The sequence below is a fragment of the Nocardia thailandica NBRC 100428 genome (assembly GCF_000308795.1).
Lineage (GTDB): Bacteria > Actinomycetota > Actinomycetes > Mycobacteriales > Mycobacteriaceae > Nocardia > Nocardia thailandica.
The window spans coordinates 1-41,327 of sequence record NZ_BAGK01000058.1 but is presented as its reverse complement, the minus strand read 5'-3'; the positions used below and the strand labels follow the sequence as shown (position 1 = coordinate 41,327).

The following is a 41,327-nucleotide window of genomic DNA, read 5'->3' as shown; positions in this document are numbered from 1 at the left end:
GCCATATACACAAGCCTATCGGTGGAGGTAACGGGGAGGACAAGCAGAGCTACCGCCGCCGCGAACACCACGGACGCCGAACCCGGACGGGTTCGGGTCGCGCGGCGCCGGGCGCGAGTGTCTGGGGGTGCGCCGGGCTGCGATCCGCCGCGCTAGAGGGTACGTCAGGTCCGGATCCGGGTCCATGACCGGCCGGGTGTCCGCGACGGGCTCGGCGGCAGGTGCAGCGCCCGCCTGCCCGCGGATATTCCGGCGGGGGTCAGAGGACCGAGAGCTCGGTGTTGGCGCCGCAGAGCACCACGATCGGCCGCTCCCCCGGCGGCGGCACGTACGCGCCGCTCTGCACGGCGGCCAGCGCGGCGGCGCCCTCGAGCTCGACGACCACCCGGAACTCGCGCCACAGGTACTCGCGCGCGGCGCCGATGGCGTCGTCGGTCACCGAGACCGCGGGGATGTCGTAGCGGCGGGCGATGTCGTAGGCGATCCCGCCGATCCGCGGCGCGACCAGGGTCTCGGGCGGGACGTCGGCGCCGGTGTCGACCGGGTGGCCCGCGGCGAGCGCGGCGCTGAGCGTCGGGGTGTGCGCCGCCTCGACCCCGATGATCCGCCGGCGCCTGCCGAGCGCGGCGCCGATGCCCCCGATCAACGCGCCGCCGCCGACCGCCGCCAGCACCGGCGGCCTGCCGCGCACCTGCTCCTCGAGTTCGAGCCCGATCACCCCCGACCCGGCCACCACGGCGGGCAGGTCGTAGGCGTGCATGTGTTCGGCGCCGCGATCGGCGGCCAGCTGCGCGGCGTAGGCCAGGGCCTCGTCGTAGCCTGCGCCGTGCCAGATCACCTCGGCGCCGTAGGACCACATGGCGGCCACCTTGGTGTGCGGCGCCGATTCGGGCACCACCACCGTGCAGCTCCGTTCGAGCTGGGCGGCGGCCAGGGCGACCGCGATGCCCGCGTTCCCTCCCGAGGCAACCACGACGTGCCCGGATCCGGTGCGCGAGGACAGCAGCGCGTTGAGCGCCCCGCGCACCTTGAACGTGCCGCCGTGCTGCAGGTACTCGAGTTTGAGCGAGACCGGGACGGGGCCGTCGGGCCCGTCGACGCTGGTGTGGAAGACCGGGGTCCTGCGCACCCGCCCGGTCAGCCTGCGCCGCGCGATCCGCACATCGGATCGGTAGATCCGGCGGGTCCGTCCGCGCCCCGCCGCGCCGCCGGGAACCGGCGCACAGGGACTCACTTGCGAACCTGCCCGTCCCGCCGGGCCAGTTCGGCGTACATCGCGTTGTAGGCGGCCAGTTCGGCGTCGTTGTCGCGGTCGGCGGCGCGGTCGGTGCGCTTGGCCAGCCGTTCGTCGCTGCGCGACCACTGGATGAGCAGGGCGAGCATGACCACGACGAGCGGCACCTCGCCGCTGGCCCAGGCGAAGCTGCCACCGTTGCGCTGGTCGTCGAGCAGATCGATGTTCCAGCCGAGGCCGAGGCCGCGGTAGAACCACTCGCCAAGCACGGTGGTCATGCTCATCAGCGCGATGCCGAAGAACGCGTGGAAGGGCAGGGTGCCGAACACCATGGCCAGCTTGGTCAGCGGCTGGACCTGGCGCGGCTTCGGGTCGATGCCGATGACGACCCAGTAGAACAGGTAGCCGCTGAGCAGGAAGTGCAGGTTCATCAGCAGGTGCGCGGCGTGCGAGTCGACGTAGGTGTCGAAGATGCCGCCCAGATACAGCGCGTAGAAGCCCGCCACGAAGATGACCGAGGCCACCACGGGCTGGGTCAGGAACCGCGAGACCGGGTTGTGCACCGCGGCCAGGATCCACTCGCGCGGGCCCGGCACGCCGTCGCGGCCCGCGGGCGGCAGCGCCCGCAGCGCCAGGGTGACGACACCGCCGAGCGCGAACAGGATCGGCGCCAGCATCGACAGCGCCATGTGCGCGCCCATGTGCACGCTGAACATCGCGGGCCCGTACCGGCCGACCCCCGAGGACGTGGCGAGCAGCAGCACCACGCAGCCGCTCAGCCAGGCGATGGTCCGGCCGACCGGCCACTTGTCGCCGCGCAGGCGCAGCCGCCGCACCCCGAGCAGGTACAGCACGGCCAGCACGATCGACAGGGTGCCGAAGATCAGGTCGAAGCGCCAGTCGAACAGCAGCCGCGCCACGGTCGGCGGTCCGGCCAGGTTGTAGCCGAGTTCGACCTCGGCCGGGGTCGGGACGACACCGGTGGGCGGCGGCGGGGTCCGCCCGAGGCCGACCGCGAGACCGAGGGTGATCGCGAAGACCAGCACCTCCACCCCGGCGAAGCGGATCAGCGCCGCCCGGTTGCCGGGGTCGGCGGCCAGCGCGGGCAACGCCGTGCGCCGCTGCCGGTAGCCGAGCACACCGAGGACCACCAGCGCGGCGGCCTTGGCCAGCACCAGCCTGCCGTAGGTCGAATCGAGCAGGTCGGACAGCGGCAGCCGCACCAGCGCGTTGATCACGCCGCTGACCGCGATGACCGCGAACGAGACCGTGGCCACCAGCGAGAACCGCCGCGCCGCGACATCGGTGTCGGTCCCGCGCCGCAGCGCGTGCGCGAGCACGGCGAACAGCCCGCCCACCCACAGCGAGGCCGCCACCACGTGCAGCATCAGCGAGTTCGTTGCCACGTCGTGGGAGCCGCCCGAGGACGAATGCCCGGTCAGCACCAGCGGCATGAGCGTGAGCAGCGCGCCGCCGAGCAGCAGCGGCGTCCAGCCCCAGCGCAGCGCGAGGCGACAGCCCGCCGCGACGACGAGGGCGAAGATCGCCGTCGTCCGCCAGGCGCCCGCCACGTCGATCTGCGGGATCGCGCGCCACAGCACCTCCGGCTGCCACACGTCGCCCAGCGCCTGCCCGGTCGTGTCGGCGACCGTCAGCGGCACCAGCAGCAGCGCGCAGACCGCCCACACCACCGCCGCGTCCGAGGCCCGCCGCACCGCCCGGTACCCGCCGACCGACAGCAGTCCGTCCCGGCCCGGCGGCACGAGGAACGCGGCGAACAACAGCGAGCCGACCGTGAGCGCCCCGCTCAGGTCCGCGATCACCCGCACCACCCGCAGCCCGTACACCGTGACCGGTCCCGGGTCGGGAATGCCGAGCGCCGAGAGCGCCTGATCGGCCGAGAGCGCGGTGACCATCGCCGCGACGAGCGCGGCGAGCGCGGCCGCGAACACCGTCAGGACGCCGAAGACGGCCGGGTTGCGCGGCGCGACGACCGATCCCGCCTCCCCCACGACCTCCGGTTCCGCGCCGTCTTCGGCGGTTCCGGTGTCCGGGTCCTGCGGTGACGACATGGCTACGAGCGTAGTTCGGTTATCTGGCTCACGCCCCGATGGGTCCGCCCCGGCCGACCCCGGCGACACGACCCCACCCCTGGCTATACTTTCGCGCTGGACACCACGGCCGATCTCGGCCAAGGTGGATGCCACTGCCTCCGTAGCTCAGTTGGATAGAGCAAGGGCCTTCTAATCCCTAGGTCGCAGGTTCGATTCCTGCCGGGGGCGCACCACGGGCCCGACCTGCGAATACCGCGGGCCGGGCCCGTCCTCGTGCGCCGCCTCGGCGGTTCACCAGCAAGGGATTGTGCCGCTGCGGGTCCCCTATCCCTCGGTGTCGCGCCGGTCGCTCAGCGGCGGCGGACGACGATCTCGGGTGGCTCGGCCAGCGAACGGCCGACGACGCAGTAGCGCTCGGTGAGCTTCGCGAGTCGCGCCAGGGCCGCCTCGTCGGCGCCGGTGTCGACCGTGAAGGTGATCGTCACGTGCTGGACCCCGACCGGCGCCTCCCGGTCGACGCCCAGAGTGCCGCGGGCGTCGAAGTAGCCCTCGGCCCGGCCGTCCACCGCGTCGAGCCGGATGCCCGACGCTGTGGCCACCGAGTTCAAAGTCACCCCGGCGCAGGCGAGCAGCGCCTCGAGGAGCATGTCGCCCGAGCACGCGTCCGAGCCGTCCCCGCCGGTGGCCCGGTGCAGTCCGGCGCGGCTCACGCCCGCGAACTGGTCGACGTCGAAGGTGACCCCGGGCGAGCCGATCCGGCCTGTCGCCGTCAGCGGGGTCCGGGCCGACCCGGGGTCCTCGCGGTACCGCTCCTTCAAGGGCGCCTGGGCGGCGCGCAGCCGGGACGCGTCCATGATCCGACGGTAGTCCGCCCGTGCCCCGGAATCCGGGAAATCGATCCGACCCGGCGCGGGGAGTTCGGGTCCGTCACCGTGACGGTGACGCCGTCCGCTGGCCGCCGGGCCCCGACGGCCGGTGCCGGGGACCGATCGGTCCCCCTGTAGCCTTGCGGCTCATGTGGATCATCCTTGCCAGCTCGGTCGTCGCCTCCGCTCTCATCGCGGTGCTGTTCGCGAACGGTTTCCCGACCGACTAGTAGCTCGGAGTCCCCTTCTTCACGGTTCGGCCGCGACACCGGCGAATCTGCGTGGTCCGCGCCCGGCGCGGCAGTACCCTCGGCAGCTATGTGGATCATCCTCGTCCTCGCCGTGGTCAGCGCCCTGATCATCGCTCTCGGCTTCGCGATCGGCTTTCCCGAGCACTGAGCGGAAAGGCGCTGCGGCGCAGCGCTTTCCGTGCCGGTAGTGATCGCCGGGCGGTTCGGTGCCCGCCGCCGCCCGGCCGGTTCGCGCTGCGATCGCCCGGGGAATGATCTCGTTCCGGCGTCCATGTTGTATCGGAGCGGGCGCGCGGACCCAAACCCCTACGCCCCGGCAGACTCTCGCCTAAAGTTGACTGATTGTGCGTGGTTTTGCGGTGGGGGACGGGCGGCTCGCCGTCACGCGGGCCCGTCGGCACTTCCACGGCCACCATCGCCGGTCCTGGTGGGTGTACTGGCAACTGGCGAAGGCCGGGTTCCGTAAGCAGGCGCAGTACAAGCTGGCCATGTTCGCCGGGTTGTTCACCAACTGCGTGTTCGGGTTCGTGCGGGCGGCGGTCATGCTCGCGGCCGTGCGCGCCGCGGGCGACTTCGGCGGCTACGACGAGGGCACGATCGGCGCGTACGTGTGGCTCTCGCAGGGACTGCTCGGCGCCACCCAGTTCATGGGCCCGCCCATCGACCTGGTGTCACGGATCAAGTCCGGCGACGTCGCGGTGGACTTCCTGCGCCCGGTCGACATCCAGCTGGGGTACCTGGCCGCCGACATGGGCCGCGCCGCCTGCACTTTCGGCCCGCGCGGCATTCCGAGCATCGCGGTCGGCGCCGCCACGTTCGGGCTGTCGATGCCGAGTTCGCCGCTGTCGTACGTGCTGGGGGTGATCAGTGTGCTGCTGGCGGTGGCCCTGTCGTTCCTGTGCCTGTTCGCGGTGGCGCTCATCGGCTTCTGGGTGGTCGAGATCCGCGGCATCCGGGTGCTGTACCAGATCGTCGGCACGTTCCTGGCGGGGCTTTTCGTGCCCGTGCACATGTTCCCGGAGTGGCTGCGCACCATCGCGCACGCTACGCCGTTTCCGTCCATCCTCCAGGCGCCGATCGATACGCTGTCGGGACGGGTGGAGGGGGCCGCGGCCCTGTCCACGGTGCTGATCCAGGTGGTGTGGGTCGTGGCGATCGCGGTGCTGGGCAGAGTGCTGCTCAGAGCCGGGCAGCGCAGGCTGGAGGTGCAGGGTGGCTGAACCGGTGTCCGCGCGCACGCTGGCCGGGACCTGGTTCACACCGTATGCCGCAGTCTTGCGTTCGCGGGTGAAAGCCCAGCAGGTCTACCGGGTGTCGTTCGCCACGGAGGTCTTCAGCGCGTTCCTGATCGGGCTGGTCGAGTTCGCCGAGGTGTGGGTGATCTTCCACAACGTGCACGTCCTCGGCGGCCTGGACACCGACGGCGCGCTGCTGCTGTTCGGGCTCTCCAACACCTCGTTCGCCCTGGCCCAGGTGCTGTTCGGGCACCTGGACTCGCTGCCCGACATGATCCGCATGGGCACCCTCGACGCCTACCATCTGCGCCCTCAGCCGCTGCTGATGCAGCTGGTCACCAGCGACATCTCCCTGCGCAGGCTGGCCAGGGCGGCCGTGGCCGTCGTGGTGCTCGTCGCCGGCCTGCTCCGCAACGACCTGGACTGGGGCGCGGCGACGGTCGCGCTGCTCGTGCTCACCCTGATCAGCGGAATCGCGTTGTTCTGCGCGCTTTTCGTGTGCGCGGCCGGCCTGCAGTTCTTCCTGATCGAAGGCTCGGAGCTGACGAACAGCTTCACCTATGGCGGCTCGTTCGCGGCGATGCAGCCCGCGTCGGTCTTCCCGCTGCCGCTGACGGTGCTGTTCGGCCTGGCCATCCCGGTCGCCTTCACCGCCTACGTCCCCACCATCGCCCTGCTCGGAATCCCGGGCCCGCCGCTGCTGCCCGCGTGGTCGGCCTGGCTCGCGCCGCTGGCCGCCGCCTGGGTGTGGCTGCTGGCGCTGTCGGCGTGGCGGGTCGGCACACGGCACTACCAGGGAGGCGGTGGCTGAGGACCATGGGAGACATCGGGGCATCGCTATCCGGGCCGATCATCGACATCGCCGACCTGACCCGGCAGTTCACCGTGTATCGCAAGAACGGCAGCCGCTGGCGCCGCCATCGCGACGTCATCACGGCCGTGGACCGGATGAGTTTCCGGATCGAGCGCGGCGCGGCCGTCGGCTACATCGGCGCCAACGGCGCGGGCAAGTCGACGACGATCAAGATGCTCACCGGCATCCTGGTGCCGACCTCGGGCACCGTGCGCACCTGCGGCCTGGAGCCGGTGCGCCAGCGCCGCGAACTGGCCTCCCGGATCGGGGTGGTCTTCGGGCAGCGGTCGCAGCTGTGGTGGGATCTGCCGCTGCGCGAGTCGTTCTCGATCCTGGCCGCGATCCACCGGCTCGACCCGGAGGAGGCGGCCAAACGCACCCACGAGCTGGTCGAGCAGCTGGAGATGGCCGAGACGCTCGACACCCCCGTGCGCCAGCTGTCCCTCGGCCAGCGCATGCGGGCCGAAGTCGCCGCGGCCCTGCTGCATTCGCCGGAGCTCGTCATCCTCGACGAGCCGACCATCGGCCTCGACGTGCTGTCCAAACAGCGGCTGCGCGAGTTCCTGCGGGCCGAACGCACCGAGCGCGGCACCACCCTGCTGCTGACCACCCACGACATGGGCGATATCGAGAGGTTGTGCGAACGGGTCCTCGTGGTCGATCACGGCAGCCTGGTCTACGACGGGTCGCTGGCCGGGCTCGGCGCCACCGTCGGCGCCCGCCGGGTGCTGGTGGTCGACCTGGCTTCGCCGACACCGGATCTCGACGACCTGCCGTGCGCCGCGCAGCTGCTGGCGAGCGAGGCGGGCGGCATGCGCCAGCGGTTGGCCTTCGACGCCGAGACCACGACCGCGGCCGAACTGCTCGCCGCGGTGTCGGACCGGGCCGAGGTGCGCGACCTGTCGATCGAGGAACCCGGCATCGAGGACGTGGTGCGCCGGATCTACGAGTCCGCGCGCTGACCGTCAGCCCGCCGTATTGCCGTGCGCGGCATACATGCTGACCTCGCCGCGCTCGGACAGGAACGCGTTGACCAGCAGGATGCCGAGGTCACGCAACTCGTCCTCGCCGGGCGCGGCGGTGGTGATGTTGATCTGCGGGATCGAGGCCCAGTTCACGACGAAGCGTTCGGGCGGCCCGTCGTCGTCGGACAGCCGCGCCAGCCGGAACACCGACACCGCGCGGCGCTCCATCAGGTCGCGGACGACATCGGCGATTCGCTGCGGGTCTTCCAGGGCGAACAGGAACCCGAACGTCAGCTCGGGCGAGGACACATAGGCCGGCACGAATATCGAGGTTAATGCATACACGGCCGGGCGGGGCACACCGGTTGCCGGGAATACGCCGGTACGCCCGGCGCGGTTATCGCACGGAGCCGCGGTGGTGACCGGCACGTGACCCCCGATAACAATTCTCGCGGCCGCCCGGATTTATACACCTTACTATTGCGCGCCGCCGATCCCCGGGTTTTCCTGAAAGGGTCCCGATTCCACTCGGGCGGTCTACCTGCCGCAGCGTCGCGGATTTCCCGGTTTCCGGGGTTGACGACCGGGCGGGACTGCACCGGCGCCGGGGAGTGCCCCTCCCCCGAATCCTCTCCGGCACCGGCGTGACATCCACCGCTGAGCGAACAGCACTACGCAGGGGCGTGCACCATGCCGAACGACGGCGATCGAAGCGATTCCGCGCAATTCCCGCCGCCCGCGGCGTTGCTGCGCGCGTTCCACACACCGGAGGACCCCCGCGCGGGCGGGCACCGGGTCCTCGACGCGGCGGGCAGGCTGGCCCGCTGCCACCTCCACCGGCGACGCGCGGTCAAGGCCGCGCTCTCCCCGGACGCGCCCGCGGACCGGGTGGCCGCGTGCGGGCGGGCGATCGCCGACATCGACGGGACGCGCGCCGGGCTGGTCGCCCACATCGACGAGTGGGTGGCGGCCAACATCGCGCACCGGGCGGGCGCCTCCCTGCACACCGAGACCCTGGGCGCGGTGATCGACCGGATGGCCGAGAAGTGGGTCGCCGCCCAGCACGCGCTGGGCGGCGACCAGGACACACAGACGACGACACCACTGCAGTGGGAGGCGCGCACCCATCTGCAGTGGTGTCGGCTGGCGGAACTGACCGACGGCTACCGGGACCTGGTCACCGATGTCGTCGAGCAGCGCAGGCGGCTGCCGGTCTGGTGACTCAGCGGTCGCCCGGCGCGGGCTCGGTGGCGCTGGCCACCGGCTCCGGCGCGGGTGCGGCGGGCTCCGGCGCGTCGTCGGCGACCTCGGCGGCGACGAACGCCTCCGCCTCGGCCTCGGCGGCCGCGTCCCGGCGGGCCGCCGCGGCGGCCTCGTTCATCTCGATCGCGTCGGTGATGAACTCACCGATCTCGCGGGTGACCCCGGCGATGGTCTCGGTGATGATGGTCGCGATATTTCCGACGTGCCGGGCGCCGGAGGACGTCAATTCCTGGATGAGATCTTTGTTGCTCTCGAATTTCCCGATCATCTACACGCCCACTTCGGTTGCCTTCCGGGTACGCATCACGATAACACTGGGACGGGAGTCCCTCTTCACGTAGCGATCCGGCAGGGAGAGCAGGAAGATCTTGGCCCAGACCGAGGAGATCTGCTTGGTGAAACCGCCGGTGTTGTAGGGCAGGCCGTACTTCTCGCAGATCCGCCGGACCTCGGGCGCCATCTGCGGGTACCGGTTGGCCGGGATGTCCGGGAACAGGTGGTGCTCGATCTGGTGCGACAGGTTGCCCGACATGATGTGGAACAGCTTGGAGCCCTTGATGTTGGCCGAGCCGAGCATCTGTCGGACGTACCACTCGCCGCGGGTCTCCTCGGCGGTGTCCTCCTTGGTGAAGGTCTGCACACCGGCCGGGAAGTGGCCGCAGAAGATGATCGAGAAGGTCCACAGGTTGCGCACCAGGTTGGCCGCGGCGTTGCCGGCCAGGGTGTGCAGGAACAGCGGACCGGTCAGCACCGGGAACACCACGTAGTCCTTGAGGACCTGCTTGCTGGCCTTGCGGGCCTGGCCCTTGAGCAGCGGCTTGAGGTCGGACCACTTGCGCTTGCCCTTGACGATGTTGTCGGCCTCGAGGTCGTGCAGCATGACGCCCCACTCGAAGAAGACCATCAGCAGGAACGCCCACAGCGGGTTGCCCAGGTAGTAGGGGTTCCACTTCTGGCCCTCGTCCATGCGCAGGATGCCGTAACCGATGTCGCGGTCCATGTCGAGGATGTTGGTGTGGGTGTGGTGCATGTAGTTGTGCGAGTGCTTCCACTGGTCGGCCGGGCAGACCGTGTCCCAGTCGAAGACCCGGGAGTTCAGGCCCTCTTCGCGCATCCAGTCGTACTGGCCGTGCATGACGTTGTGGCCGATCTCCATGTTGTCCAGGATCTTGGAGACGCCGAGGGAGGCCACGCCGGCCAGCCAGAACGGCGGCAGGAAGCCGAGGTACATCAGGCCGCGGCCTGCGACCTCGAACCCGCGCTGCGCCTTGATGATCTTGTAGATGTACTCGCGGTCGCTGTCGCCCAGGTCCGCGACGATGCGGTCGCGCAGGGCGTCGAGTTCGCGGCCGATCTCCTCGACCTGGTCCGGGGTCAGGATGACCGGGCCGTCTTTGCCTTCGGTGAGGATCGTCATGTCGTATCTCCCCTGATGGTTGGGTCGGTGATCGATGTCAGATGTCGAGGTCCACGTCGCCCACGGGGGCGTTGACGCAGATCTGGATCGGCTTGCCGGGCTCGGCGTCGAGCTCGCCGGTGCGCACGTTGCGGGTGCAGCCGCTGACCTTGGTCGCGGTGCAGGAGAAGCAGATGCCCATGCGGCAGCCGTACTCCGGGGTCAGCCCGGCGGCCTCGGCCTGCTCGAGCAGGGTCGTTCCGTCGTTCTCCGCGCTGACCTTGCTCGCGGAGAAGGACACGGTGCCCGTCGCCTCGGCCGGATCCACCGGGACGGCGGTGAGGGTGAACTCCTCGCTGTGCACCCGCTCGGCGAGCCCCTCGGCCTCGAAGATGTCGCGCACGGCGCGCATCAGCGGGCCGGGTCCGCAGACGTAGGCCTCGGCGTCGGCGAACCACGGGGCGACGGCCTCGAGTTCCGCGCGGTCGAAGAACCCACTGCCGGTGGAGGTCTCGCCACCGACGACCGTGCCGGGCTCGACCGGGTAGCGGTACTCGACGCGGAAGTTCGGGTGCCGCTGCGCGATCGCGGCCAGCTCGGCCCGGTGCGGCACCATCTCGGGCTGCCGCGCGTAGTGCAGGAAGGTGACCTCGCCGGGGAAGCCCTCGGCGTCGAGGGTCCGCAGCATCGACAGCACCGGGGTGATGCCGCTGCCGCCACTGATCAGCAGCACCCGGCCGGGCCTGCGCGCGGGGAGGTGGAACACGCCCGCGGCCTGCGCGAGGGTGACCACCATGCCCGGCTTCGCGTGGTCGTGCAGGTGATTCGAGACCAGGCCGCCGGGGTGCGCCTTCACGGTGAGCTGCAGGAAACGCGAGCCCGAGCTCTCCGGGTCGATCGGCGAGTAGCACCGGGTGTGGCGCACGCCGTCGATGACGACGCCGATCTGCACGTACTGCCCGGCTGCGTGACCGCGCCACTGGCGGGTAGCCCGCAGGGTGAGGGTGACCGAACCGGGCACGGCGCGCGAGACGTGGGTGACCTCGGCCTTGAGCTCCCGGGCGGTCAGCGTGGGACTGATCAGCTCCAGGTAGCGGTCCAGCGAGTGCGGAGTCGTCATCGTCTGCACCAGATCGATCAGTCCCACCATCGTTTACCCCTTAGCGAAGTCCTCGGCATGCCGACCACATTTCAGTGCACGCCTGTACACTCACCAGTGTGCCGGATGACCCCGACCCGATGTCAACCGGGAATAATGTGAGCCGGGCTACATGTACAGGGAAGTGACTATGGTGAACGGATGTATGCTCACCGTGATGACTGAGCAGGCAGGTACCCGAAACGAGCGCAAGGAGCGCACCCGAGCGGCCCTGGTTCAGGGCACGCTCGCGCTGGCCGCCGAGCGCGGTTTCGCGGCGCTGAGCCTGCGCGAGATCGCCCGCTCGGCCGGCATCGTGCCCACGGCCTTCTACCGGCACTTCGAGTCGCTGGACGACCTCGGCGCGACCCTGGTCGACGAGGGCGTCACGGCGCTGCGGCTCGCCCTGCGCGAGGTACGCCGCACCCCGGACCCGCACCTGTCGGCGACCGTGCGTTTCGTCTTCGCTCAGGTCGACGCCAAGCGGGAACTGTTCGGCTTCCTCACCCGGGAACGCCAGGGCGGATCGGCGGCGCTGCGCCAGGCGATCGCCAGGGAGATGCAGCTCATCGTGCGCGAGATCGTCGCCGACCTGTCCCGGTTGCCCGCGCTCGACTCCTGGAGCACCACCGAGCTGGAGATCGCGGCGGACCTGCTGGTCAACACGGTCACCGACGGCATCGCGGTCTACGTCGACGCCGCCCCCCGCGAGGAGGCCGCCATCGTGGACCGCACGGTGCGCCAGATGCGGCTCATCGCGCTCGGCATCGGCGCCTGGCGACCCTGATTCACACAGTTCACAACTGTTCACCGCCGAGGTGGTGAGTTCTCCGGTTTTCCGGCGAACGCGCACACCGGCCGGGTTCGCGCGTCCGCGCCTCGGGCCGCCGCGAACGCGGCCGACCTGGGCGAGTGCACAGGCGTTCCGTTCCGGCGCGGCCGCGCGCGGCGCTCCTCCCGGCGACCGGCCCGAACGCGCCTGCGTGCCCGGCCGGAGACGACACCACCCCGCCTGCCGGATGCGAGTTCGGCGGGCGGGGTGGCGGTTTCGGCCGCTCGCGGCGGCGGCGGCCGGTCCTGGGGGGTGACTACAGGCGCGCCGCCAGGCGGGTGCCCTGGTCGATGGCGCGCTTGGCGTCCAGTTCGGCGGCCAGGTCGGCGCCGCCGATGAGGTGGATGTCCACGCCGGCCGCGCGCAGCGGCTCCTCGAGCTCGCGCACCGACTCCTGTCCGGCGCAGACGATCACGTTGTCCACGGCGATGGTGCGGGGGTTCTCCCGCTTCTCGCCGAAGCTGATGTGCAGGCCGGCGTCGTCGATGCGCTCGTAGTTCACGCCGCCGACCTGCTCGACGCCCTTGGCCTTCAGCGCCGCCCGGTGCACCCAGCCGGTGGTCTTGCCCAGGTCCTTGCCGAAGGCGCTGGACTTGCGCTGCAACAGCACCACGTCGCGCGCGGCGGGCGCCGGACGCGGGGTGCGCAGCTGCCCCGGCGCGGTCTCGTCCTCGGAGTCCACACCCCACTCCTCCTTCCACTCGTCGAGCTTGAGCGTGGGATGCCCCTCGACGGTGAGGAATTCGCTGACGTCGAACCCGATGCCGCCCGCGCCGATGACGGCGACCTTCTTGCCGACCGGCCTGCCCTCCTTCACCAGCTCGGCGTAGGACAGCACCATCGGGTGGTCGATGCCGGGAATGTTCGGGATGCGCGGGCGGACACCGGTGGCCAGCACGACCGAGTCGTAGCGGCCCTCGATCAGTTCGGCCGCGGTGACCCGCTTACCCAGGTGCAGGTGCACGCCGGTGAGCTCGATCTTGCGGCGGAAGTAGCGGATCGACTCGTCGAACTCCTCCTTGCCCGGGATCCGCCGGGCGATGTCGAACTGCCCGCCGATCGTGTCGTCGGCCTCGAACAGGTCGACGGAGTGACCCCGCTCGGCCAGGTTCACCGCGGCCGACAGCCCGGCCGGGCCCGCCCCGACCACGGCGATGCGCTTGCTGCGCCGGGTCGGCAGCAGCTTGAGCGTGGTCTCGCTGCCCGCGCGGGGATTGACCAGGCAGGACACCTTCTTGTTGGCGAAGGCGTGATCCAGGCAGGCCTGGTTGCAGGCGATGCAGGTGTTGATCTCGTCGGCCCGGTTCTGGGCGGCCTTGTTCGCCCATTCCGGGTCGGCCAGCAGCGGGCGGGCCAGCGAGATCAGCGCCGCGTCACCGCGGGTCAGGATCTCCTCGGCGATCTCGGGCATGTTGATGCGGTTGGACGCGCACACCGGGATGTTCACCCGGCGGGCGATCTTCGCGGTGAACTCCACGAACGCCGCGCGCGGCACCGAGGTGACGATGGTCGGCACCCGGGCCTCGTGCCAGCCGATGTCGGTGTTGAGGATGTCGACGCCGACGGCCTCGAGCTCGCCCGCCAGCGCCACGATCTCCTCGAAGGTCTGCCCCTTCTCCACCAGCTCGGCCATGGACAGCCGGAACACGATGATGAAGTCCGGCCCGACCGCCTCGCGGATGCGGCGGGCGATCTCCACGGCGATGCGGCGCCGCTTGGCCGGGGTGCCGCCCCACTCGTCGGTGCGCTTGTTCACCCGCGGCGCGAGGAACTGGTTGATGAAATAGCCCTCGCCGCCCATGATCTCGCAGCCGTCGTACCCGGCGAACTTCGCCAGCTTCGCGGTGGCGGCGTAGTCGTCGATGGTGCGCTCGATGCCCTTGGCCGACAGCGCCTTCGGCTTGAAGGGATTGATCGCCGACTTCACCGCCGAGGCCGACACGCTCGTCGGCATGTAGGAGTAGCGGCCCGCGTGCAGGATCTGGATGGCGATCTTGCCGCCCTCGGCGTGCACCGCCTTGGTGATGGCGCGGTGCCGGTAGGCCTCGGTCTTGTTGGTCAGCTTGCCGCCGAACGGGAGGAGCCAGCCGGTGCGGTTGGGCGCGTACCCGCCGGTGATGATCAGGCCGACGCCGCCGCGGGCGCGTTCGGCGAAGTAGGCCGCCAGTTTGTTGGTGTCCCAGGCACGGTCCTCGAGACCGGTGTGCATGGAACCCATCACCACCCGGTTGCGCAGGGTGGTGTGCCCCAGATCGAGGGGTTCGAACAGGTGCGGGAATGCGGTCATGGGCGGGACTCACCTTTTCGGGGTCGCAGGGCCTGCAGTACTTCGTCGCACCATTCGACGTATCCGGCCTCCGAGCGGATGCCCGCGCGCAGGACCAGGTACTGGTGCAGAGCGGAGCCGGAGAGCTGATCCGGCGCCGGGAAGAATTTCTTCTCGCTGAGGCGGAACTCCTCGAGCCGTGCCGCGTGGGCCGCGCGGTGACGGGCCACCTCGGCCAGGACCGCGTCGACCTCGCCGTAGGCGGCGCCGCGGATCTTCACGCCCAGTTCGTCGCGGGCGAAGACGGGATCGGAGGGCTGCGCGAGCCAGCGCGCCAGCTCCGCGTGCCCCTCCGGGGCGACCGTGTAGACCTTCTTGTCCGGTTTCCCCTGCTGGTTCACCGATTCGGCGGTCACCCAGCCGGCTTCCTCCATACGCTTGAGGACCCGGTAGATCTGCTGGTGGGTGGCCTTCCAGAAATAGCCGATCGACTTGTCGAAGCGCCGGGTCAGCTCGTAGCCCGAACCGGAGCGCTCGCTGAGCGAGACCAGGAGCGCGTGTTCGAGTGCCATGGCACGAGAATATCCGGTACGACAGGTACTATGCAACCGAGTTCATATCGCCCCCCGGCGTGGCGAATCCCGCCGGTGGCCTGCCGGAACGGTCGTCCGCCACTACGCTCGTTCCATGAGCGAGGTGAACGCGACCGCCGTCGTCGGCGACGCGACCGGGCGCGGGCAAGTGGTGGCGTGGGGGTTCTGGGACTGGGGTTCCTCGGCGTTCAACGCGGTGATCCTGACCTTCGTCTTCTCGGTCTACCTGACCGACAAGGTCGGTGACGATCTACCCGGCGGCATCTCGGCCAGCGCCTGGCTCGGCTGGGCGCTGGCCCTGGCCGGCCTGATCATCGCGGTCACCGCGCCCGTGTGCGGTCAGTACTTCGACGCCGCCGGGTCGCGCAAGCGCGCGCTGGCGCTGCTGACCGCGGTCACCCTGCTGGCCATGACCCTGATGTTCTTCGTCCACGACGATCCCGGCTACCTGTGGTTCGGCCTGGCCCTGCTCGCCTTCGCCGCCACCACCTTCGAACTGGCCAACGTGCCCTACAACGCCATGCTGCGCCAGGTCTCCACGCCCGAGACCGTCGGCAGGGTGTCCGGATTCGGCTGGGCCATGGGCTATTTCGGCGGCATCGTGCTGCTGCTCATCTGCTACGCGGGGTTCCTGGCAGGCGACGGGTCCTATCGCGGGCTGCTGGGGGTGCCCACCGACGACGGGCTCAACATCCGGCTCATCGCGGTGCTGGCGGCGGTCTGGTTCGCCGCCTTCGCGCTGCCGGTGCTGTTCACCGTGCCCGAACTCCCCCGGACCGACGCCGACCCCGGGGCCGCGCGCGCCGGATTCCTCGGGTCCTACCGCGTGCTCTGGCGCGACCTCAAGGAGCTCTGGGCAGCCGACCGGCGCACCGTGTGGTTCCTGCTGGCCAGCGCGGTCTTCCGGGACGGCCTGGCCGGGGTGTTCACCTTCGGCGCGGTGCTCGCGGTGAAGGTCTTCGGGTTCGCCGACTCCGAGGTGCTGCTGTTCGGCATCGCCGCCAACGTGGTCGCCGCCCTCGCCGCCCTCGCCGCCGGCCGCTACGACGACCGGATCGGCCCCAAACGGGTCATCGTGGCCTCGCTGATCGGCATGCTCGGGTGCGGCCTCGTCCTGCTGTTCGCTTCCGGCGCCGTCATGTTCTGGATCTTCGGCCTCGCGCTGACGGTCTTCGTCGGCCCCGCGCAGGCCTCGGCCCGTTCCTTCCTCGCCCGCCTGGCGCCGCCCGGGCGCGAGGGCCAGCTCTTCGGGCTCTACACCACCACCGGCCGCGCCGTCTCCTTCCTGGCGCCGGGCTTCTTCGCCCTGTTCGTCTGGCTCTTCGCCGCGGACCGCGCCGGGATCGCCGGCCTGCTGGTCGTCCTCACCGCGGGCCTGCTCGTCCTGCTGCCCGTCCGCGCTCCCGACCGGTTCACCGACGCCGCCGCGGCGCGGGCGGTCTGAGCCCGCTCACCCGGCGACCAGGCCCCGGACGAACTCGCGCAGGTCGCGGCCCTCGGGCGTCGCGTACCAGCGCAGATGGCCGAGCAGCCAGTCCTCGTAGGCGATCTCGGCCGCGCGCCGGTCGTGGACGACGGTGAGGAAGTAGTCGATCTCGGAGAGCTCGTAGCCGAGATGGGCCACCGGCAGCAGGCCGGGCAGCGCGCGCCGCTCGGCCGCGCTCGGCGGACGCAGGGCGAGGTAGGCCTCGAAGAAGGCCGCGAGCTGGTCGTAGCGGACCTCGGCCGGTTCGCCCGCGCGGATGGCCACCCAGTCGACGGCGGTCCGCTCGACGGTGGTGGCCAGGTCGAACACGGCGGTCGTGCGGTCGGCCAGGCCGAAGTCGAACACCGTGCTCACCTCGTGGCCGCGCCACAGGTGGTTGGTCGGATGCCAGTCGCCGTGCGTCCACAGCGGGCGCAACCCCGCGAGATCCACCGGCTCCGACGGCAGCTCGCGGCGCCAGTCGCGGCCGGCGAGGAAGGCCGCCAGCGCGGGCCTGCGGGCCAGGTGCCAGGCGAACTCGCCCGCCGGGTCACCGTCGTGCAGGCTCGCCACCAACGGCCGCGCCGGCCGGGCGGGGGCGTCGAAACCCGCCGCGGCCAGGTGCGCTCGGGCCAGCGCCGCCCCCGACCCCGCCGCGTCCCCGGTGTCGCGCCAGGGCGACCAGGAGAAGTCGGGACGGTAGCGGTCCTCGCCCGCGCCCGCCGACTGCACCTCGTAGACGAACTCCACCGGCCCGCGCGCGGTGTCCAGCGTCGCGACGCCGCCGACGCGGAGCTCCGGCACCGGGACGCCCGCCGCGCGCAGGTGGTTCGCGAAGCGGTGTTCCTCGCGCAGCGCCGCGCGGTCGCGCAGGGCGGTGGGCAGGCGTTTCACCACGACGTGACCGCCGTCGGCGAGCGCGACGCCGACCGTCGTCGACAGCGGTCGCGGGCTGCGCCACAGCACCTCCGCCGGCGCGGCGCCCCAGGCCGTCCCGACCGCGCGGGCGATCTCGGCGTCGGTCGACGCGGGCCAGGAGGACTCGGTCACCGGCTCGTCGCCCATGCCGAAGACGCGGTCACCGGCCGTCACGGGCCGGACCGGGCGGCGGCGCGGTCGCCCGCGGGGGTGGTCGGCACCGTCCCATGCTAGGACGCGGCGCGCCCGGTTACGCTCCCCTGGTGAGTCTGCCCTCCCCCACATCCGACAATCGTGCCGTCGTCACCGGCGCCTCCTCCGGCATCGGCATGGCGCTGGCCGCCGAGCTGGCCGCGCGCGGCTACTCGCTGATCCTGGTCGCCCGGCGCGGTGAGGTGCTCACCGAACTGGCCCAGCGGCTGACGCTGGCCCACGGCATCACCGCCGAGGTCCGCGCGGTCGACCTGTCCGACCGCGAGGCCCGCCGCAGCCTCGTCGACGAACTGTCGGTGCGCGACATCGCCATCCTGTGCAACAACGCGGGCATCGCCACCTTCGGCACCGTCGCCGACCTCGACCCCGGCTACGAGCGCGCCCAGCTCGAGCTCAACGCCACCGCCGTGCACGACCTCACCCTGGCGGTGCTGCCGGGCATGATCGAGCGCAAGGCGGGCGGCATCCTCATCAGCGGGTCGGCCGCGGGCAACATGCCCATCCCCAACAACGCGACCTACGCCGCGTCCAAGGCGTTCGCCAACACCTTCAGCGAGTCGCTGCGCGGCGAACTCAAGGACACCGGCGTGCACGTCACCCTGCTCGCGCCGGGACCGGTGCGCACCGAGACCCCCGCGCCCGAGGACCAGTCCATCGTCGACCGCATGGTGCCCGACTTCCTGTGGGTGTCCTCGGAGTACACCGCCAAGGTGTCCATCGACGCGCTGGCCCGCAACAAGATGCGGATCGTGCCCGGCCTGATCGGCAAGGGCATGAGCGTGGCGGGCAACTACGGCCCGCGCGCCCTCACCGCGCCGATCGCCGGCGCGTTCTACCGCAAGCTCGGCGGCGGCGAATAGCCCGCGCTACCGCCGCCGGGTGCCGAAGATGCTGCGGCTGATCTCGCGCCCGGCGGCGCTGGCCGCGGACCGCAGGAAGCTCTTCACTGCCGGGTTGTTCATGATCCGGTCCGCCGCCGAGTCCTCCTGCGCGGCCGCCCGGCCCGGCGCCCGTGCCTGCTCCGGCTCCGGCTCGGCCGCCGCCACCGAGGCCGCGAGCCGCTCGTAGGCCGACTCGCGGTCGATGGTCCGGCCGTACCGGCCCTGCAAGCCGCTCGACAGCGCCGCCGACCGGATCGCGTCCTCGCCGATCGTGTCCATCAGCGAGCGCGGCGGCACGACGCGGGTCCAGGCGACCGGCGTCGGCGCGCCGCGGTCCGACAGCACCGTGACGATCGCCTCGCCGGTCCCGAGCGAGGTCAGCGCCTCCTCGAGGTCGTAGGCGGCGGTCTTGGGATAGGTGCGGACGGTCTTGGCCAGCGCCTTCTGGTCGTCGGGCGTGAACGCGCGCAGCGCGTGCTGCACCCGCGCGCCCAGCTGCGAGAGCACCGGATTGGGGATGTCGGTGGGCAACTGGGTGCAGAAGAACACCCCGACCCCCTTGGAACGGATGAGCTTGACCGTCTGCTCCACCTGTTGCAGGAACGCCTTGGAGGCGTCGGCGAACAGCAGGTGCGCCTCGTCGAAGATGAACACCAGCGCCGGCTTCTCCACGTCACCGACCTCGGGCAGCGTCTGGAACAGGTCGGCGAGCACCCACATCAGGAACGTCGAGAACATCACCGGCCGCGCCGCCTGCTGACCCAGCTCGAACAGCGTGATCACGCCCTGCCCGCCCGCGGTGCGCAACAGGTCGCGCGGATCCAGTTCGGGCTCACCGAAGAACGTGTCCCCGCCGTCGGCCTCCAGATTGACCAGCGCGCGCAGGATCACCCCCGCGGTCTGCTTGGACACCCCGCCGATGCCCTCGAGATCGGCCTTGCCCTCCGCGCTGGTGAGGTGGGTGATCACCGCGCGCAGATCCTTCAGATCGAGCAGGGCGAGGCCGTTGGTGTCGGCCCAGTGGAAGATCAGGCCGAGGGTCGACTCCTGGGTGTCGTTGAGCTGCAGCACCTTCGACAGCAGGATCGGGCCGAAGGAGGTGATCGTCGCCCGGATCGGGACGCCGACGCCGCCGGTGCCCAGCGAGACGAACTCGACCGGGAACCCGCTCGGCGACCAGTCGGGCTCCCCGGTCTCGGCGGCCCTCGCCCGGATCTTCTCGGTGTCCGCGCCCGGCGCGGCGAGCCCGGACAGGTCGCCCTTGATGTCGGCCAGCACCACCGGGACACCGGCGCGCGAGAGCTGTTCGGCGATGCCCTGCAGGGTCTTGGTCTTGCCGGTGCCGGTCGCGCCCGCGACCAAGCCGTGCCGGTTCATCATCTTCAGCGGGATCCCCACCCGCGCCGCCGGATCGACCGTGCCGTCGACCACGACCGTCCCCAGATCCAGTGTGGGACCGTCGAACACATAGCCCGCCGCGATCTCCCGCGCGGCGTCCGACGCCGCGGCCACCGGCTCCGAGGGAGCCTCGGCCGCGTCGGCCGCCTCCCGTTCGGCCGCCTCGGCCGCGGCCGCCGCCTCCGCGGCCACCCGGGCCGCCTCCTCGGCCGCCTTGCGTGCGGCCGCCGCCTTCTCCGCGGGAGTGGTCATGTCGCGCGTCCTCCGTCCGGTCACCCCGACATCAAGAACCTCACGGCAAACCATATCCCCGCCGGTCACGCCGACCCCGGCGCGACGGGGAGTGTCGTGCGGGCGAACCGCCGCCGGACAGACCTGTCCGGCCCGCCCGCGACGGCCCCGTTAGGGTTGCTCGGGTGACGGACAAGCTCCTGGTGTGGATGGATTGCGAGATGACGGGCCTGCGCCTGGACAGCGACAAGCTGATCGAGGTGGCCGCACTCGTAACCGACAGCGACCTCAACATTCTCGGTGACGGTGTCGACATCGTCATCCACGCCGACGACGCCGCGCTCGCGGCCATGCCGCCGGTGGTCACCGAGATGCACGCGAAATCCGGCCTGACCGAAGAGGTCCGGCGCTCGGCCGTCTCGGTCGCCGAGGCCGAGCAGCAGGTCCTCGAATACATCCGCCGGTACGCGCCGACCGCGCGCACGGTGCCGCTGTGCGGCAACTCCATCGCCACCGACCGCGCGTTCATCGCCCGCGACATGCCCGAACTCGACGCCCACCTGCACTACCGCATGGTCGACGTCAGCTCGATCAAGGAACTGTGCCGCCGCTGGTACCCGCGGATCTACTTCGGCCAGCCGGAGAAGGGCCTGGCGCACCGCGCGCTGGCCGACATCAAGGAGTCGATCCGGGAGCTGGAGTACTACCGGCGCACCGCGTTCGTGCCGCTGCCCGGGCCCTCGACCTCGGAGATCAGCGCGGCCGCCGAGGCGGTCACCGCGGCCGTGGATGTCACCGGATCGAGCCCCCGACCTGCGGATTAGGGACTACGGGTGACTTCACGCTAATATCTATCGCGCCGGTGATTCACCGGCGATGGTGAGTGTAGTTCAGTTGGTAGAGCACCAGGTTGTGATCCTGGCTGTCGCGGGTTCGAGTCCCGTCACTCACCCCATGTGGTCAAGGACCGAATCTCGCCCCGGTGAGATTCGGTCCTTTTCCGTTTCCCGGGCCCGACGGTCCCGGTGAGCCCCAGGAGGCGCGGATGTATGTCAAGGTGTGCGGTCTCGACACCGTCGCGGCGGCCGAGGTCGCGGTCGCGGCGGGCGCCGACGCGGTCGGCGTGGTGATGAGCCGGACCAGCCCGCGCCGACGCACCTTCGCCGAGGCCGCCCCGATCGTGGCGGCCGTCCGCGACCGGGTCGACACCGTCCTGGTGGTCAACGACACCCCTGCCGCCGAGGCCGCCGAGATCGCCGGGCGGCTCGGCGTCGCGGTCCTGCAGCTGCACGGCCCCTACACCCGCGCCGACTTCGCCGCCGCCCGCGCGATCTTCCCGCGGCTGTGGCGGGCCACCTCCCTGGCCGAGGATCCCGATCTCACCGTCGGCGCCTGGGACGAGGAACTGATCCTGCTCGACGCGCCGAGGCCCGGCTCCGGGGAGCGCTGGGACCTGTCCGCGCTGCGCGCGCGCCGCCCCGTCGGCAACTGGCTGCTGGCGGGCGGGCTGAACCCCGGGAACGTGGCCGAGGCCGTCGCCGCGGCCGACCCGTGGGGCGTCGACGTGTCCAGCGGCGTGGAGTCCGCCCCCGGGGTGAAGGACCACGACCGGGTCCGCGCCTTCCTCGACGCCGCCCGCGGCGCCCGGACGCTGGAACGATGACCGGAATCACAATCGAGCGGCTATAGTCTGGACGGCCGCCCTACTGTGCGGTAGCTCTCTTCCTCGCCGACGCGAGCCGCTCGACCCGGAAAGACCATCGATGAAGCGTTCGACCCTCGTCGTGGCCGCCTTCGCAGGCGCCACGATCCTCGGCCCCGCCGGGGCCGCCACCGCCGCGCCGCAGGCAGGCACCGGCCTACCGCTGACCCCCTGGGAGGGGACCGCCACCGACACCGCGGGCCTCGAGGTACCCAGCGAACTGCCCGCCGGCTCCGGCTCGGCGCAGAGCGGCTCGGTGACCGGTTTCGAGACCACCGGCTCGTCCGGCAACGGCTCGTTCGGCGTCCCCAACCTCGACCGGCTGCTCTTCGGCGGCCGCATCCTCTGCGGCGCGCTCGGCAGCGCGCTGGCCGTGGCGGGCGAGGCGATGATGGACTGCCGCAACGTGCCGGGCAACTGAGCCGCCGCGGCACGACGAGCGAGGGGCCACCGGGACATCGCGTCCCGGTGGCCCCTCGCGTGTTCGGCGCCCGATCAGGGGGCGTCGGCGTTGCCCGCCTTCCACTGCGCCCACGGGATGTTCCAGTCGCCGAGGCCGTCCACGCCCGAAAGCGTGTTGCCCACGGTGTTCTTGACGATGGTGATGTCGCCGCGCTTGGCGTTCTCGAAGACCCACTGCGCGTTGGCCGGGCTCAGGTTCAGGCAGCCGTGGCTGGAGTTGGAGTAGCCCTGCTGGCCGACCGACCACGGCGCGGAGTGGAAGAAGATGCCGCTGTAGGAGATCCGGGTCGCGTAGTCGACCGGGGTCCGGTAGCCGTCGGCCGAGTTGACCGCGACGCCGTAGGTCGAGGAGTCCATGATGATCTTCTCGTGCTTGTCGGCGACGATGTAGATCCCGTTGTCGGTGGGCGTGGAGTCCTTGCCCATCGAGGTCGGCATGGTCTTGATGACCTCGCCGTTGCGCTCCACCACCACCTGGTGGGTGTTGTCGTCGGCGGTGAAGATCACCGCGTCGCCGATGGTGAAGTGCGAGCTGATGTTGTCCTGGCCGTAGACGCCCTTGCCGAGGTCCTTGCCGTAGACGTTCACCTCGATGTTCACCTTGGTGCCGGGCTTCCAGAAGTTCTCCGGACGCCACCGCACCTCGCGGTTGTTGACCCAGTAGAACGCGCCCTCGACCGGCGGGTCGGTGGTGATCTTGATGGCCTCCTGCACCGCCCGGCGGTTCGGGATGTTCTCGTCGAACTGCACCGCGACCGGCTGGCCGATGCCGACGACCTCCCCTTCGCCCGGCATCAGGTACGGCTTGGTCTGGTTGTTGGGCGAGCTGGTGGTGAAGCTCAGCGTGGTCGAGTTCGCGCCGCCGAGACCGATCGCCTCGGCGGAGAGCCGGTAGGTCTTCCCGTAGCCGAGGACCTCGGTGGTCTCCCAGGAGCGGCCGTCGGCGGACAGCTTGCCCTGCACGGCCTTGTCCTGGGCGTTGGCGAGGGTGACCTTGGTGAAGGTGCCGTCCTCGACCTGGAAGGCCAGCGGCATCCCCGGCGAGACCCCGACCTGACCGTCCTTGATCGTGGACACCAGTTTGGGCTTGATCAGCTCGGTGATCGGGTTACGGTCGATCGCGACGTCCGCGCCGACCCCCTCCCCGGTCGAACACGCCGACGCACCAAGCGCGACGACAGCGGCAAGCGCGATCGGCGCGATCGCGCGCAGCGACCTCCGTCGCCCCCGTTGGTAGCCCATCTCAACCCCGTTTCTCACACCGACATGACGTGTCGCCTCGAGCCTTGGTCCCGCGTCGCCGAGGTCGGTCGAGATCGTCGTCGTAGTCATTCTGCCAGCCCCCGATGCCCGCTCCAACGCAATGTGGCGGTGACACGACGGGCATCACAATCGTTAGATCCGATCCGGGCGCCGAAGTGTTAACACGGCCGAGGGGTCGACATTCCCGCTGGTCAGCGCCCGATTTCACTTTCTGCGGTAGGTCCTGTTAATGTTTACACCGCACCGGAGAGCGGGGCCGGAGAGAGAGCCGAGAGGCCCTCACGAAGCGCCGCGAACCGAGGGCAAACAAGCGCCATTAGCTCAATTGGCAGAGCAGCTGACTCTTAATCAGCGGGTTCGGGGTTCGAGTCCCTGATGGCGCACACAGCAAGTCCCGGCAGTCACGACTGCCGGGACTTTCGCTTTACCAGGGGGTCTCCAGGGGTCCCCCGGGGGTCTCCGCCGGGTAACAGCCGGGCGCGCGCGAGGGGTCCGTTTCCCAGAGATCGGGGCTCCGAAACCTCCTGATCGCGATCTTCGCCAGAAAATTACTGTGACGCCCGGCACAGCGGCACGCTCGGCAAACTCCCCGCGTAGATAACGATTCCGCAACCACGGTGTCCGGCGACCAAGATCGACTGAGCGTTTCAGCTCAGGTTCTGTTCACCTTCCGTTAACCTTCCGTGACCATTCTGTCATCAGGTCAGAAACAGACCAGCGGTTCGGAATCATCCGGACAAAGCGCCTGTCTCCCCGCAGCCAGCTGTGGAGCATCGTGCGACGCCAGGCGGGACGCCCCAGAGCGCCCGGTCCTCATCCATGGTCGCACGCCTACACGAGAAACAACACATCGCCTCTACGGCGGCGCGGCCATTGCCGTGCGCCGAGCGGTTCCCCCGTGCCCACAACCGGGCCGTGAGCCGCCGGATACACGATGAAGGAACGAAAAAAGCCATGTCTGACAGCGACACACGCACCATCAAGTTCTTCGGCCGCCGCACCGTGCGTGAGGCCGTCACCATCGCGGCCGCCTCGACCGCCATCATCTCCGTCTTCTCCGCCGGTGTGGTCGCCCTGGCCGACAACACCGTCGACTCCGGCGTGACCATGGCCGCCGCCGAGCAGCGCACCGTCGCCGCCGCCGAGGTGCCCGCCGTCGGCGCGCCGCAGGCCGCCCCGGTCGCCGAGGCCATCCCGGCCCCCGCGCCCGCCCCGGAGCCGGCGCCCGCGCCGATGCCCGCCCCGGCGCCGCAGTACCCCGACAACCTGGACGGCTGGATCCGCGAGGCCCTCGACATCCTGAACGCCAAGGGCATCCCCGCCAGCTACGACGGCATCTACCGCAACATCATGCGCGAGTCGACCGGCAACCCCCAGGCGATCAACCTCTGGGACTCCAACGCCGCGATGGGCATCCCCTCCAAGGGCCTGCTCCAGGTGATCGACCCGACCTTCGCCGCCTACCACGTCGAGGGCACCCCCTTCGACATCTGGAACCCGGTGTCCAACATCGCGGCCGCGTGCAACTACGCCGCGCACCGCTACGGCTCCATGGACAACGTGAACAGCGCCTACTGAGCGCGGGGGCACGGCACCAGCCTTACCCGGGTGGACGCCCGCACACCGGTCGACGAGGACCGGAGTGCGGGCGTTCGCCGTAGAATCGGGCCGGTGCCCGACAGCTCCGACCACGCCCACTCCGACGCGGCCAACGCGGGCCGCGCCGCGAAGGCCCGGCGGCTGGCGGCCTACCTGTGGGACCGCGACATCTCCGCGAGCGAACTGGCCGCGCTCCCCGCGCCCGTGCTGCGCAAGCTGGCCCGCGCGGCCGAGACCAATCCGCCGAGCACCGGGGAAACCTGGCGGGTCGTCGCCGGCCTGCTCGACACCAAGGACGCCTGGGCGCTACGGCATCCCGATCATCCGGCCGCGGTCCGCGCGCACGCCGCGGAGAAGATCCTGTGGATCAAACCGCCGGTGACGCCGTGGAACGAGTCCTGACCGCCGAACCGCTCAGGCGGCGACCTTCGCGCGGCGGGCCGCGAAGATCCGTCGGCCCAGCAGCCCGTGGCGCGGGGCGAAGAGGTACACGACGGTGAAGGCCACCCCCTGCGTGACCACCACCATCGCGCCCGCCGCCGTGTCGGCGTAGTAACTGATGTAGAGCCCGGCCACCGCGCAGGCCACCGAGATCGCGGGCGCGATGACCAGCATCCGGCCGAACCGGTCGGTGAGCAGGTAGGCGGTGGCGCCCGGGATGATCAGCATCGCCACCACCAGCACCACACCCACCGCCTGCAGCGCGACCACCGAGGTCAGCGCCAGCAGGCCGAGCAGGGCGGTGCTCAGCAGCCGGGTGTTCAGGCCGATGGCGTGCGCGTGGGTCGGGTCGAAGGCGTAGAGGGTGAAGTCGCGGCGCTTCAGCAGCAGCACCGCCAGCACGAATCCGGCCAGCACCAGGATCTGGGTCATCTCCCCCCGGCTGACGCCGAGCAGGTTGCCGAAGACGATGTGGTTGAGGTCGGTCTGGCTCGGCGTCACCGACACGAGCACGAGGCCGAAGGCGAACAGCGTGGTGAACACGATGCCGATGGCCGCGTCCTCCTTGACCCGGCTCGTGTCGCGCACCACCCCGATCAGCGCGACCGCGAGGAAGCCGAAGATCACCGCGCCGACGGCGAACGGCCAGCCGAGGATGTAGGCGAGCACCACGCCCGGCAGCACCGCGTGCGAGACGGCGTCGCCCATGAGCGACCAGCCGATGAGCACCAGCCAGCACGAGAGCACCGCGCAGACCGCGGCGGCGACGACGGTGGTGATCAGCGCCCGTTCCATGAACGCGTAGTTCAGCGGGTCGAGGAGGATATCCAGGAGGTTCATCTGCTTCCCCGTGGTCAGTCGCGGTTCATGACGTCGAGGCCGAAGGCGCGGGCCAGGTTCTCCGGGCTCAGCACCACCTCGGGGTCGCCGTGTTCGAGGACCGTGCGCATGAGCAGCACCGCCTCGTCGGCCAGGCCGGGCAGCGCGTGCAGGTCGTGGGTCGACACCAGCACCGTCGCCCCGCCGGCGGCCAGGTCGCGCAGCAGCGCGGTGATGGTGGCCTCCGAGCGCTTGTCGACCCCGGCGAACGGCTCGTCGAGCAGCATGACGGTGGCGCCCTGGGCGATACCGCGGGCGACGAAGGCGCGCTTGCGCTGGCCGCCGGAGAGCTGCCCGATCTGCCGGTCGGCCAGGTCGGTGAGTTCGACGCGGTCCAGGGCCTCGGCCACCGCCTCGCGGTCGGCCCGGCGCGGGCGGCGGGTGAGACCCATGTGGCCGTAGCGGCCGGTCATCACGACCTCGCGCACCGAGATCGGGAAGGTCCAGTCGACGTCCTCGGACTGCGGAACATAGCCGAGCACACCGGATCTGCGCGCCGCGGCCGGGGCGACACCGTTGATGGCGACGCTCCCGTGATCGGGTCTGACCAGGCCCATGATCGTCTTGAACAGCGTGGACTTGCCCGAGCCGTTCATGCCGATGAGCCCGCAGACCCGCCCGGACTTCAGCGTGAGGTCGACCCCGTCCAGGGCGAGCACGTCGCCGTAATGCACGGTGACATCGGCGATCTCGACGACGGGCGTGTTCACGGCGTACCTCCGGTGAGTGCCTTGCCGATGGTGGCGGTGTCGTGGCGGATGAGCTGGAGGTAGGTCGGCACCGGCCCGTCGGCCTCGGAGAGCGAGTCGACGTAGAGGACGCCGCCGAACCGCGCCCCGGTCGCCTCGACGACCCGGCGCATCGGCGCGTCGGACACCGTCGACTCGCAGAACACGGCGGGCACCTGCCGCGCGCGCACGAAGTCGATGGCCGAGCCGATCTGCTGCGGCGTCGCCTGCTGTTCGGCGTTGACCGCCCAGATGTACTTCTCGGTGAGACCGGCGTCGCGGGCCAGGTAGGAGAAGGCGCCCTCGCAGCTGACCAGCGCCCGCTGCCGGTCGGGCAAGGCGGCCAGCCGGTCGACCAGTTCCCTGTGCACGGACCGCAATTCGGTCTTGTAGGCCTCGCCGCGCGCGGTGAAGTCGCCCGCGTGCGCCGGGGCGAGCTCGGCGAACGCGCGGACCATGTTGTCGACGTAGGTCGTCACGTTCAGCGGCGACATCCAGGCGTGCGGGTTGGGCTTGCCCTGGTAGGCGTCCTCGGCGATCGGCATCGGCGCGACGCCGTCGCTGACCACGACGTGCTTCACGTCGAGGTCGGCGACGAACTGCGCGAACCACGCCTCGAGGTTCATGCCGTTGTCGAGGATGAGATCGGCCTTGGCGGCCTTCTTGATGTCGCCCGGGGTCGGCTCGTAGCCGTGGATCTCGGCGCCCGCCTTGGTGATCGACTCGACCTTCAGGTGGTCCCCCGCGACGTTCCGCGCGATGTCGGCCAGCACGGTGAACGTGGTGAGCACGACCGGGCGGTCGTCGTCCTCCCCCAGGGTCACCCCGCACGCCGTGAGCGTGAACGCCAGCGCCGACACCGCGCACGCCGCGGCGAGTCGCCGCACAGACCTTGTTCCGAGCCGATCCCTCACCCTTCCCAGGGTAAGTTCGGTCAACCGAACTTACAAGTTGGCAAACTGGGAACAGATCGGTCCGGGAGTCCACACAATGGGCCGACCGGTAGGTACCTCACCGGGCCGCGCGCGCCCGGCGCAGGACGAGGCCGCCCGACGCGAGGCTCCCCAGCCCCAGCGCGATCGCGAGGTAGCCGCCGGCGATCCCGTTGCCCGTCCCGAGCCCGCCGTCGGCGGTCCCCACGATCCAGGCGCCGACCATTACCCCGACCAGCCCCGCCACCAGGGTGATCGCGGCGCCGCGCCGACCGGCGACGAGCCGGCCGCCGGGGCGAGCGAGGGCGCGGACGCCGACGATCACCCCGGCCAGCGCGACGAACGCCGAGGTCGTCGCCACGAGGCGGTCGGCGGTCAGCCCGTAGGCGTCGGCGCCGAGCCGCTCGGTCGCCGCGTGCGCGGTGGGCGCGAAGGCGGACAGGGCCGCCACCGTGAGGACGGGAGTCAGAAGACGGAGACCGGACATGTGCTGCTCCTTCGACGGTGCCGATGACGTATCGAGCATGGCCCGCGCACCGGCGGCGGAACATCGTGCCGTCGTGGACATTCCGCGCTGCCGCCGCCGGCGCGGCGTGCTCGGCCGCCTACCGCCGCCGGGCCGCCTGCTACCACGGGCGCGGTAGGGCGGCGGATACCGCGACGAAAGGATTCCCACCCGGGCCGCGCTGGCTAGAGTCGGGGAGATGAGCAGGGGCACGGTCGTGGACGCGGTGATCGCCGTCGGCGTGGCGGCCGCCCTGGTGCTCACCGGGGTCACCCAGCACACCGGGGCGGCCGCGCTCCCGGCCGGATACGCCTTGCTGGCGGCGAGCGGGCTCGCCCTGTTCTTCCGGCGGCGCGCGCCGCTCACGGTCCTGGCCGTGACGGGGATGTGTGCGCTCGGCTGGCAGGCCGCAGGCTTCGACGTGCCCGCCGTGTCCTTCCTGTTCGCGGTCTACGCGGCGGTCCGGGCGGGCCATCGGTGGACCACCGCGGGCGCGTCGGTCGCGCTGCTGGCCGCGCTGCCCCTTGCGGTGCTCGTCTCCCTGCGCGACCTGCCTGCCGCCGCCGCGCAGGCGCGCGGCGCGCTGGAGATCGCGTGGCTCGTCGCCGCGGGGGCGGCGGGCGAGGCGCTGCGCCAGGCCGAGCGCCGCGCGGACGAGGCCGAACGCAGCAGGGAGGAGACCGCGCGCCGCCGCGCGGGCGAGGAACGCCTGCACATCGCCCGCGAACTGCACGATTCGCTCACCCACCAGATCTCGGTGATCACCGTGCAGTCCGAGGCCGCCGTGCACGTCGCCCGCCGCCGCGGCGAGGACGTGCCCGCGGCGCTGCTGGCCATCCGCGACGCCGGGCGCGAGGCGGCCCGCGAACTGCGCGCCACCCTCGACGCCCTGCGCGACGACGACACCGCACCGCGCCCGGGGTCGGCGCGGGTCCCCGATCTGCTCGACCGGGCGAGGGCCGCCGGCCTCGACGCCGCGCTGACCGTCACCGGGACGCCGCGGACGCTGCCGGTCGCCGTGGACCGCACCGTCTTCCGGATCGTGCAGGAGGCCCTCACCAACGCCGCCCGGCACGCCCGCGGCGGCGCGGTCGACGTCCGGCTCGCCTACGGCCCCGGCGAACTCGTCGTGCGGGTCGACGACGACGGGCCCGCCGCGCCGGCGGGCCGGGACGACCCGCGCGGCGCGCACACCGCCGCCACGGCGGGCGCCGGCCTGCTCGGCATGCGGGAACGGGTGCACGCGCTCGGCGGGCGCCTGCACGCCGCCCCGCGCGGCGACGGCTTCCGGGTCGAGGCCGTCCTGCCCGTGGACCCGGCGTCGTGATCCGGGTCCTGCTGGCCGACGACCAGCCCCTCATCCGCAGCGGTTTCCGCGCCCTGCTCGACCTCGAGGACGACATCGAGGTCGTCGCCGAGGCGGGCGACGGCGCGGAGGCGCTGGCGGCGGCCCGCGCGTGCCGGCCCGACGTGGCGCTGCTCGACATCCAGATGCCCGTCCTGGACGGGATCGAGACCGTGCGGCGCATCGCCGCCGATCCGGAACTGTCGGACGTGCACGTGGTGATGCTGACCAACTACGGGCTCGACGAATACGTCTACGACGCGCTGCGCGCGGGCGCGGCCGGGTTCCTCGTCAAGGACATCCGCGCCGAGGACTTCCTGCACGCGGTCCGGGTGGCCGCGCGCGGGGACGCGCTGCTCGCGCCCGCGCTCACCCGCAGGCTCATCGACCGCTTCGTCGCGCGGCCGCGCGTGGGCGGCCGCGGCCCCGCCGAGCTCACCGCCCGCGAGCGCGAGGCGGTCGTGCTGGTCGCCCAGGGACTGTCCACCGACGAGATCGCCGCGCGGCTGGTCATCAGCCCGCTGACCGCGAAGACCCACGTCAACCGTGCCATGACGAAGCTGGGCGCGCGCGACCGCGCCCAGCTCGTCGTCTTCGCCTACGAGACCGGGCTGGTCGTCCCCGGCTGAACGGTCAGGCGCCGGCGAGGAACTCGACGAGGACGCGGTTGACCTCGTCCGGCCGTTCGAGGTAGCCGTAGTGACCGCACCGCTCCAGCTCGAGGTAGCGCGCGCCCGGGATCGCCTCGGCGACCTCGCGGCAGAACCGCGGCGGCACCATCTGGTCGTCGGCGAATCCGACCACCAGGCTGGGCACCCGGATGCCGGCGTAGGCGGCGCGCCGGTCCTGGCTGCGGTCGAGCCCGAGCTGGGCCCGGGTGCCGGGAGTGCCCTTGCCCGAGGTGAATTCGAAGATGTCGAGCCATTCCTGCGCCTTGACGGGATCGGCCAGGGTGTGCGGCGACAGGTTCAGCATGGCCTTGACGGCGGCGGAGTACTCGGCGGGCAGCTCGATGCCCTTGTCGTAGAGCGCCTGTTCGCCCTTGTTGAGCAGGGTGGTCACCGGGGCCGGGCGGGCGGTGCCCGCCAGCATGATCGCCTTGCCGAGCAGTTCGGGCCGGGCCAGGGCCAGCTCGGCGACCACCCGCGAACCGAGCGAGGTGCCGACCACGTGCGCGGGCGCGCCGAGGTGCTCGATCAGCGCGGCGGTGTCGGCGACCATGTCGGCCACGGTGATCCCGCCCGCCGACTCCGACGAGGGCGCGATGCCACGGTTGTCGAATGTGGCGACCCGGAATCCGGCCTTCACCAGCGCGGGGACCTGGTAGCTCTTCCACACGCGCCCCGGGCTGCCGGTCCCCATCACCAGCACGACCAGCGGTCCGGACCCGGTGACGTCGACGTTCAGCGTGATGCCGTTGAGCGAGAGGAGAGCCATGGCGCGCAGCCTACGGCACCTCCGCCGCCGCGCGGACCCGGCGGCGGCCCGCTCAGGAGGCCGCGGCGAAGTAGGCGGTCCGCACGGCCACGGTGGCCGGCGGCGGGAATTCCGGCGCCCCGGACCCGAGCGGGCCGACGGCGACCGTCCAGGTGCTCGACGAGGTGTCGATCGCGGTGCGCGCGTCCACCTGCTGCAGCACCACGTCGTGACCACCGGAGCAGGAATAGGCGCCGACCAGGCCGTCGGCCCGCCCGCCCCAGGCGCCGCCGACGCGGATCCGGCACTGCCTGCCGTCGGCGAGCTCGAGCGCCCACGGCTCGGGCGACGCCGTCCGCCCCACGGCGGTCAGCGCGGGGTCGACGGAGTAGGCGCGCAGCGTGCGCTGCCACGGATCGCCCGCGCACAGCAGCCCTTGCCGGTCGGGGGTCGGCCAGCACACGTCGGCCGCGGCGGCCGACGGCCCGCAGTGATAGACGCCCGCCGTGGTCGCCGAGCGGCTGGGCGCGGGATCCGCGCAGTTCAGCGTGCTGACCGGGGTCGGATCGGGCAGGGTGAAGCCGTCGGCGGGGCGCCCGGCGGCGTCGACCGCGACGAGGGTCACCACGGCGGTCGCCTGCGGGGCGGGTGTCGCGGTGCCCGGCGACGCGGTTACCGGTGCAGTCGCCGGGGTCGTCGCGGCCGTCGGCGAGCCGGGCGGCGCGGTCGTGGCCGTCGGCTCGGGTCCGGCCGTGGCCGACGGGTTCGCCGCACCCGGGGCCGTCGTGGTCCCCGGCGCCGCGGGCGGCGACGCCGCCTCCGAGCACCCCGCGAGCAACACCGCGCACGCGGCGCCGATCACCGCGACCCACCGCACCGAACCGAACATCGTGCCCCACCTCCACCGAGCGAACTCCGGTCCCGACCTCTCCACAGGGAATCGAGCGCCCGAACGTCGCTGTTAACCAGGCATTTCCGTCCGCCGCTCGGCCTCGCCGACCACCTTCGCCGACAGCGTGCGCAGCGCGGCGCCCTCGTCCTCGGTCAGCCGGTCGACGAACAGTTCGCGCACCAGTTCCACATGCTCGGGCGCGGCACGTTCGAGCACGCCGCGGCCGGTCTCGGTCAGGGAGACCACGATGCCTCGCGCGTCGTCGGCGGCGGGGCGGCGGTCGACCAGCCCGCGCGCGGCCATGCGCGCGAGCTGCTTGGACAGCCGCGACTTGTCCCAGCACACCTCGGCGGCGAGGTCCTTCGCGCGCAGGCATCCGCCCGGCGCGGCCGACAGCGGCACCATCAGCTCGTAGTCGGCCATGGACAATCCCGACGCCGACAGCCCCGCCGCGAGCGCGGCGTCCAGCCGCTGGCGCAGGGCGATGTAGGCCTGCCAGGTCTTCTGCTCTTCTTCGGACAACCACCGGACCACGGGAATGATCCTAGCGAAGGTTTGGTTGACATGGACACCAAATACTTCCCAGGAGGTCCCGATGCCCGCCATCACCGTCGACGACATCATGGTGCTGCCCCGGCTGCCCCGCCCGGACGTCACCGCGACCCAGCGCCCGGTCCGCCAGGTCGCGACCGGACAGCGGCAGCGCGAGGGCGCGGGCTTCGAGGTCACCCGCCCGTTCCCCTCGGTCGACCTCCGCTCGGCCGATCCGTTCATCCTGCTCGACCAGATGGGCCCGGTCACCTACGAGCCGATGGAGGCCAAGGGCGCGCCCTGGCACCCGCACCGCGGCTTCGAAACCGTCACGTACATGATCGACGGGTCGATGGTCCACCACGACTCGCACGGCGGCGGCGGCACCATCGGCGCGGGCGACACCCAGTGGATGACCGCCGGATCGGGCATCCTGCACGACGAACTGCCCGAGGAGAAGCTGGTGATCTCCGGCGGCACCTTCCACGGCATCCAGCTGTGGGTGAACCTGCCGCGCGCCATGAAGTTCGCCACCCCGCGCTACCAGGATCTGCGCGGCGGCGAACTGACCCTGGTCAGCTCGCACGACGGCGGCGCGCTGGTCCGGCTCATCGCCGGCGAGGTCGGCGGCTTCGCCGGGCCGGGCTCGACCTACACCCCGATCGCCTACGCGCACGCCTCGATCACCCCCGGCGGGCTGCTCGAGACCCCGTGGCCGACCCACTTCACCGCCATGGCCTACGTCCTGTCCGGCAGCGGCACCGCAGGCACCGAGGGCCGACGGATCACGGCGGGCGACCTGGTCGTCTTCGGCAAGGGCGACGCCATCACGCTGCGCGCCGACGACGAGCAGCACACCGGCACGGGCGATTTCGAGGTGCTGCTGCTCGGCGGCGCGCCCCTGCGCGAACCCGTCGTGCAGTACGGCCCGTTCGTGATGAACACCCGCCAGGAGATCATCGACGCCATCGAGGACTTCCAGGCCGGGCGCATGGGCAACATCCCGGCCGAGCACCTGGCCGGGCGACGGCTCGGCGAATGAGGTTCGGCCCGACCACCGATCCGCGGCCCGCGCCGGCACATCACGGGCAAGCGGCCAGGGGGCGATAACCGACCCGCGGTCACGGGAGGACGTGCGCGGGCCCGCGGTTGACAACGCGGGCCCTCGTCACGACAGTGGACTCCGGTTGCCCGGCCGTTGTGTCCGGGCCGACATCCGAACCGCAGCAGACATAGAGGAATTCATGAACGTTCGCCGGCTCACGATCGCCGCCGCCGCCGCAGGGATGACCCTGCTCGCGGCCCCCTCCGCCATGGCCAACCCGCTGTCGAGCGGCTCGTCGGGCACCGGCTCGTCCAGCCTGGACGCGGCGCTGGGTGCCACCGGTTCGGCCAGCCTGACCCAGACCGGCTCGGCCGGTGGTTCCTTCCGCAACTGCGACGAGGCCAAGGCCGCCGGTCGCGCGCCGCTGTTCCGCGGCGAGGCGGGCTACGCGCCGTACCTGGACCCGGACGGCGACGGGCTCGCCTGCCCCACGGTGTGATCCACCCCCACGACGCGGAAACGCCCCGATGGTTCTCGAACAACCATCGGGGCGTTTCTCGTTCTGTCGCGTCAGCGGCGGATGATCTTGATCAAGACCAGGCCGACGACGAGCGCGCCCGCGCCGATGAGTGTGTACTTCACCTTCGGCTCGTTCACCTTCGCGACCACCAGCGCCTTGGTGTCATCGGCGATGCGCTGCGGGTTGGCGCGCACGGCCAGTTCGTCCAGGGTGTTCGCCAGGCGGTCACGGGCGATCTCGATTTCTTTTTCGATCCGCGCGGTGTCGTCCTTTGCCACCGTCACCTCCCATAGTCCTTGTCGGCTCCGACGGCCGGGCGTGGTCGCCCGGCGGGCCTCGCACGAGTCTATCCATACGAAATCGGGGCGGCGTTCGGATACCGTGCGGTGGTGACCGACAACCATCGCCTCTCCCCCGGAGACACCGCACCCGATTTCACCCTGCCCGATGCCGACGGCAAGGACGTGTCGCTGTCGGACTATCGCGGCCGCAAGGTGATCGTCTACTTCTACCCTGCGGCGAGCACGCCCGGCTGCACCAAGCAGGCCTGCGATTTCCGCGACAACCTGGCCGAACTCGGTGGCGAGGGCATCGACGTCCTCGGCATCTCCCCCGACAAGCCCGCCAAGCTGGCCAAGTTCCGCGACAACGAGGGCCTGACCTTCCCGCTGCTGTCGGACCCGGACCGCGCGGTGCTGACCGCGTGGGGCGCCTTCGGCGAGAAGAAGATGTACGGCAAGACCGTCACCGGCGTGATCCGCTCGACGTTCCTGGTGGACGAGGAGGGCAAGATCGCCCTGGCCCAGTACAACGTGCGAGCCACCGGCCACGTCGCCAAACTGCGCCGCGACCTGGGCGTGTGACCCCGGCTCCGGTGGGGTGCGCGGCACCCCACCGGGACACCGGTCAGTCCGTCTCGTTCGGCACCAGACGGGTGGGGACGCCCGAGCCGGGCATGAACGGCACCGAGGCCGGGGCCTGCTGCACGCCGGGAGTGGCGGGCTCCAGGGGCAGCGGCTCGCCCTCGCCCGGCGCGCCGCTGTAGAGCTCGGTCGGATACTGCAGGGGGAACTGGCCGGGGTCGGCCTGCTGCGGGTTCGGGGACAGATCGGTGAACGGCTGGCCGGGGTGCACGTCGAGGGCGCTGCCCGAGCCGAGGCCGCCCGCGCCGGAGCCGCTGTCGGCGGCCTCCTGGACGGGCGGTGCGATCGTGGCGGCGGCAGGCCTGCGCTGGTCCGGGTGCGCGCCGGGCTGGTGCTCGGCGTCGGTCGAGACGGCGGTCTTCTCGACCTGCGCGCCCCCGTCGATCATGAGCGCCCCGCCGGTCACGAGCCCGCCCGCGAGCACACTGGCCGCCGCGGCCAGCAGCACTGTGCCGCGCCGCGCGCCCCTGCTCGCGACCGAGGGCACCTCGGCGACGTCCTCGAGCGCGACCAGCGCGGCGCCTGCCGCGGGCGCGAAAGCCGCGATGCGGCACGGGATCACGGGCACGCCGAAGGCGCCGACCGCCTCACGCAGCGCGGGCGCGTCGGCGGCGGAGCCGACCAGCACCACCGCGTCCGGCCGGACCGCGGCGGCCTCGATCTGATCCATCGCGGCCGACACGGCGGCGTGCAGGCTGCCCGGGGTCGGCGCGCCCGGCTGGGCGTGGGCGGCCAGGACCCGGCGGCGGCCGCCGTCGACCAGGGTGACCGCCTGGTGCCCGGCCACCGACTCGCAGACCAGCAGGTTCTCGAACTCGTCCAGCCAGGTCATCGCGCCGGCGACATAGAGGTGCGCCGACCGGGCCGACACCAGCGAGGCGGTGTTCCAGCGGGTGGTCGCCAGCCGCGTGACCAGCGCGCGGCGTTCGGCGGCGTCGCGGTAGGTGACCGCGGTGCCCGCGATCTCGTACTCCGGTTCGAGTTCGGCGGCCATGGTGTCGAGCACCGATTCGACCGCGGCGGCCAGGTCGGCGCGGCCGTCGCCGCCCGCGGGGACCGCGCGGCGCAGCACCAGCCGGTCGCCCAGGGTGTCCCCACTCTCGGACAGCGCCACGGCGTGGACCGCCCCCCGCTCCGTACCGATGCCGAGAGTTACCACAGATCCAGCTCCCACAGCGCATGCCTTCCGTGACGCGACTCATCGAAAAACCCCGGGCCCCCGGCTCATCCGGGACCCCGACGGGGTGGCCGAACTGCTGCGGTGCCGTTCCGGCGGCGGCGGAGATCAGGCCGCCGCGGGCTACACCGCGAAGACGCGTGCGGGTGCACGCACGCTCGTATTGTTGTTCGCTACGAGTTCTCTCGCGGATGGGTGGGAATTCACACCGTTCGGACACGCGGTGCACCATGCATGCATCGCGGGTATGGGTCTACCGCTAGCCTGGGTGGGTGGAAGTACATGCGCAGGCCAGAGCCGAGCAGCGCCGACTCGACCCGGCGCTGGACCTGCAGGACGATCCGCAGGAGCTGATGCCGCGCAAGCGGCCGACCCAGGAACGCAGCAAGCGGAAATTCGACGCCCTGCTCGCCGCGTCGCGGGAATTGCTGGTCGAGGTGGGCTTCGAGTCGTTCACCTGCGAGGAAGTGGCGCAGCGCGCCGAGGTGCCCATCGGCACCCTCTACCAGTTCTTCGCCAACAAGTACGTCATCGTCTGCGAGCTGAACCGCCAGGACCTGGTCGCCGTCTCCCAGGAACTGGCCGACTTCCACGGCGAGGTGCCCTCGCTGGACTGGCTGCGCCACATGAACAGCTTCGTCGACCACCTGGCCAACCTGTGGACGACCGACCCGTCGCGCCGCGAGGTGTGGCTGGCCATGCAGTCCACCCCTTCGACCCGGGCCACCGGCGCGATCCACGAGAAGGAGTTCGCCGAGGTCGTGTCGCAGATGCTGCGGCCGCTCACCCCGCGCACGCCGCGCGCCCGCCGCACCATGATGGCCGAAGTGCTCGTGCACGTGGTGTATTCGATGCTCAACTTCTCCGTGCAGGACGAGCAGACCACCGCCGAGGCGGTCTCCGAGCTCAAGCGCCTGATGGTCGCGTACCTGCTGGTCGCGGAAAAGGAATCGCGGACCGCCACCGAACGGTGACGATCCGCGATCCGTCGTTCTCCTACCGGGTGGTCTCGCGACCCTCGATCAGGTCGGCCAGCTCACCCGGGTCCTCCAGCACCACCATCGCCGCGGCGACGTCGCCGTCGTGGGTCAGCGACAGGTGCACCCGGGCCCGCGGCAGGAATTCCGCGGCGAGGCCGTGCAATCGGATGCTCGGCCTGCCCCACGCGTCGTTCACCACCTCGATCAGCGGGTACGGGTTGTCGCCGATCTGCGGGCTGCGGGCGAACCGCGAGCTCGCCCACGCCTTGAGCACCGCCTCCTTCGCCGCCCAGCGGGCGGCGAAGGAGCGGGCCGGGTCGGTGCCCTTGCTCTGGCAGTAACGGCGTTCACCGGCGGTGAAGCTCTCGCGGAGCATGGTGGTCCCCGAGCGTTGCAGCTGTTCGGCGAACTCGGAGATGGTCACCACGTCCAAACCGATACCCAGAATCGTCACAGACGGTGAGCCTACGACTCGGCCGCCGCGGCCGTGGCCGCTTCGCCGGTGCCGCAACCGAATCCGCTCGCGCGGTACACGCCGGTCTCGTCGAGGCGGGCCTCGGGCGAGAGCAGCATGTCGGCTTCGCGGGTCCGGATCTCGGCCGACGGGGTACCGTCCGCGCCGAGGCGCCGGTCGGCGGGCCGCTCGTAGAGCGCGCCGCCGCCGCACATGGCCTCGGCGAAGCGCTGCCTGCCCGCCAGCTGACGCTGCTGGGCGCGGTCCTGGTAGTCGGCCCGGCGCTCCGACGGCACGGCCGCGAGGAAGGCCTGCGGGTGGACCACCGCGAGCAGACCCGAGACGTGCCCGAAGCCCAGCGAGGTGACCAGACCGGCCTTGAGCGCGAACCGGTCGCCGAAGCGCAGCGCCTCACGCGCCCACACCAGGTGCGGGTACTGGGCCATCTTCTCGTCGACGCAGTCCAGGCTGCGGTTCGGCGGGACGACGCCCTGCTCGAGCACCTGGCACAGGCCGATGAGCTGGAAGGCCGCCGCGCCGCCCTTGGCGTGGCCGGTGAGCGACTTCTGCGAGACGACGAACAGCGGGGCGCCGTCGGTGCGGCCCAGCGCGCCGGCGAGGCGCTCGTGCAGCTCGGACTCGTTGGGGTCGTTCGCCGCGGTGGAGGTGTCGTGCTTGGAGATCACCGCGATGTCGTCCGGCGTGACGCCGAGCTTGCGCAGCTCGGCGGCCAGCCGCGAGCCGCTGCCGCCGCGACCGGCGCCGAGGGCGCCCAGTCCCGGCGCCGGGATCGAGGTGTGCACGCCGTCGGCGAAGGACTGCGCGAAGGCGACGACGCCGAGCACCGGCAGCCCGAGTTCGAGGGCCACGTCACCGCGGGCGAGCAGGACCGTGCCGCCGCCCTGGGACTCGACGAACCCGCCGCGGCGGCGGTCGTTGGCCCGGGAGAAGTAGCGGTCCTCGATGCCCTTGGCGCGCATGGCGGCCGAGTCGGCGGTGGCCGACATGTCGCCGAAGCCGACGATGCCCTCGATGCCGAGGTCGTCGAAGCCGCCGGCCACGACCACCTCGGCCTTGCCGAGGCGGATCTTGTCGACGCCCTCCTCGACCGAGACGGCGGCCGTGGCGCAGGCGGCGACGGGGTGCACCATCGCACCGTAGGACCCGACGTAGGACTGCACCACGTGCGCCAGGGCCACGTTGGGCAGGGCCTCCTGCAGGATGTCGTTCGGGCGCGGCTCGCCGAGCAGGTTGTCGACGTAGAGCGAGCGCATCGAGGACATGCCGCCCATGCCGGTGCCCTGGGTGTTGGCCACCAGACTCGGGTGCACCCAGCGCATGAGTTCGTCGGGGCTGAAGCCCGCGCCGACGAACGCGTCGACGGTGCAGACGATGTTCCACAGCGCGACCCGGTCGATGGAGGCGGCCATGTCGGCGGAGACGCCCCAGATGGTGGGGTCCCAGCCGGTGGGGATCTGGCCGCCGACGACGCGGGAGAGCTTGGCCTTGCGCGGCACGCGGATCTCGGTGCCCGCCTTGCGGGTCACGGTCCAGTCGCCGGAGTCGGCGACGGGGGTGATCACGGTGTGCTCCGGGTCGGCGGCGTGGAAGGCGCGGGCCTCGGCCTCGCCGCCGACGGTGAACGACAGGTCCTGGTCGAGGAACACCGAGGTCAGCAGCGGCGCGGTGTTGTCGACCATGGCCGCGTCGTCCTCGTACCGGCGCACGCCGCAGCGGGCGACGACGGTGTCGTGGTAGCGGTCGGCGATCTCCGATTCGGGGACCAGGTCACCGGATTCGGTGTCGTACCAGCCCGGCTTGGGCTCGTTCTCCCAGCGGACCAGACCGGTGGTCCATGCCAGCTCGAGCACGCCGGCGGCGGAGAGGCGGTCGTCGACCTCCATCTCGAAGCGGGTGCGGGCCGAGCCGTAGGGGCCGAGCTCGCCCGCGCCGACGATGACCACCATGTCGGCGAGGTCGGCGGTGACCTCGCCCCACTCGGGCACCGGCAGCGCCGAACTCAGGGTCGGCGGCGCGGGAAGGGCCGGGATCGACGGCACGTCGACGGTCTCCGGCTCGGCCGCCGCCGCGGCCTCCTGTGCCTGCTTGGCCAGGGCGGGCAGGTCCAGCTTGGCGCGGGCCAGGCCGCCGGTGAGGTCGATCTGCTGCGGCCCGGTGACGGTGACCTGGCGCGCACGCGAGGTGCACCACTTGAGCAGCTCGGCGGCCATCTCGGTGGTCGACCAGGTCTGCACGCCCGCCTTCTCCACGGCCTCGACCATCGGGTCGTTGTGACCCATCAGGCCCGTGCCGCGCACCCAGCCGATCAGCGCGTGCACCAGGGTGACCCGCTCGGCCCAGGACTTCTCGGCGCGCCACTTGGCGACCACCGCGTCGAGCGCCGCCTTGGACTCGCCGTAGGCGCCGTCGCCGCCGAACAGGCCGCGGTTGGGCGAACCCGGCAGCACCACATGCAGTTTCGCGTCGACGTCGTGGTCGGCGCCGAGGGCGGACAGGCCGCCGATCAGCCGCTCGACCGACCACAGCAGGACCCGCATCTCCATCTCGGCGCGGGCGCCCGCGTCGGCGAGGTCACCGGCGACCCGCGGCGCCGCGAAGGGCAGCAGCAGGGTCGGGGTGAGCGCGTCCTTGATCTTGGTCTTGGCGCCGCCCGCGGTGTCGATCTGCTCGCTGCCGACCCACTCGACCAGCGCGTCCAGGTCCGTGTAGGAGGCCATGTTCGCCGGGACGACCCACAGCTTCGCGCCGTGGCGGGCGTGGGTGCGGTAGAGCTCGCGGTAGAAGCTCAGGCGCTTGTGGTCCAGGTTCGAGGTGGTCACCACGACGGTCGCGCCGCCGGCGAGAAGTTCGCCGGTGACCGCGGCCGCGATGGATCCCTTGCTGGCGCCGGTGATCACGGCCGTGTCGTCGGACCAGACGCCGGGCTCGCTGGTGTCGCGCGCGGCCTCGGCGATGCGGCCGTAGTAGCCGGCCAGCACCGAGCGGGCCTCGTGCATGGCGCGCTGGCGCCACCAGCTCGCCTGCGCGGCGACCGCTTCGCCCGCGCCGAGGTAGCCGCTGACCGGCTGTTCGGCGCTGGTGGCGTCGTCGGCCAGCCACAGGCGGGCCAGGTCCTCGCGGGCGGTGGCCCAGCGGTCGTCGATGAGGACGGCCTTGCGGGCGTCGAACGCGGGGGCGACCAGGCGCGGCCAGTCGCTGCCGAGCTCGGCGGAGACCAGGTCGGCCAGGGTGTCGGGGGTGAGCTCGGGCGCGGAGACCTTCTCGGCGAGGCCGAGCTGGTCGAGGATGACCCGGGCCGCCGTGGCCAGCACGCCGTCGCGGCCGGTGATCTGCTCGGTGAACTCGCCGAGCGCCGCCGCGTCCACGGTGCCGCCCGCGCCGCCGCCCGCCGCGGGCAGGCTGACCGCGACACCGCGCCGCGCGGCGACCGCCTGCACGGCGGCGTCGATGGCGGCGTCCA

41 protein-coding genes and 3 tRNA genes are annotated in these 41,327 nt (G+C 71.6%); 21 read left to right on the top strand and 23 right to left on the bottom strand.

The window, feature by feature from the left end; all coding sequences use genetic code 11:
- Positions 1–259: 259 nt before the first annotated feature.
- Entirely contained in the window at positions 260–1,234 is a 975-nt protein-coding gene (locus ON36_RS06285; protein WP_052313699.1) for a serine/threonine dehydratase, read from the bottom strand.
- Complete coding sequence (locus ON36_RS06280; protein ID WP_043648840.1) at positions 1,231–3,306, bottom strand: bifunctional copper resistance protein CopD/cytochrome c oxidase assembly protein; 2,076 nt, start codon at positions 3,304–3,306, stop codon at positions 1,231–1,233. Before ON36_RS06280 ends, ON36_RS06285 begins: the two co-directional genes overlap by 4 nt.
- Before the next feature lie 136 nt (positions 3,307–3,442).
- Here ON36_RS06280 and ON36_RS06275 point away from each other — a divergent pair.
- A tRNA-Arg gene (locus ON36_RS06275) sits at positions 3,443–3,516 on the top strand.
- Positions 3,517–3,638: 122 nt separating this feature from the next.
- Here the strand turns inward: ON36_RS06275 and ON36_RS06270 are convergent.
- Positions 3,639–4,142 (bottom strand): OsmC family protein, encoded by a 504-nt coding sequence (locus ON36_RS06270; RefSeq protein ID WP_043648837.1) that lies wholly within the window; start codon positions 4,140–4,142, stop codon positions 3,639–3,641.
- A 622-nt stretch (positions 4,143–4,764) separates the two neighbouring features.
- Between ON36_RS06270 and ON36_RS06265 the strand changes: the two genes are divergently transcribed.
- From ON36_RS06265 to ON36_RS06255, 3 genes are read left to right on the top strand one after another with little or no spacing between them, the layout of a single operon-like run.
- Entirely contained in the window at positions 4,765–5,625 is an 861-nt protein-coding gene (locus tag ON36_RS06265) for an ABC transporter permease (RefSeq protein WP_245557935.1), read from the top strand.
- Positions 5,618–6,451: an ABC transporter permease gene (locus ON36_RS06260; protein ID WP_043648831.1), complete on the top strand. Its 834-nt coding sequence runs from the start codon at positions 5,618–5,620 to the stop codon at positions 6,449–6,451. The genes ON36_RS06265 and ON36_RS06260 overlap by 8 nt, the downstream gene beginning before the upstream one ends.
- Positions 6,452–6,456: 5 nt before the next feature.
- Positions 6,457–7,455 (top strand): ABC transporter ATP-binding protein, encoded by a 999-nt coding sequence (locus tag ON36_RS06255; protein ID WP_043648828.1) that lies wholly within the window; start codon positions 6,457–6,459, stop codon positions 7,453–7,455.
- A gap of 3 nt (positions 7,456–7,458) precedes the next feature.
- Here the strand turns inward: ON36_RS06255 and ON36_RS06250 are convergent, their stop codons facing one another.
- Positions 7,459–7,887, bottom strand: a complete 429-nt coding sequence (locus ON36_RS06250) for a hypothetical protein (RefSeq protein ID WP_245557933.1) — start codon at positions 7,885–7,887, stop codon at positions 7,459–7,461.
- 261 nt (positions 7,888–8,148) lie between these two features.
- Between ON36_RS06250 and ON36_RS06245 the strand changes: the two genes are divergently transcribed.
- A complete protein-coding gene (locus tag ON36_RS06245) occupies positions 8,149–8,679 on the top strand; it encodes a DUF4254 domain-containing protein (RefSeq protein ID WP_043648822.1) in 531 nt (176 codons plus the stop codon).
- Position 8,680: 1 nt separating this feature from the next.
- Here the strand turns inward: ON36_RS06245 and ON36_RS06240 are convergent, their stop codons facing one another.
- From ON36_RS06240 to ON36_RS06230, 3 genes are read right to left on the bottom strand one after another with little or no spacing between them, the layout of a single operon-like run.
- Positions 8,681–8,989, bottom strand: coding sequence for a hypothetical protein (locus ON36_RS06240; RefSeq protein ID WP_052313698.1), 309 nt, complete (start codon positions 8,987–8,989; stop codon positions 8,681–8,683).
- Entirely contained in the window at positions 8,990–10,138 is a 1,149-nt protein-coding gene (locus ON36_RS06235; RefSeq protein ID WP_043648819.1) for a fatty acid desaturase family protein, read from the bottom strand.
- Between the two features lie 37 nt (positions 10,139–10,175).
- Positions 10,176–11,267, bottom strand: coding sequence for a ferredoxin reductase (locus tag ON36_RS06230; protein ID WP_043648816.1), 1,092 nt, complete (start codon positions 11,265–11,267; stop codon positions 10,176–10,178).
- 166 nt (positions 11,268–11,433) lie between these two features.
- Between ON36_RS06230 and ON36_RS06225 the strand changes: the two genes are divergently transcribed.
- A complete protein-coding gene (locus ON36_RS06225; RefSeq protein WP_245557932.1) occupies positions 11,434–12,042 on the top strand; it encodes a TetR family transcriptional regulator in 609 nt (202 codons plus the stop codon).
- 301 nt (positions 12,043–12,343) lie between these two features.
- On the opposite strand, the gene ON36_RS06220 is transcribed toward ON36_RS06225, so the two are convergent.
- Positions 12,344–14,374 carry an NADPH-dependent 2,4-dienoyl-CoA reductase gene (locus ON36_RS06220; protein ID WP_043648810.1) on the bottom strand — a complete coding sequence of 677 codons (2,031 nt, stop codon included), beginning with the start codon at positions 14,372–14,374 and terminating at the stop codon, positions 12,344–12,346.
- Positions 14,371–14,925, bottom strand: coding sequence for a PadR family transcriptional regulator (locus tag ON36_RS06215; RefSeq protein WP_043648808.1), 555 nt, complete (start codon positions 14,923–14,925; stop codon positions 14,371–14,373). The genes ON36_RS06220 and ON36_RS06215 overlap by 4 nt, the downstream gene beginning before the upstream one ends.
- 115 nt (positions 14,926–15,040) lie before the next feature.
- Between ON36_RS06215 and ON36_RS06210 the strand changes: the two genes are divergently transcribed.
- On the top strand, positions 15,041–16,390 hold the full coding sequence (locus ON36_RS06210) for an MFS transporter (RefSeq protein ID WP_043648805.1): 1,350 nt from the start codon (positions 15,041–15,043) through the stop codon (positions 16,388–16,390).
- 6 nt (positions 16,391–16,396) lie between these two features.
- Here the strand turns inward: ON36_RS06210 and ON36_RS06205 are convergent, their stop codons facing one another.
- A complete protein-coding gene (locus ON36_RS06205; RefSeq protein WP_043648802.1) occupies positions 16,397–17,503 on the bottom strand; it encodes a phosphotransferase enzyme family protein in 1,107 nt (368 codons plus the stop codon).
- 89 nt (positions 17,504–17,592) lie between these two features.
- Between ON36_RS06205 and cmrA the strand changes: the two genes are divergently transcribed.
- Positions 17,593–18,402 carry a mycolate reductase gene (cmrA, locus tag ON36_RS06200; protein WP_043648799.1) on the top strand — a complete coding sequence of 270 codons (810 nt, stop codon included), beginning with the start codon at positions 17,593–17,595 and terminating at the stop codon, positions 18,400–18,402.
- A gap of 6 nt (positions 18,403–18,408) precedes the next feature.
- Here the strand turns inward: cmrA and ON36_RS06195 are convergent, their stop codons facing one another.
- Positions 18,409–20,073: a helicase HerA-like domain-containing protein gene (locus ON36_RS06195; RefSeq protein ID WP_043648797.1), complete on the bottom strand. Its 1,665-nt coding sequence runs from the start codon at positions 20,071–20,073 to the stop codon at positions 18,409–18,411.
- Positions 20,074–20,237: 164 nt separating this feature from the next.
- Between ON36_RS06195 and orn the strand changes: the two genes are divergently transcribed.
- From orn to ON36_RS06175, 4 genes are all read left to right on the top strand, one after another.
- The gene (orn, locus tag ON36_RS06190) at positions 20,238–20,876 is read left to right on the top strand and encodes an oligoribonuclease (protein WP_043648795.1); all 639 of its coding nucleotides are present in this window, start codon (positions 20,238–20,240) and stop codon (positions 20,874–20,876) included.
- A gap of 55 nt (positions 20,877–20,931) precedes the next feature.
- A tRNA-His gene (locus tag ON36_RS06185) sits at positions 20,932–21,007 on the top strand.
- A gap of 90 nt (positions 21,008–21,097) precedes the next feature.
- Positions 21,098–21,715 carry a phosphoribosylanthranilate isomerase gene (locus ON36_RS06180; RefSeq protein ID WP_043648794.1) on the top strand — a complete coding sequence of 206 codons (618 nt, stop codon included), beginning with the start codon at positions 21,098–21,100 and terminating at the stop codon, positions 21,713–21,715.
- A 100-nt stretch (positions 21,716–21,815) separates the two neighbouring features.
- Positions 21,816–22,175 carry a hypothetical protein gene (locus ON36_RS06175; protein ID WP_043648792.1) on the top strand — a complete coding sequence of 120 codons (360 nt, stop codon included), beginning with the start codon at positions 21,816–21,818 and terminating at the stop codon, positions 22,173–22,175.
- A 74-nt stretch (positions 22,176–22,249) separates the two neighbouring features.
- Here the strand turns inward: ON36_RS06175 and ON36_RS06170 are convergent, their stop codons facing one another.
- Positions 22,250–23,458 carry a L,D-transpeptidase gene (locus ON36_RS06170; protein WP_043648789.1) on the bottom strand — a complete coding sequence of 403 codons (1,209 nt, stop codon included), beginning with the start codon at positions 23,456–23,458 and terminating at the stop codon, positions 22,250–22,252.
- A 331-nt stretch (positions 23,459–23,789) separates the two neighbouring features.
- Between ON36_RS06170 and ON36_RS06165 the strand changes: the two genes are divergently transcribed.
- The 3 genes from ON36_RS06165 (at position 23,790) to ON36_RS06155 (ending at position 25,480) form a co-directional block, all read left to right on the top strand.
- Positions 23,790–23,862, top strand: a tRNA-Lys gene (locus tag ON36_RS06165).
- A gap of 571 nt (positions 23,863–24,433) precedes the next feature.
- Positions 24,434–25,057, top strand: coding sequence for a transglycosylase SLT domain-containing protein (locus tag ON36_RS06160; protein WP_043648786.1), 624 nt, complete (start codon positions 24,434–24,436; stop codon positions 25,055–25,057).
- A 93-nt stretch (positions 25,058–25,150) separates the two neighbouring features.
- Complete coding sequence (locus tag ON36_RS06155; RefSeq protein ID WP_043648783.1) at positions 25,151–25,480, top strand: hypothetical protein; 330 nt, start codon at positions 25,151–25,153, stop codon at positions 25,478–25,480.
- Between the two features lie 12 nt (positions 25,481–25,492).
- Here the strand turns inward: ON36_RS06155 and ON36_RS06150 are convergent, their stop codons facing one another.
- From ON36_RS06150 to ON36_RS06135, 4 genes are all read right to left on the bottom strand, one after another.
- Positions 25,493–26,359 carry a metal ABC transporter permease gene (locus ON36_RS06150; protein ID WP_043648780.1) on the bottom strand — a complete coding sequence of 289 codons (867 nt, stop codon included), beginning with the start codon at positions 26,357–26,359 and terminating at the stop codon, positions 25,493–25,495.
- Positions 26,360–26,373: 14 nt separating this feature from the next.
- Entirely contained in the window at positions 26,374–27,108 is a 735-nt protein-coding gene (locus ON36_RS06145) for a metal ABC transporter ATP-binding protein (RefSeq protein WP_043648777.1), read from the bottom strand.
- On the bottom strand, positions 27,105–28,013 hold the full coding sequence (locus ON36_RS06140) for a metal ABC transporter substrate-binding protein (protein ID WP_174377541.1): 909 nt from the start codon (positions 28,011–28,013) through the stop codon (positions 27,105–27,107). The genes ON36_RS06145 and ON36_RS06140 overlap by 4 nt, the downstream gene beginning before the upstream one ends.
- 124 nt (positions 28,014–28,137) lie before the next feature.
- Positions 28,138–28,545, bottom strand: a complete 408-nt coding sequence (locus ON36_RS06135) for a DUF6223 family protein (RefSeq protein ID WP_043648771.1) — start codon at positions 28,543–28,545, stop codon at positions 28,138–28,140.
- 217 nt (positions 28,546–28,762) lie between these two features.
- Here ON36_RS06135 and ON36_RS06130 point away from each other — a divergent pair, with 217 nt between their 5' ends.
- Together ON36_RS06130 and ON36_RS06125 are read left to right on the top strand one after the other, a co-directional pair.
- Positions 28,763–29,890: a sensor histidine kinase gene (locus tag ON36_RS06130; protein WP_043648768.1), complete on the top strand. Its 1,128-nt coding sequence runs from the start codon at positions 28,763–28,765 to the stop codon at positions 29,888–29,890.
- Positions 29,887–30,537, top strand: a complete 651-nt coding sequence (locus ON36_RS06125; RefSeq protein ID WP_043648766.1) for a response regulator — start codon at positions 29,887–29,889, stop codon at positions 30,535–30,537. Before ON36_RS06130 ends, ON36_RS06125 begins: the two co-directional genes overlap by 4 nt.
- 4 nt (positions 30,538–30,541) lie before the next feature.
- On the opposite strand, the gene ON36_RS06120 is transcribed toward ON36_RS06125, so the two are convergent.
- From ON36_RS06120 to ON36_RS06110, 3 genes are all read right to left on the bottom strand, one after another.
- Entirely contained in the window at positions 30,542–31,345 is an 804-nt protein-coding gene (locus ON36_RS06120) for an alpha/beta fold hydrolase (protein WP_043648763.1), read from the bottom strand.
- Between the two features lie 52 nt (positions 31,346–31,397).
- Positions 31,398–32,213: a hypothetical protein gene (locus ON36_RS06115; protein ID WP_157224798.1), complete on the bottom strand. Its 816-nt coding sequence runs from the start codon at positions 32,211–32,213 to the stop codon at positions 31,398–31,400.
- A gap of 72 nt (positions 32,214–32,285) precedes the next feature.
- Positions 32,286–32,750, bottom strand: coding sequence for a MarR family winged helix-turn-helix transcriptional regulator (locus ON36_RS06110; RefSeq protein WP_043648761.1), 465 nt, complete (start codon positions 32,748–32,750; stop codon positions 32,286–32,288).
- A gap of 61 nt (positions 32,751–32,811) precedes the next feature.
- Between ON36_RS06110 and ON36_RS06105 the strand changes: the two genes are divergently transcribed.
- Positions 32,812–33,789: a pirin family protein gene (locus tag ON36_RS06105; protein ID WP_043648759.1), complete on the top strand. Its 978-nt coding sequence runs from the start codon at positions 32,812–32,814 to the stop codon at positions 33,787–33,789.
- Between the two features lie 202 nt (positions 33,790–33,991).
- A complete protein-coding gene (locus ON36_RS06100) occupies positions 33,992–34,291 on the top strand; it encodes an excalibur calcium-binding domain-containing protein (protein WP_043648757.1) in 300 nt (99 codons plus the stop codon).
- A 71-nt stretch (positions 34,292–34,362) separates the two neighbouring features.
- On the opposite strand, the gene ON36_RS33370 is transcribed toward ON36_RS06100, so the two are convergent.
- A complete protein-coding gene (locus ON36_RS33370) occupies positions 34,363–34,596 on the bottom strand; it encodes a DUF3618 domain-containing protein (RefSeq protein ID WP_245557930.1) in 234 nt (77 codons plus the stop codon).
- A gap of 105 nt (positions 34,597–34,701) precedes the next feature.
- On the opposite strand from ON36_RS33370, the gene bcp reads away from it, so the two are divergent.
- Complete coding sequence (bcp, locus tag ON36_RS06090; protein ID WP_043648843.1) at positions 34,702–35,175, top strand: thioredoxin-dependent thiol peroxidase; 474 nt, start codon at positions 34,702–34,704, stop codon at positions 35,173–35,175.
- Between the two features lie 43 nt (positions 35,176–35,218).
- Here bcp and ON36_RS06085 read toward each other — a convergent pair whose 3' ends face one another.
- A complete protein-coding gene (locus ON36_RS06085) occupies positions 35,219–36,349 on the bottom strand; it encodes a hypothetical protein (RefSeq protein WP_043648755.1) in 1,131 nt (376 codons plus the stop codon).
- Positions 36,350–36,765: 416 nt separating this feature from the next.
- On the opposite strand from ON36_RS06085, the gene ON36_RS06080 reads away from it, so the two are divergent.
- Positions 36,766–37,386, top strand: a complete 621-nt coding sequence (locus tag ON36_RS06080; protein ID WP_083884941.1) for a TetR/AcrR family transcriptional regulator — start codon at positions 36,766–36,768, stop codon at positions 37,384–37,386.
- A gap of 22 nt (positions 37,387–37,408) precedes the next feature.
- Here ON36_RS06080 and acpS read toward each other — a convergent pair whose 3' ends face one another.
- Both acpS and ON36_RS06070 read right to left on the bottom strand, forming a co-directional pair.
- Positions 37,409–37,846, bottom strand: coding sequence for a holo-ACP synthase AcpS (gene acpS, locus ON36_RS06075; RefSeq protein WP_043648750.1), 438 nt, complete (start codon positions 37,844–37,846; stop codon positions 37,409–37,411).
- Positions 37,847–37,857: 11 nt separating this feature from the next.
- A partial coding sequence (locus ON36_RS06070; RefSeq protein WP_043648747.1) for a beta-ketoacyl synthase N-terminal-like domain-containing protein occupies positions 37,858–41,327 on the bottom strand: 3,470 nt, incomplete at its 5' end.

Bases quoted from the DNA above. Each gene is read 5' to 3' on its own strand.
- ON36_RS06175 (WP_043648792.1), top strand. From the start codon at position 21,816: ATGAAGCGTTCGACCCTCGTCGTGGCCGCCTTCGCAGGCGCCACGATC.
- ON36_RS06080 (WP_083884941.1), top strand. From the start codon at position 36,766: ATGCCGCGCAAGCGGCCGACCCAGGAACGCAGCAAGCGGAAATTCGAC.
- ON36_RS06130 (WP_043648768.1), top strand. From the start codon at position 28,763: ATGAGCAGGGGCACGGTCGTGGACGCGGTGATCGCCGTCGGCGTGGCG.
- ON36_RS06225 (WP_245557932.1), top strand. From the start codon at position 11,434: ATGACTGAGCAGGCAGGTACCCGAAACGAGCGCAAGGAGCGCACCCGA.
- ON36_RS06210 (WP_043648805.1), top strand. From the start codon at position 15,041: ATGAGCGAGGTGAACGCGACCGCCGTCGTCGGCGACGCGACCGGGCGC.
- ON36_RS06170 (WP_043648789.1), bottom strand. From the start codon at position 23,458: ATGGGCTACCAACGGGGGCGACGGAGGTCGCTGCGCGCGATCGCGCCG.
- ON36_RS06160 (WP_043648786.1), top strand. From the start codon at position 24,434: ATGTCTGACAGCGACACACGCACCATCAAGTTCTTCGGCCGCCGCACC.
- ON36_RS06180 (WP_043648794.1), top strand. From the start codon at position 21,098: ATGTATGTCAAGGTGTGCGGTCTCGACACCGTCGCGGCGGCCGAGGTC.
- ON36_RS06270 (WP_043648837.1), bottom strand. From the start codon at position 4,142: ATGGACGCGTCCCGGCTGCGCGCCGCCCAGGCGCCCTTGAAGGAGCGG.
- ON36_RS06120 (WP_043648763.1), bottom strand. From the start codon at position 31,345: ATGGCTCTCCTCTCGCTCAACGGCATCACGCTGAACGTCGACGTCACC.
- ON36_RS06245 (WP_043648822.1), top strand. From the start codon at position 8,149: ATGCCGAACGACGGCGATCGAAGCGATTCCGCGCAATTCCCGCCGCCC.
- ON36_RS06135 (WP_043648771.1), bottom strand. From the start codon at position 28,545: ATGTCCGGTCTCCGTCTTCTGACTCCCGTCCTCACGGTGGCGGCCCTG.
- ON36_RS06215 (WP_043648808.1), bottom strand. From the start codon at position 14,925: ATGGCACTCGAACACGCGCTCCTGGTCTCGCTCAGCGAGCGCTCCGGT.
- ON36_RS06240 (WP_052313698.1), bottom strand. From the start codon at position 8,989: ATGATCGGGAAATTCGAGAGCAACAAAGATCTCATCCAGGAATTGACG.
- ON36_RS06280 (WP_043648840.1), bottom strand. From the start codon at position 3,306: ATGTCGTCACCGCAGGACCCGGACACCGGAACCGCCGAAGACGGCGCG.
- ON36_RS06195 (WP_043648797.1), bottom strand. From the start codon at position 20,073: ATGACCACTCCCGCGGAGAAGGCGGCGGCCGCACGCAAGGCGGCCGAG.
- ON36_RS06230 (WP_043648816.1), bottom strand. From the start codon at position 11,267: ATGGTGGGACTGATCGATCTGGTGCAGACGATGACGACTCCGCACTCG.
- ON36_RS06100 (WP_043648757.1), top strand. From the start codon at position 33,992: ATGAACGTTCGCCGGCTCACGATCGCCGCCGCCGCCGCAGGGATGACC.
- ON36_RS06235 (WP_043648819.1), bottom strand. From the start codon at position 10,138: ATGACGATCCTCACCGAAGGCAAAGACGGCCCGGTCATCCTGACCCCG.
- ON36_RS06115 (WP_157224798.1), bottom strand. From the start codon at position 32,213: ATGTTCGGTTCGGTGCGGTGGGTCGCGGTGATCGGCGCCGCGTGCGCG.
- ON36_RS06220 (WP_043648810.1), bottom strand. From the start codon at position 14,374: ATGACCGCATTCCCGCACCTGTTCGAACCCCTCGATCTGGGGCACACC.
- ON36_RS06150 (WP_043648780.1), bottom strand. From the start codon at position 26,359: ATGAACCTCCTGGATATCCTCCTCGACCCGCTGAACTACGCGTTCATG.
- ON36_RS06105 (WP_043648759.1), top strand. From the start codon at position 32,812: ATGCCCGCCATCACCGTCGACGACATCATGGTGCTGCCCCGGCTGCCC.
- ON36_RS06255 (WP_043648828.1), top strand. From the start codon at position 6,457: ATGGGAGACATCGGGGCATCGCTATCCGGGCCGATCATCGACATCGCC.